48 protein-coding genes are annotated in these 41,842 nt (G+C 47.0%); all 48 read right to left on the minus strand.

Annotation, left to right across the window (positions count from 1 at the left end):
* Positions 1-255: 255 nt before the first annotated feature.
* The gene (gene lysS / locus HP570_RS28445; protein WP_173627901.1) at positions 256-1,776 is read right to left on the minus strand and encodes a lysine--tRNA ligase; all 1,521 of its coding nucleotides are present in this window, start codon (positions 1,774-1,776) and stop codon (positions 256-258) included.
* A 102-nt stretch (positions 1,777-1,878) separates the two neighbouring features.
* On the minus strand, positions 1,879-2,355 hold the full coding sequence (greA, locus tag HP570_RS28450) for a transcription elongation factor GreA (RefSeq protein ID WP_007725265.1): 477 nt from the start codon (positions 2,353-2,355) through the stop codon (positions 1,879-1,881).
* 217 nt (positions 2,356-2,572) lie between these two features.
* Positions 2,573-3,601, minus strand: coding sequence for a tRNA dihydrouridine synthase DusB (gene dusB, locus HP570_RS28455; protein ID WP_012683950.1), 1,029 nt, complete (start codon positions 3,599-3,601; stop codon positions 2,573-2,575).
* 70 nt (positions 3,602-3,671) lie between these two features.
* Positions 3,672-3,881, minus strand: a complete 210-nt coding sequence (locus HP570_RS28460) for a helix-turn-helix domain-containing protein (protein ID WP_012683949.1) — start codon at positions 3,879-3,881, stop codon at positions 3,672-3,674.
* A complete protein-coding gene (gene folK, locus HP570_RS28465) occupies positions 3,833-4,363 on the minus strand; it encodes a 2-amino-4-hydroxy-6-hydroxymethyldihydropteridine diphosphokinase (protein ID WP_012683948.1) in 531 nt (176 codons plus the stop codon). Before folK ends, HP570_RS28460 begins: the two co-directional genes overlap by 49 nt.
* Positions 4,360-4,731, minus strand: coding sequence for a dihydroneopterin aldolase (folB, locus tag HP570_RS28470; RefSeq protein ID WP_173627902.1), 372 nt, complete (start codon positions 4,729-4,731; stop codon positions 4,360-4,362). The genes folK and folB overlap by 4 nt, the downstream gene beginning before the upstream one ends.
* A 3-nt stretch (positions 4,732-4,734) precedes the next feature.
* On the minus strand, positions 4,735-5,922 hold the full coding sequence (gene folP / locus HP570_RS28475) for a dihydropteroate synthase (protein WP_173627903.1): 1,188 nt from the start codon (positions 5,920-5,922) through the stop codon (positions 4,735-4,737).
* 52 nt (positions 5,923-5,974) lie between these two features.
* On the minus strand, positions 5,975-6,820 hold the full coding sequence (pabC, locus tag HP570_RS28480; RefSeq protein WP_173627904.1) for an aminodeoxychorismate lyase: 846 nt from the start codon (positions 6,818-6,820) through the stop codon (positions 5,975-5,977).
* Positions 6,821-6,858: 38 nt separating this feature from the next.
* Positions 6,859-7,587 (minus strand): twin-arginine translocase subunit TatC, encoded by a 729-nt coding sequence (gene tatC, locus HP570_RS28485; protein WP_173627905.1) that lies wholly within the window; start codon positions 7,585-7,587, stop codon positions 6,859-6,861.
* Between the two features lie 69 nt (positions 7,588-7,656).
* Positions 7,657-7,857: a twin-arginine translocase TatA/TatE family subunit gene (tatA, locus tag HP570_RS28490; RefSeq protein ID WP_017247013.1), complete on the minus strand. Its 201-nt coding sequence runs from the start codon at positions 7,855-7,857 to the stop codon at positions 7,657-7,659.
* Between the two features lie 20 nt (positions 7,858-7,877).
* Positions 7,878-9,521 (minus strand): PhoX family protein, encoded by a 1,644-nt coding sequence (locus HP570_RS28495; protein WP_173627906.1) that lies wholly within the window; start codon positions 9,519-9,521, stop codon positions 7,878-7,880.
* 136 nt (positions 9,522-9,657) lie between these two features.
* Positions 9,658-10,242 carry an aminodeoxychorismate/anthranilate synthase component II gene (gene pabA / locus HP570_RS28500; protein WP_012683942.1) on the minus strand — a complete coding sequence of 195 codons (585 nt, stop codon included), beginning with the start codon at positions 10,240-10,242 and terminating at the stop codon, positions 9,658-9,660.
* A 17-nt stretch (positions 10,243-10,259) separates the two neighbouring features.
* Positions 10,260-11,753, minus strand: a complete 1,494-nt coding sequence (locus tag HP570_RS28505; RefSeq protein ID WP_173627907.1) for an anthranilate synthase component I family protein — start codon at positions 11,751-11,753, stop codon at positions 10,260-10,262.
* Positions 11,754-11,873: 120 nt separating this feature from the next.
* Positions 11,874-12,806: a cysteine synthase A gene (gene cysK / locus HP570_RS28510; RefSeq protein WP_012683940.1), complete on the minus strand. Its 933-nt coding sequence runs from the start codon at positions 12,804-12,806 to the stop codon at positions 11,874-11,876.
* Between the two features lie 82 nt (positions 12,807-12,888).
* Positions 12,889-13,791 carry a peptidyl-prolyl cis-trans isomerase gene (locus tag HP570_RS28515; protein WP_173607230.1) on the minus strand — a complete coding sequence of 301 codons (903 nt, stop codon included), beginning with the start codon at positions 13,789-13,791 and terminating at the stop codon, positions 12,889-12,891.
* Positions 13,792-13,819: 28 nt separating this feature from the next.
* A complete protein-coding gene (gene hslO / locus HP570_RS28520) occupies positions 13,820-14,692 on the minus strand; it encodes an Hsp33 family molecular chaperone HslO (RefSeq protein WP_173627908.1) in 873 nt (290 codons plus the stop codon).
* Positions 14,693-14,855: 163 nt separating this feature from the next.
* Entirely contained in the window at positions 14,856-15,800 is a 945-nt protein-coding gene (locus tag HP570_RS28525) for a sigma-70 family RNA polymerase sigma factor (protein ID WP_016738841.1), read from the minus strand.
* 252 nt (positions 15,801-16,052) lie between these two features.
* Positions 16,053-17,012 (minus strand): ABC transporter ATP-binding protein, encoded by a 960-nt coding sequence (locus tag HP570_RS28530; protein WP_064203231.1) that lies wholly within the window; start codon positions 17,010-17,012, stop codon positions 16,053-16,055.
* 25 nt (positions 17,013-17,037) lie between these two features.
* A complete protein-coding gene (locus tag HP570_RS28535; protein ID WP_173627909.1) occupies positions 17,038-17,955 on the minus strand; it encodes a C40 family peptidase in 918 nt (305 codons plus the stop codon).
* 1 nt (position 17,956) lies between these two features.
* On the minus strand, positions 17,957-19,051 hold the full coding sequence (locus HP570_RS28540; RefSeq protein ID WP_173627910.1) for a dipeptide epimerase: 1,095 nt from the start codon (positions 19,049-19,051) through the stop codon (positions 17,957-17,959).
* A 148-nt stretch (positions 19,052-19,199) separates the two neighbouring features.
* A complete protein-coding gene (locus HP570_RS28545; RefSeq protein ID WP_173627911.1) occupies positions 19,200-20,858 on the minus strand; it encodes a peptide ABC transporter substrate-binding protein in 1,659 nt (552 codons plus the stop codon).
* Positions 20,859-20,974: 116 nt separating this feature from the next.
* Positions 20,975-22,000: an ABC transporter ATP-binding protein gene (locus tag HP570_RS28550; RefSeq protein ID WP_173627912.1), complete on the minus strand. Its 1,026-nt coding sequence runs from the start codon at positions 21,998-22,000 to the stop codon at positions 20,975-20,977.
* A gap of 5 nt (positions 22,001-22,005) precedes the next feature.
* Positions 22,006-22,893: an ABC transporter permease gene (locus HP570_RS28555; RefSeq protein ID WP_375138869.1), complete on the minus strand. Its 888-nt coding sequence runs from the start codon at positions 22,891-22,893 to the stop codon at positions 22,006-22,008.
* A 26-nt stretch (positions 22,894-22,919) separates the two neighbouring features.
* Positions 22,920-23,858, minus strand: a complete 939-nt coding sequence (locus HP570_RS28560) for an ABC transporter permease (protein ID WP_007725204.1) — start codon at positions 23,856-23,858, stop codon at positions 22,920-22,922.
* 136 nt (positions 23,859-23,994) lie between these two features.
* Entirely contained in the window at positions 23,995-24,336 is a 342-nt protein-coding gene (locus HP570_RS28565) for a DUF3870 domain-containing protein (RefSeq protein ID WP_012683929.1), read from the minus strand.
* 137 nt (positions 24,337-24,473) lie between these two features.
* Positions 24,474-25,037, minus strand: coding sequence for a hypothetical protein (locus tag HP570_RS28570; RefSeq protein WP_173627914.1), 564 nt, complete (start codon positions 25,035-25,037; stop codon positions 24,474-24,476).
* A gap of 55 nt (positions 25,038-25,092) precedes the next feature.
* Positions 25,093-25,509 (minus strand): hypothetical protein, encoded by a 417-nt coding sequence (locus HP570_RS28575; protein WP_173627915.1) that lies wholly within the window; start codon positions 25,507-25,509, stop codon positions 25,093-25,095.
* Positions 25,509-25,661 carry a hypothetical protein gene (locus HP570_RS28580; protein WP_012683926.1) on the minus strand — a complete coding sequence of 51 codons (153 nt, stop codon included), beginning with the start codon at positions 25,659-25,661 and terminating at the stop codon, positions 25,509-25,511. Before HP570_RS28580 ends, HP570_RS28575 begins: the two co-directional genes overlap by 1 nt.
* A gap of 3 nt (positions 25,662-25,664) precedes the next feature.
* A complete protein-coding gene (locus HP570_RS28585; RefSeq protein ID WP_254495527.1) occupies positions 25,665-25,988 on the minus strand; it encodes a hypothetical protein in 324 nt (107 codons plus the stop codon).
* Positions 25,989-26,476: 488 nt separating this feature from the next.
* Positions 26,477-26,623, minus strand: coding sequence for a hypothetical protein (locus tag HP570_RS28590; RefSeq protein ID WP_007725181.1), 147 nt, complete (start codon positions 26,621-26,623; stop codon positions 26,477-26,479).
* Between the two features lie 13 nt (positions 26,624-26,636).
* Positions 26,637-27,476 (minus strand): hypothetical protein, encoded by an 840-nt coding sequence (locus tag HP570_RS28595; RefSeq protein ID WP_173627917.1) that lies wholly within the window; start codon positions 27,474-27,476, stop codon positions 26,637-26,639.
* On the minus strand, positions 27,476-28,180 hold the full coding sequence (locus HP570_RS28600) for a hypothetical protein (protein WP_234126135.1): 705 nt from the start codon (positions 28,178-28,180) through the stop codon (positions 27,476-27,478). The genes HP570_RS28595 and HP570_RS28600 overlap by 1 nt, the downstream gene beginning before the upstream one ends.
* A gap of 191 nt (positions 28,181-28,371) precedes the next feature.
* The gene (locus HP570_RS28605; protein ID WP_173627918.1) at positions 28,372-29,724 is read right to left on the minus strand and encodes an ATPase, T2SS/T4P/T4SS family; all 1,353 of its coding nucleotides are present in this window, start codon (positions 29,722-29,724) and stop codon (positions 28,372-28,374) included.
* Positions 29,724-30,842: a hypothetical protein gene (locus HP570_RS28610; protein WP_012683920.1), complete on the minus strand. Its 1,119-nt coding sequence runs from the start codon at positions 30,840-30,842 to the stop codon at positions 29,724-29,726. Before HP570_RS28610 ends, HP570_RS28605 begins: the two co-directional genes overlap by 1 nt.
* Positions 30,839-31,627 carry an SAF domain-containing protein gene (locus tag HP570_RS28615; RefSeq protein WP_173627919.1) on the minus strand — a complete coding sequence of 263 codons (789 nt, stop codon included), beginning with the start codon at positions 31,625-31,627 and terminating at the stop codon, positions 30,839-30,841. The genes HP570_RS28610 and HP570_RS28615 overlap by 4 nt, the downstream gene beginning before the upstream one ends.
* Positions 31,624-32,502 (minus strand): CpaE/TadZ family protein, encoded by an 879-nt coding sequence (locus HP570_RS28620; protein WP_142498980.1) that lies wholly within the window; start codon positions 32,500-32,502, stop codon positions 31,624-31,626. Before HP570_RS28620 ends, HP570_RS28615 begins: the two co-directional genes overlap by 4 nt.
* A gap of 2 nt (positions 32,503-32,504) precedes the next feature.
* Positions 32,505-33,269, minus strand: a complete 765-nt coding sequence (locus tag HP570_RS28625; RefSeq protein WP_012683917.1) for a hypothetical protein — start codon at positions 33,267-33,269, stop codon at positions 32,505-32,507.
* Between the two features lie 148 nt (positions 33,270-33,417).
* Positions 33,418-33,696: a hypothetical protein gene (locus HP570_RS28630; protein ID WP_012683916.1), complete on the minus strand. Its 279-nt coding sequence runs from the start codon at positions 33,694-33,696 to the stop codon at positions 33,418-33,420.
* Positions 33,697-33,804: 108 nt separating this feature from the next.
* Complete coding sequence (locus HP570_RS28635; protein WP_142498981.1) at positions 33,805-34,422, minus strand: DUF4046 domain-containing protein; 618 nt, start codon at positions 34,420-34,422, stop codon at positions 33,805-33,807.
* A 97-nt stretch (positions 34,423-34,519) separates the two neighbouring features.
* A complete protein-coding gene (locus HP570_RS28640; RefSeq protein WP_173627920.1) occupies positions 34,520-35,029 on the minus strand; it encodes a hypothetical protein in 510 nt (169 codons plus the stop codon).
* Positions 35,026-35,457 (minus strand): TadE/TadG family type IV pilus assembly protein, encoded by a 432-nt coding sequence (locus HP570_RS28645; protein WP_173627921.1) that lies wholly within the window; start codon positions 35,455-35,457, stop codon positions 35,026-35,028. Before HP570_RS28645 ends, HP570_RS28640 begins: the two co-directional genes overlap by 4 nt.
* Positions 35,454-35,951 carry an A24 family peptidase gene (locus tag HP570_RS28650; protein WP_142498983.1) on the minus strand — a complete coding sequence of 166 codons (498 nt, stop codon included), beginning with the start codon at positions 35,949-35,951 and terminating at the stop codon, positions 35,454-35,456. The genes HP570_RS28645 and HP570_RS28650 overlap by 4 nt, the downstream gene beginning before the upstream one ends.
* A complete protein-coding gene (locus tag HP570_RS28655) occupies positions 35,948-36,124 on the minus strand; it encodes a hypothetical protein (RefSeq protein ID WP_012683911.1) in 177 nt (58 codons plus the stop codon). Before HP570_RS28655 ends, HP570_RS28650 begins: the two co-directional genes overlap by 4 nt.
* A 90-nt stretch (positions 36,125-36,214) precedes the next feature.
* On the minus strand, positions 36,215-37,129 hold the full coding sequence (locus HP570_RS28660) for a type II secretion system F family protein (protein ID WP_173627922.1): 915 nt from the start codon (positions 37,127-37,129) through the stop codon (positions 36,215-36,217).
* An 11-nt stretch (positions 37,130-37,140) separates the two neighbouring features.
* Positions 37,141-38,037: a type II secretion system F family protein gene (locus HP570_RS28665; protein WP_012683909.1), complete on the minus strand. Its 897-nt coding sequence runs from the start codon at positions 38,035-38,037 to the stop codon at positions 37,141-37,143.
* A gap of 11 nt (positions 38,038-38,048) precedes the next feature.
* Positions 38,049-39,536: a TadA family conjugal transfer-associated ATPase gene (locus HP570_RS28670; RefSeq protein ID WP_173627923.1), complete on the minus strand. Its 1,488-nt coding sequence runs from the start codon at positions 39,534-39,536 to the stop codon at positions 38,049-38,051.
* A gap of 11 nt (positions 39,537-39,547) precedes the next feature.
* On the minus strand, positions 39,548-40,951 hold the full coding sequence (locus HP570_RS28675; protein WP_173627924.1) for a CpaE/TadZ family protein: 1,404 nt from the start codon (positions 40,949-40,951) through the stop codon (positions 39,548-39,550).
* Positions 40,948-41,676, minus strand: coding sequence for a Flp pilus assembly protein CpaB (cpaB, locus tag HP570_RS28680; protein WP_173627925.1), 729 nt, complete (start codon positions 41,674-41,676; stop codon positions 40,948-40,950). Before cpaB ends, HP570_RS28675 begins: the two co-directional genes overlap by 4 nt.
* Positions 41,677-41,842 lie beyond the last annotated feature (166 nt).

Genomic DNA, 41,842 nt, shown 5'->3' on the forward strand with positions numbered 1-41,842 from the left:
ACATTTTCACAACAACCATTTCATCTTATCAGGCTGTCCAGGCCGTGTCAACAAGTTTTTTCAACATGTTTTTCAGCGACCTCATTAATCTATCACATACCTTGAGGGAAAAGCAAGAACTATTTTCACATCATTTTCGTGATCGATTAAGTAAAAAAGAAGAACAGGTATTAATATAACACTTAACCTTTTTAAGTGCAAGTAAAAAAATAGAACCACCTGAGTTTTTCTCAGATGGTTCTATTCTACAAAAGACTAGTCGCGGTTACGCATGTGAGGGAACAATAGTACGTCGCGAATGGAAGGAGAGTTGGTCAACAGCATTACCAGACGGTCAATTCCGATTCCAAGTCCTCCAGTTGGCGGCATACCGTACTCAAGCGCTTCAATGAAATCGTCGTCCATATCATGCGCTTCGTCGTTACCAGCTTCTTTTTCCAAGAGCTGCGCTTCAAAGCGTTCACGCTGGTCAATTGGATCATTGAGCTCTGTAAATGCATTAGCATGCTCACGAGCTACGATAAACAACTCAAAACGATCCGTGAATCGCGGATCGTGGTCATTTTTCTTCGCCAATGGCGAAATCGCCACAGGATGACCGTAAACAAAGGTAGGCTGAATCAACGTATGCTCCAGCTTTTGCTCAAAGAATTCATTCACTACATGTCCGAACGTATGGTGAGGCTCAACGGATACGCCATGCTCTTTTGCCAAAGCACGCGCTTCATCGTCGCTCATTTCCTTCCAGAAATCGACGCCAAGATTTTCCTTAATCAAATCTACCATGTGTATACGACGCCATTTTGGTGTCAGGTCAATCTCATTGCCTTGGTATTGAATTTTCATGGTGCCCAATACTTCCTGTGCAATATGAGCAACCATTTCTTCTGTCAGGCTCATGATATCCTGGTAGTCGGCATACGCTTCGTATAGCTCAATCATCGTGAACTCAGGGTTGTGACGAGTAGAGATCCCTTCGTTGCGGTATACGCGACCGATCTCATACACCTTCTCCAGGCCACCAACGATCAGGCGTTTCAAGTGCAATTCAATTGCAATACGCATATACAGCTGCATATCCAACGCATTGTGATGCGTGATAAATGGACGAGCAGATGCACCACCGGCAATCGCGTGGAGTGTAGGTGTTTCTACTTCCAGATAGCCAAGGTTGTCCAAATAACGACGCATCGAAGTCAGAATACGGCTACGCGTAATGAACGTATCGCGAACTTCTGGGTTTACAATCAAATCTACGTAACGTTTACGGTAACGTGTCTCGATATCTTTGAGACCATGGTATTTCTCAGGCAGTGGACGCAATGACTTCGTCAGGTAGGATAGTTCCTTTGCTTTTACACTGAGCTCACCCGTTTTTGTTTTGAAAACAACACCAGTTACACCGATCATGTCACCGATATCAGCCAAATCAAATACTTTGCTCAGCTCTTCCCCAACAGTATCCTGACGGACGTAGATTTGAATCTGACCGGAACGATCCAGCAGTTGAGCAAAGCTCGCCTTACCCATTCCACGTTTCGCCATCAAGCGGCCTGCAATCGTAACCACGTTCTCTTCCGCTTCCAGCTCTTCCTTGCTCTTTTCGCTAAAAGCTTTCGTTATATCTGCAGCGTGATGCGTTTGCTCGAATTTTTTACCGAACGGATCAAAGCCCCACTCACGCAATTGATTCATTTTGTCGTGACGCACTTGAAGAAGCTCGTGGAGCCCTTCCTGTTGCTGTTCTTCCTGCTGAAGGTCTTGCTCGTTTGCCATTTTACTCACTCCTCTAGAAAATGCCTGCATTAACAATTTTGTACAGACTTTTATAATAGCGATACGGCGTACCTCGCAAAAGGTACGCCATAGATCGACTGCTTACAGGTTAATATCAAGAATCTCGTACTGAATGACTCCTGCCGGTACGTTCACGTCAACAATCGCGCCTTTTGCTTTGCCGAGGAGTGCTTGACCTACCGGGGACTCGTTGGAAATCTTGTTGTTCATCGGATCGGATTCAGCAGAACCTACAATCGTGTAATCCATAACATCACCGAACTCTAGGTCTTTCAGCTTCACGCGGGACCCAACGCTTACAACACCTGTATCTACATCTTCATTTGTGATGATACGGGCATTGCGTAGCATTTTTTCCAACGTCAGAATGCGGCCTTCGATGAACGCTTGCTCATTCTTTGCTTCTTCGTATTCAGAGTTCTCACTGATATCTCCAAAGCTAATCGCTTCTTTAATACGAGCAGCTACTTCCTTACGTTTAACCGTTTTCAAATCTTCAAGCTCTTGTTCCAGCTTTGTTAAACCTTCTGGTGTAAGGATGACTTCTTTTTCAGACATGGTTCAATTCCCCCGTTTTAAAAAATGATTCCATTTATACTGGGTAAAGTACAAAGGATTATATGTAGATGTTCTATACAATATACAGCAGAATGCAATCGTCTGTGAGGTTCAAAGGTAAAGCTGCCAGTGAGGACTGGCAGCTCGGCACCCAATATTACGGAGTATTATAGGATATGAAGGAACCCTTGTCAATGTCTGGAATGAACCACCAGTTTTAGTAGCTGACAGCCTCATCACTTGCTGTTTCCAGCGGTTCTTCGCTGTCATCTGCGTAGTTTTCGATCCAGTCGACAAAGTTCATGAGGACGCTGCGAAGCTCCTCTTCTGTCTCAACCGCATTCACGAGATTTTTCGTGTGCGTCGAGCCCTTCAAGCCTTTCAAGTAATACGCCGCGTGCTTACGCATCTCAAGGACTCCCACTCTCGGACCCTTCAGCGCGATTAAACGCTCTGCATGCAATAAACAAATATTCATCTTTTCACGTGCGGTTGGCTCTGGACCCAGCTCTCCCGTCGTCAGGTATTGAATGGTGCGATACAGCATCCACGGATTTCCGAGCGCAGCCCGCCCAATCATAACACCATCGCATCCCGTTGTATCCAGCATGCGTCTCGCATCCTCAGGAGTAGCCACATCCCCGTTCCCGATTACTGGAATCGAAACGGTTTCCTTCACTCGACGGATCCAGTCCCAGTCCGCTTTCCCTTTGTACATTTGTACGCGGGTGCGTCCATGAACAGCGATCGCTTTGCCGCCTGCACGTTCTACTGCCTTGGCATTATCCAGTACGTACAGATGGTCTTCGTCCCAGCCCAATCTCATCTTCACGGTAACCGGCTTGTCGACCGCATCGACCACAGAAGATACGACTTCATAGATTTTATCTGGATCGAGCAACAGACGCGCACCTGCATCACAGCTCGTAATTTTCGGCACAGGACAGCCCATGTTGATATCAATGATATCCGCGTTCGTGTGCTGGTCTACATATTTCGCTGCACTCACCAAGGTTTCCTTGTCTCCACCAAAAATCTGCAAACTTAGTGGTTTTTCGCGTTCGTCGACAAATAGCATATCTATCGTTTTTTTGTTTCCGTGCACAATGCCTTTGTCGCTTACCATCTCGGCGCAAACTAATCCAGTACCGAACTCCTTGGCAATCAGACGAAAAGCAGGGTTACAGACACCTGCCATTGGAGCGAGCACTACGTTGTTCTTTAATTCAATATTGCCGATTTTCATCTATATTCGCCTCCTTATTCCCGCTTAGTCGGGGTCTTGGAGAGGACAATCCTATCCAAACTTCATTACATCACTTATTTATAGCACATAATTCATCGTAGTCTACCTGTAAAGTGCTGGCGATCTTCCGTAATACAGGCTCTGTTGGCGTACGAGTTCCTCTCTCTAGTGATCCAACAAAAGACAATGACACTCCCATCTTGTCCGAAAGGGACTGTTGTGTATACCCTTTTAGCTTTCGGAAGGACCGGATTCGATTTCCCAGTTGATTGCTCCCCACTCACGTACCCCCTTGTGATCTTCTACCAATAAGGAAAGATAATGATCAATGGTCTGGTTATGCTCAGGTAAAACGCCGCCCTCCCAAACGTCTCGAAGCGGCACGAGTACAAAAGCACGCTCGCTCAGCCCGGGATGAGGAATCATGAGATTGTCTTGCGAAACACGAGATGTCCCGTACAACAGTAAGTCAATATCAATTGTGCGCGGTCCCCATCGTACCGTTCGCACACGACCTAGCTCTCGCTCTACTGACAGAGCCGTCTCTAGCAGCTGATCCGGGCTCTGTTCTGTTTCCACAGCGATCGCCATATTTAGAAATGCATCTTGCTCGACGTAACCAAATGGGTCGGTCTCATAAACAGAGGAGACACGTAGCACGCGAATTCCAGGTTGCTCGTTCAATCTCTGTATCGCCCGGCGCAAGTTCTGTGCCCGATCCCCGAGATTGGAGCCTAGCGCCAAATATGCACAAACTGTCATGAAGCAAAATCCTCTCTTCTACGGATCATCTCAATCGCAACCGACTCATAATGCCCATTGATCGGCGGATTCGGCTTGGTCACTTTTGCTTTGACTTCATGCAAAGGGAATTGCTCCAGTAGACATTCTGCTATCACAGCGGTCAGTTTTTCTACCAGATGAAATCGTTCACCCTCGACAATTTTTTGCACACAAGTAAAGATATCGGCGTAATTGACTGTATCGTGAAGATCGTCACTTGCTCCGGCTCTGGATAAATCAAGCGATAGCTCCAAATCGACATAAAACCGTTGGCCCAGTTCAGCCTCTGCTCCAAACACACCGTGATATCCGTAAAATGACATGCCATTGAAGTAGATTTTATCCACGGTTTAAATGCCCCCTTTTAGCATCGCGTCCATCATCTTCGTAACGCGCTTCATTTCTTTGACATCATGCACCCGTACCATATGACAACCTTTTGCCGCCCCGAGAGCAACTGTCGCTGCCGTACCTTCGACACGTTCATCTACAGGCAAGTCGAGAACATGACCGATCATCCGCTTGCGTGAAGTAGCAAGTAGAACGGGATAGCCCAGCCCTACCAGATCATCCAGCCTGCGCATCGTTTCGAGATTTTGCTCGACAGTCCTTACAAACCCGATCCCCGGATCGAGGATGATTCGCTCCTGCTTTACCCCTGCCTGCAAGGCGATCTGTACGGACTCACGCAGGTCTTTGATATAGTTTGGGAAAAAGTCGTGATAATCCGTGTCTTCGCGGTTGTGCATCAGGATAATGGGCACATCGAGACGAGCAGCTACCTCTGCCATCCGCGGGTCACGCTTCGCTCCCCATACATCATTGATGATATGTGCCCCCTCCATAATAGCCCGTTCTGCAACCGCCGCTTTGTACGTGTCAATGGACAGCGGAACAGACAATTCCTGCGAAAGCATCCGAATGACTGGCAGCACTCTGTCCAGCTCCGTCGCCTCATCGACTGCTTCCGACCCCGGACGTGTCGATTCTCCCCCGATATCAATCAGGTCAGCTCCAGCCTCAACCATTGCACGCGCTTGTGCGAGTGCTGCCTCCACATCGACATAGCGACCGCCATCCGAGAATGAATCAGGCGTCACATTCAAAATACCCATGACTAGCGTACGCTCCCCCAGTGGCAGGACATACTGGCCACAGTTCAGCTCGCGACGCGCACGAAGCTTGGCAGGCATAGCTAAAACTTCCCGTACCTCTGCCGCCAACGCTCGTAGTTCTTCTGTTTGGGTTTTCATATAATCCAACGCCAAATCCATCTTCTTGTGTGAAGCCAACAGCAGCACGTATTTTTTGTCGGCAGTACCTGGTTGGTCTGAGATAACAGCTTCCGCATCGAAAGAGTGCATAATCTCTCTCACACTCTGTGCTGTTGCCCCACTCATGTTTTCCGTGTGAATCTTCAGGCTCGTCCCCGCTTCCGTCATGCGTTCCGCTTCAGGAACAGGAACTCCCCTTTTGACAAGCTCCGAAACCATCTCAGCGAAGGTCGCAGCATGGATTCGAAATGAATTGTATTTCATGATCAAACTCCCTTTTTCCGTCTTCGCACATTGAATAGTAGCATACCATAATTTACTCGCTAGCCGCTACAGACTGACGGTAGGCGCGGTGCAGTTCGCACGAATATGTACCATATGTCGAAGGGACGGAATACCCGTCAATTTCGGTAATCGGAACGATCTCTTGCACGGAATTTGTCGTAAAGACTTCATCAGCGTTGAGCAGCTCCTCCAAGCGATATCGACCTTCTTCGACAGGCATCGATAATTGCTGTGCCAACGCCAAAACATGTCGCCGCGTCACACCATCAAGAATGCCCGTATCAATAGAAGGGGTAAACAACTGGCCGTTCTTGACCCAGAACACATTGCTCACAATTCCTTCCGCCACGAAGCCATCATGCGTCAAAAAAAGACCTTCCACATCGGGACGGGCACCGAGTTCTTGGCGAGCAAGGGCATTGTTTAAGTAATTGTGCGATTTAAAGCGCTGCTGGCCTTCTGCTGTCTGTCTAGCCAACGCCAATGTCTGCAACCGTTTTTGCATGGGAGGTACTGCCAGAGGTGCTACAGGTTTGGCAAATACGAATAAGGACGGGCGCTCGTATCCCCCTGCTACCAAGCCCACTCCTTCTGCGCCTGCCGTAACACTCAAGCGGACGTAAGCATCACGCAATTCGTTAGCATCGATGGTCATCAAGATGGCTTCTGCCAGCTCTTCCTTGGTCCAAGCAGGTTGAATCTGCAACGCAAAAAGCCCGGAACAAAGCCGGGCGTAATGGGCATCCCATAGAAATAGCTTGCGGTCGTATACACGTAATGTTTCAAACAAACCAATACCGTACAAAAACCCGTGATCCAATACCGATACGGTAGCCTCATGAGCCGGACAAATCGTTCCGTTTACATAAACGTGCATCTGCGCTCTCTCCCGATAATATAGTCGAGAGCATCATATCACACTTCCGAAGAAAGCACCGTTTCCTCCGAGCGTTTGCCGTGTACGAAACGCGAGATAGTAATGGAGATTTCATATAAAACGATGAGTGGCACAATTACCATAATATCGGAGAGGAAATCAGGCGGCGTAATGGTAATAGAGATAATCGCGAGCACCAAATAGGCGGGTTTGCGTATTTTAGCCAAGCGATGCGGGTTGAGAATCCCCAAATGGCTCAAAAACAAAACGACAACCGGCAGTTCAAAAAGCAACCCAAACGGCAGGCAAAGATTGAGCATAAAGGTGAAGTAATCGTTCGCTGTAATGACGAGTTCAAAATTCCCGTTGGATAAACCCAACACAAATTTGTACATCATCGGAAATAGCACAAAGTAGGCGAAGGAAAGCCCGAAAATAAACAGCAGGAATAGAGCCGGGATATACATGAGCGCCACTTTTCGCTCTCTTTCTTCCAATGCGGGCACCACAAAACGCCAAACTTGATAAGCGGCAACCGGGATTGTAATCGCAAGCGCACCGACTGCTGCCAGCTTTACATAGATCGACAGGATATCTCCCGGCCCAAGAATCGCCAGCTTTTCCCCTGAATGATTCGCTAACGCCAAATAAATATGATCCACAAATAAAAAGCAGATAACCATACTGACAACAAGAACGGACAGCACAATCAAAATTCTGCGGCGCAGGTCTGTAACATGCTCAAGTATAGGCATCTCTTTGCTCACTCGAACTCCTCCTCATGCGCGGAAAAAGGCAGTGCGTCTCGTGTACGCACCGCCTTCACTCAGGCTGGATTAGTTAATTCGTTTCAACGCTTCTTCTGGAGCCTTCTCTTTTTCATCATCGTCTTTGGTCAAATCTTTTGCTGCGGTTTTAAATTCGGTCAAGGTTCGTCCAAAAGCACGACCGATCTCTGGCAGTTTACTCGGCCCGAAAATCACCAAAGCAATGATCAGGATCAGAATTAATCCAGGAATACCGATGCTCGACAGCATAATCTGTTACACTCCTTGTCCTAGAAACCTGTAATAGCAATCACGCTCGGCATGGCTACTGCATTTCCGCCTTTAGGCCAGTGGCTGGTTGGCCTGTCATACGACTTCAGGTTTTCACCTGGATGCTGCACCGCCAGGAACAGTGTTTTTTCATCAGGGGTGAACCAAGGACCTGTCATTTCAGCGCCTACAGGTGCAGACGCGAATTGTGCGGCTTCTCCCTTGCTGTTACCCGTTGTTGGAATGAAAAACACACCATTGTTTCCAAAGGATTTATAAATGCCGCTGTTCATCGACGAGGACGAGATGTCTGTCACGACCCACAGGTTACCCGCGCTGTCGAAAGCCATGTTGTCTGGCGCCGCAAAACCGCTTTGTGGTCCACCTGCTGCAAAAATCTCAAACGTAAACTCCAAACCTGCATGGTTGTTGTCATTCTCGAATAGGCGAACAATCTGTCCATAGAAGTTGCCGTGCTTGTCGTTGTTGGTCAAGGCAATGAAGACGGAACCATCAATCGGATGCACTTCCAGGTCTTCTGGGCGATCCATTGGGGTAGCCCCTACTGCTTTGGATGCATCGCGGCAGTTGAGAAGCACGTCAGCCTGAGAAACGAACATCGGTTTGCCATCTGCATCGACTGCTTTTTTCAGTGCTTCATTTGTTGCGAAATCCAACGCAATCCACTTGCCCTTACCGAAGTTGGCAACGTACAGTGTACCCTCTTCAAGCAGCTTGGAATTGTTTTTCCCTGCCTTCGGATCATACTTGCCTTTGGATACATACTTATACACGTATTGGTCTTTCGCATCATCCCCCATGTAGACGACCAGTTGTCCAGTCGGCGCCAGAACCATTGCCGTGTTTTCGTGGGAAAATCTGCCCAGCGCTGTATGCTTTTTCGGAGTCGATTTTGGATCAAATGGATCTACCTCAACAACCCAGCCATAATGCTCGGCTTCAGGCAGCTTGCAATCACCGACGACGTCCATGTAGTTTTCCTCGCAGGAAAGAATTGTATTCCACATCGTCACGCCGCCGGAGCAGTTCGCAAATGTTCCGGTCACTTCTTTAGCAATGGAAGCTGCTGGACCCGTCAGCACATGCTTGGTCAGCCCACTTACCCGACGACCATATTTGGAATCGGAAACAAGCTTCCATGTGCCATTTTCTTTTTTGATTTCAATAATGGAACCGCCAAGTGCATACAAGTACTTCTTGATTTGCTCAGGGGTACGTTTGTTGTCATCTGCATCTGCATTCAAATTGTCATAGCCATTTACGTAATATTCCAACTCACCTAAATATTCGTGATTTACCCACAAGAGGCCATGATCGGACTTGCCTTCGATTGGCAGGAAACAGGTGAAGTCGTTGTTGAACCCGAAGGTATCTCCTGCTGCATTGATCTTATCGCCATAGGAAGCCACTACATCGTATTTAAAACCTTCCGGCAGTACAACATCGTCTTTTGTAGTTGGATGAATTTCCTTGAATTTCGGATTGAAGTTATGCTTCTTTGTATCGAGACCAAACAGATGATCGGCCGTTTTTCCTGATAGGGTACCGCTAGCTGCCAGGGCAGGAATTCCTGTTGCTACCGAAGCCAACGCCGCTGTCCCTACACCGAGATAAGTCAAAAACTGTCGACGATTTACATCCATTTACTATCTCTCCTTTTTTACCTTCTTCGGTTTCATTGTACAAGCCGTATATCGAGGAACCATGAATGTTATATAAAGAGTATGTAAATAAAAAACCGCCCTCGAAAAAAGGCGGTTTTCCTGTCCTATCTATGTGTTAACCTGTCGTATGGCGCGCGTATGCAGTAAGGAAGTTCTTCAGCAATTGCTTGCCGTGCTCGGTAATAATCGATTCAGGGTGGAACTGGACGCCCTCGATTGGGTACTCCCGATGGCGCACAGCCATAATTTCACCTTCGGCTGTCCGAGCGGTTACTTCCAGCTCACTCGGAATCGACGCTTCCTCGATAATCAAGGAATGGTAGCGTGCCGCTGTAAAAGGGGACGGGATGTCCTGAAAGATAGTTTTGCCATCATGGAAAACTTCCGACGTCTTTCCGTGCATCAAGCGCTCGGCCCGAATGACTTTTCCGCCAAACACTTGCCCAATGGACTGATGGCCCAAGCAAACACCCATGATCGGAATTTTTCCGGCAAAATGGCGGATCGCATCCATGCTGATCCCCGCTTCATTTGGCGTGCACGGTCCTGGAGACACCATCAAATAATCAGGTGCCAGTCGCTCGATTTCTTCCAGCGTAATCTTGTCATTGCGATACACTTGGAGCTCTTCCCCAAGCTCTCCCACATACTGCACCAAATTGTAGGTAAAGGAATCGTAGTTATCAATCATCAAAATCATCGTACACTCGTCTCCTCTCAACTCATCGTTCTCTGCTCGCTCAACTCAAGTGCTTTCCACAACGCTTCTGCCTTTTTCAATGACTCGGCGTACTCGGCCTCTGGAACCGAGTCAATCACGATACCCGCTCCAGCCTGGACATGAGCTACGCCATCCTTGATCACCATCGTGCGGATGGCAATGTTGACCTCGATATCACCATTGAAGCCAAACCAGCCGATTGATCCCGTATAGACGCCTCGCTTGACTGGCTCCAGCTCTTCGATGATTTCCATCGTGCGAACCTTGGGCGCTCCGGTGATCGTTCCTCCCGGAAAAGTCGCTTCGATCGCATCAAGCGCATCCTTGCCTGCTGCCAGCTCTCCTTTGACGTGAGAGACGATATGCATGACGTGGGAATATTTCTCCACGACCATGAATTCGCTGACCTCCACGCTACCAAAGCGACAGACGCGGCCCATGTCATTGCGTTCCAGATCAACCAGCATGACATGCTCTGCGCGTTCCTTTTCATTATCAATCAGTTCACGGGCCAATGCATCGTCTTGCTCGTCCGTTAATCCACGCGGACGTGTACCGGCGATTGGACGCGTATGCACTTCCTTGCCTTTTACTTTTACAAGTAGCTCTGGCGAGGCACTAACCAATTGAAATTCAGGGAAGCTCAGATAGCCCATATAAGGAGACGGATTCAGCTTGCGAAGCACATCGTACACTTCTGGGGCAGTCACCTGCACCGGCTTACTTTGCCGTACCGACAGATTGACCTGAAAAACATCCCCTTGGGCGATGTACTCCTGCACCCGGCGAACGGCTTCCTCGAATTGGTCTTTGGCAAAGGATACGGACGCTGGCACTAGCTTGGCAAGCGGTCTTTTGCGCAAAGCTTCCCAATCTGTCTCATCGCGATCCATTGCCAATGAAGCAATTGAGTCGATACGTTTTTCCAGCTGGAGTGCTGCTTGTCGATAGCTCTCTTCGGTCAAATTGCCCGCATTCAAATGCGTCAGACAAATGATCTCTCGGGTCTCATGATCAAAGACAAGAAGGTCTTGCATTATCATAACATACAGGTCTGGCAACTGTAAGTCATCAGTCGCTATCTGTGGCAAGCTAGGCTCAAAAAAGCGGTTCATCTCATAGCTAATATAGCCTACAGCTCCACCAGCAAAATCTGGCATACCTGGAAGAACAGGCGTACGGTAACGAGAGAGCAGCTCTCGTAAAGCATTCAATGGGTTTAGAGCTTCTATGCTCTCAATTTTTCCTTCTGGGTACGAAACAATGGTTTCTCCTCGCTGACTACGCAGCGTAGCGATAGGCTCATATGCCAAAAAGGTATACCGCCCAGCTCGTCCACTTTCTAGCAGGACCGCATTTTGCAGAGAAGGCTGTAGTTTTGTGAGCACCTGCCACGGATCAATCGTCGAAGACCATGGTCTACGCAGGGCTAGGGGAACCAACGAATAAGATAAGGCATATGTCTGGCAATCAGCAAAGGTAGGGAACATTCTTCCTCTTCACGCTCCGGTTTTCACTATTTATCCGTTCATTATATAGTTGCCTGACACAAAAAGAAAAGACCACGTCGCCAACGTGCGCTTCGTGGTCATACTGGTATCTTTTTACAATTAATCTTCAAACTGATACAGAGGCGTGGACAAATAACGCTCCCCATTCGAAGGAATGATAGCGATCACTTTTTTACCTTTGCCCAGCTTCGCCGCTACTTGCAGAGCCGCATGGATCGCTGCTCCAGAAGAAATCCCGCCGAGAATGCCTTCCTGACGAGCTACACGACGCGCGGTTTCAAAAGCGTCCTCGTTTTCTACCTTAATGATTTCGTCGTAAATTTGTGTATCGAGAATATCCGGGACAAAGCCAGCCCCGATCCCTTGGATCTTATGTGGACCTGGTTTGCCGCCAGACAAAACTGGCGAAGCCGCAGGCTCAACAGCCACGATTTGTACATTTGGATAGTGTTCACGAAGAACCTGCCCTACACCCGTAATCGTTCCGCCTGTACCGATACCGGAAATAAACGCATCTACGCCGCCGATTTCCTTCGCTTGGTCCAACAGCTCACGGGCAGTCGTCTCACGGTGAATGGCCGGGTTTGCTAGATTTTTAAATTGTTGTGGAATGAAATAAGAGCTATCTTCTTTCGCCAGCTCTTCCGCTTTGCGAATCGCTCCGCCCATCCCTTCGCTGCCTGGTGTGAGAACCAGCTCCGCACCATACGCACGCAACAGGTTGCGTCGCTCCATACTCATCGTCTCTGGCATGACCAGAATAGCACGATATCCTTTTGCAGCAGCAACCATCGCGAGTCCAATACCGGTATTTCCGCTCGTAGGTTCAATGATGGTATCACCCGGTTTTAGACTCCCATCTGCCTCTGCTGCCTCAATCATCGACAACGCAATTCGGTCTTTTACACTGCTGCCCGGGTTGAAGAACTCCAGCTTCAAGTAAATGTCTGCAATATCTTCGGTGACAACACGATTCAGCTTTACAAGCGGAGTAAATCCAATCAAATCGGTAATGGAATTAGCCACGCGCATATGTTCTGCCCCTCCTATTTTTCATAACCGAGTAAAACGCTAGGATTTATTGACATAATTATATCAACGGTAGCCTATTTGGTCAATGAGGCATTTGCCCAGAAATCTGGACCCCTACCGATTTTCGCAATCGCTCCAGCACGACATCCAGTGACTCGACCTGGGCAAATGCGATTTCTCGGCGCAGCTCATCTTTTACCTCTTCAAACGTCCGTTGACTGGCTTCCCTGCGCTCTGTCAGTTGATAAATGACGTATTGATCTTGTATTTTGATCGCTTCGCTATATTTGTCTTTCTCCAGCTTTTCTACAATGGGCTTCGCCTCGTCAGGCAATCGATTATCCTTGATGGAAACCCAGCCTACATCGCCGCCATTCACCGCTGTATCCGCATCAATCGAACGCGCTTTGGCAATCGTCTGAAAGTCGGCCCCGTTTTTTAAATCAGCCAAAACTTGTTCCGCTTCTTTTTGAGAAGCCACGACGATTTGTCCTAAACGCACCTGCATCGGTCGGGTATAACGGTCAGATCGGCTATTGTAGACGTTTAATATCTCTTCATCCTTGATGGTCATGTCCTTCGTTGCAAGGGTTTGCAGCAGGATTTGATAAGAAATCTCTTGCTTCAGGGCTTCCACGGTCGTCCCCGCTTGTTTGATTAGCGCAGCCTCAAACTCGCTCTCAGTCCGACTGCCGTAACTGTCGCGAATCTGGGAAAGCTCTTGCTCCAGCTGCTTCGGATCAACCGTAATGCCGGATCGCTTCGCCTCTTGAAAAACGACTTCCCGATTAATCATGTCGTTTAGCACTTGCTTACCGAACTTTTGTTTCAGTGCCGTTACATACTCGTCGTTGCTAATCGTCTTATCCCCTACGATGGCGGCAGGCTGCAGCTTGCCTGATGCCTGGTACCATGCCCAGGTAACGGCAAGCAGCAACAATACAAGCGCCCCAATGAATGCCCACAACCCTTTTACGTTGGTCATGCCAACACTCCCCTACTTGACGCCGCGCTTACATGTCTTTCAGGATGTCTTCCAACGCGGATCTGTCATAATGGTAACGTTCATTACAGAAATGACAGTGTACTTCTGCTTCGCCCTGTTCCTCAATCAGACCTTCCATTTCTTCGCGTCCCATGCTGATCAGTGCCTGAACTACCTTATCCGCTGAACATTTGCAGCTAAATTGAATCTCCGTGCGGCTCAGGATTTTTGGCTCATCCAATACGCGGGCCAAAATCTCTTCAGGAGTCAAACCTTCGCCAATCATGCGAGAAACCTGTGGAAGCTGTCCTAGACGCTCTTCAATGGCTGCCACAACCTCTTCAGGCGTATTCGGCAACAGCTGAAGAATAAAGCCACCCGCAGCCAAAACAGAACGGTCCTCAGGATTAACCAGTACACCCACCCCTACTGCTGAAGGCGTTTGCTCGGACATCACAAAATAATACGTGAAGTCTTCTCCAATCTCACCAGAAACGATCGGCGCGCTGCCTTGATACGGCTCCTTGAGACCGAGATCTTTCGTTACGTACACAAACCCGTCTGTTCCCACTGCACGCGCTACATCGAGCTTGCCTTTATCGTTTAGCTCAAAGTGGACGTGCGGGTTGGATACATACGCGATTCCTTCACCATGTGCGTTTGCTTCCGCCATGATCTGCCCGATTGGTCCGCCTCCTTTTACTTTGACATGAAGGCTCTCGTTTCCTTTTAACATAGCCCCCATCATCAAGGTAATGGTCAGCGTACGTCCCGCTGCGGCTGTCGCTGTATTCCACATGTCGTGACGACGATGCATATCTTCAACAGATTCTGTCGTGCGTGCGGCAAATGCACGAACATGCCCATTAAAACCAGTTGCTCTTATCATATAATCGCCCATGTAGCGATCCTCCTTTTCAATCATGAAGCTATCTTACCAGTTTACCACAAGGAGAAAAAGACTACGCCTCTCCCGCTGTGAGTCTGACACTTTGAGGATTCGACCATTTCTGACAGAAAAGACCCCTCTGTACGAAGAGGGGCCGAAATAACTAAATCCTATGTTAGGTTAAATAATCTTTTAATACGTGTGAGGCTTTTTGCGTTCGCAATCGGTCAATCGTCGTCGCTTCAATTTGGCGAATACGCTCGCGGGTAAGACCAAACATTTTCCCCACTTCCTCCAGCGTGTACACTTGATCATCATACAGACCATAACGCATGGAGATAATTTCTTGGGCGCGGGGACTAAGTCGATCCAACGCTGCGCGCATTTGCGAGCGAAGGTCTACTTTTTCAATCCAGTCATCCAGCGAGGATAACCCATCATCCATAATCTCTGCGTAGCTCAAGCTCTCGTCTTCATGCCAAGCCTGCCATTTCTCACTATCCAGTTCAGCGTCGATGGATTCCATCTTCATCATGAGAGCCAGTTCAATGGCCTCCACCTTTTCTAATGGAATATCCAGAAGTACGGCAATCTCCTGCCGATCTGGCGTCCGGTTCAAAGCATGGACGAGATGTAGTACTTGCTTCTGATACTGGCGAATCTGCTCATGCATGTGGACAGGAATGCGAATCAGAGTTGCTTTGTCGTTGATGGCACGGGTGATCGCTTGAGAGATCCACCAGTGCGAGTAATGATAGAGACGCACGCCTCGTCCCACATCAAATTTGTCAATCGCGGTAAACAAACCTATCGTGCCTTCCTGAATCAAATCCAGGAACGGCATCCCTCTTTTCAAATGGCGCAAAGCGGTACTAACTACGTATCGTAAATAGGCGCGCACAATCGTTTCACGTGCTTCAAGATCGCCATCCCTTTGATAGCGAATCAGGCAAGCAAGCTCTTCTTCTTTGTCCAACATAGGTGTTGCAGCGACGCTTTCCAAAAACAGCAGAGCAGAAGTGTCCGATCGAAGCGATCTAGGGACAACAATTCCCAACTGTGTCTCCACTTCCCGCCAACGACGGGGAGTTGAATGGAACGAGGAGGTACTCAGAGTCATATGCAACCCTCACTTCTCTGGAATGGAAGATCACGATGAAGTAGGTGAGTCACGGAATGTTTTACTGTATCCGTTATTTCGACAAAACCTGTCCGATTCCTGCCAGTTAACAGAATATTAACAGTTCTCCTCTCAAAATAGTTGATGAAAGCCCTTTCATAGGCTAGAGTTAAAAGTTTATGAAGAAAAAGCCATCCTCATTAACCAAGGATGGCAAAAAGACAATGTCGAATCTTCTGATAAAAACGAAGGCTACTGATACAGGTGACAGGCGACGAAGTGGTTAGTGTCCACTTCCTGCCAGATAGGCTTCTTTTCGGCGCATACGGCTTTGGCTACTGGACAGCGCGTACGGAACACACAGCCGCTGGGGGGATTGATCGGGCTAGGAACGTCTCCTTCGATAATGGTACGCTCGCGGCTTTTCTCCAAATCAGGATCGGGGACAGGAATGGCCGACAACAACGCCTGCGTGTAAGGATGCTTCGGTGATTCGTAAAGAATTTCACTGGCAGTCATCTCGACCATATTGCCCAGGTACATGACGCCAATACGGTCACTGATGTGCTTGACCATCGCTAAATCATGCGCGATAAACAAGTACGTCAGCTTTTGTTCCTGCTGCAATTTCTTCATTAAATTAACGACCTGTGCCTGAACCGAAACATCGAGTGCGGAAATCGGCTCATCGGCAATGATGAAGGTAGGATTGACGGCAAGTGCCCGCGCAATCCCTATCCGCTGTCGCTGACCACCACTGAACTCGTGCGGGAAACGGTTGGCATGCTCTTTCTGCAAGCCAACCATCTCCAACAGCTCGATCACACGGTTCATCCGTTCCTTCCCTTTATATAGCCCATTTAAATGCAAGCCCTCCGAAATGATTTCTGAAATGTTCATTCGGGGGTTCAGAGAAGCATACGGGTCCTGAAAAATCATTTGCATATGGCGTGTCAGCTTGCTCCGCTCAGCAGATGATGCCTGATGGACATTTTGCCCGTCAAAAATAACCTCACCTGTCGTCGGTTGATACAAGCCAATGATTGTACGGCCTGTGGTCGATTTGCCGCAGCCAGATTCCCCTACCAGTCCAAACGTTTCCCCCTCGTATATATCGAAGGAAACATTGTCCGCTGCCGTAAGTGAGAGCCCTTTACCCAACGTAAAGGTCTTTGTCAGGTTCTTTACCTGGACCAGCTTCTTTCGTTGCATCTGGCCACTCCTCCCCGTTATCCGTTTACCAGTATCGTCTGGAGACGCAATGTTCCTTTTCGAGCTTGTAGCCATCCAGCTTGACGATCTCGATGGCACTTCGCGAATCTGGAGAATGAATCATTTCTCCATTCCCCATGTAAATGCCCACGTGATGGACTCTACCTTTCCCTTCTTCATGGGCAAAAAACAGCAGATCGCCCGGAAGCAAAGCTTCTTTTTCCACGAGCTGTCCGGCTTTTGCCTGATCAGATGCATCACGCGGAATCTGGAGACCGACGGATCGGTGCATGTTGTACGCAAATCCTGAGCAGTCATACCCGTAAGAGGACATGCCGCCCCATAAATAATGCAGGTTGAGGAATCGCTTGCCCGCTTCTACGATTGCCTCTCCACGATTACCGGAAAGCTCGATGGGCTTGTTTGCTTTCACGATTTGCACATCTGCTTTTGGCAAAAGTCCCGTGCCGTTCGGTGTCGCTACCGTTACCCAGTCTGCTGTTTCCTCAATCAGCGGCAGTTTGGTCAAAAAGGCAAGCTCCAAGTCTGGCTTTTTGTCGGCTGTATGTAGACGGGTAAACGCCGCTGTGACCATCGCTAGCTTTTGGCCTTGCTGTACCTCAAAAGCATCTGACCACGGTGCTAGCTGGCGAGACGGAATCCAGCCGGGGTAGCCTGTTGCGTTTTTGTTCGTAGTCTGATCAGGAATCAGAACCTGTGACCATTCCCCTTGCTCCTCGACTACCTCTACGCGGGTACCGTACAGTGCTTGTGTTTGAATCGCGTTATTGTCGTAAAAACCAAGCTTCTCCTCCACAGTAAGGGAAGCGAGCCAGCTTCGTGCATCTACCGGGGATTGGAGCGCTACTTGGTCAATATCACGCGGCGACTCCGGCTTGGTCCACACAGTGGCAACAGAGACAGAAACAATGGCAGACTTCATCTTAGTTCTCCCCTTCCCACAGGCTGACGGAACGAATACCAAGCCCAGACTCTTCTGGCATGCGCATCAAGCGACCCTCGTACGTTACGCCACCTTCTATGCCATCGTGCAAAAGCATCAACGGCGCATCAAAATCAAAACGGGTGATGTTCTTCTTGCTGGCTGCAAAATGCGCTGCTGCTGATACAGCTAGACGCGATTCGATCATGCTGCCAACCATACATGGAATACCGTACTCTTCAGCCAATTGGTTGATCAATTCTGCTTTGTAAATGCCGCCAGCCTTCATCAGCTTGATATTAATCATGTCAGCCGCACGGTTTTGCAAAACCTGCAGGGCCTGCGCTGGTGAAAACACACTCTCGTCAGCCATGATGGGCGTATCGACCGAATCTGTTACCCGCTTCAAACCTTCCAGATCATGCGCTTTTACAGGCTGCTCAATGAGCTCGATGCCAAGACCCATGTCCTCCATTTTGCGAATGGATTGCACCGCTTCTTTTACATTCCATCCCTGGTTGGCATCAAGACGAATCTTCACCTGATTGCCCACGGTTTTGCGAATTTCTTGGATGCGCAAAATGTCATCCTCGATATTGTCCTTGCCGACCTTGATTTTCAGTACGTGAAAGCCTTGCTTGAGATAGGCAGCGGCATCCTCGCCCATTTCTTTCGGAGAGTTCACGCTGACGGTATAGTCCGTCTCCAATTGGTCACGGTAGCCGCCCAGGAATTGATACAACGGCATTCCTGCGCGCTGAGAAATAAGGTCGTACAACGCAATGTCTACCGCTGCCTTCGCACTCGTATTTCCTACCATGGATTGGTGCAAGGTTTGGAAAACTCGTTCATAGGCAAGCAAATTCAAGCCGATGAGCTGAGGTCTCATCGTATTCATAATTGCCGACTCGATGCTTTCGATGCTGTCTCCGGTAATGACGACAGTAGCCGAAGCTTCGCCCCACCCGACCATACCGTTGTCGCAGGTGATTTTCACCAGAACCGATTCCAGACTATGCACCGTACGCAAAGCCGTTTTAAAAGGCTTTTTCAATGGAACAGATATTCGTTTTACTTCGATGGCTTGAATAATCATGTTTTCCTCCATCTTCTCCAGCACTCGTGCTTTCTTTCGTGTTTTTTCTAATAGACATACTAAATTATAGCACTATTAAAAATTCTAGCAAAAAAGGGGGGAGAGTCATTCCATCCACCTGAAATGACTTCTCCCAACTCACTCTTTCTTACTTCACGACAGCTTTTCTCAGGTCTGTATAGCTCAGTGAAGAGCTTTGTACACCGCTCACTTTGTCGCTTGAGAGCAAGGAAGTGTTGTAGAAATAAAGCGGTGCGATTGGCGCTTCATCCACCAAGATTTTTTCTGCATCATGCAGCAGCTTCAGACGTTTTGCATCGTCTGGCTCCTTGTATGCGTCTTGGATCAGCTTGTCGAATTGCGCATTGCTCCAGCCCGTACGATTGCTTGCTGCCTTCGATTGGAAAATGTCGAGGAAGTTGATCGCATCACCGAAGTCAGGCAACCAGGAAGAACGAGCAATTTGATACTGCAATTGCTTTTGCATATCCGTCAAAACTTTTCCTTCTACCTTTTGCAGCTTCACATCTACGCCCAGCGTCTGCTTCCACATTTCTTGCGCGGCTTGTGCCGTTTTTTCGTTAGCCGTTCCGCTGCGGTACGTGAGTGTAACCTCTGGGAGCTTTGTGTAGCCTTTTTCTTTCATTCCTTGTTCCAGGAGCTTCTTCGCTTCATCTGGGTTGAAGCTCACCAATTCTCCGCCTACCTCACGGAATTGTCCTTCACCGTTGGCATCAGGCAAGCCATAAGAAACGAAGCCTGTTCCCGGCTTTTGTTGACGCATCAGCACTAGGTCGACCAGTGTCTTACGGTCAATCGCCAAGCTGAAGGCTTTACGAATATTGGCGTTATCAAATGGCTCCTTCGTTACGTTGAAACGATAGAACTCTGTACCCGCTCCATCACGCACGAATACTTTGCCATCTTTGAACAATTGGTCTGCCATGTCTGCAGGAACGGTTGTCGTTCTGTGCAGCTCTTCGTTCGTAAACATTTGATACTCGGTATTCTCGTCATCAATCATTTTCCAAACAGCACCAGGCAGCGTTACGTTTGCTGCATCCCAGTACGTATCGCTCTTCATTATTTTCAGTTCACTGTCATGCGCCCATTCTGTCAGCTTGAATGGCCCGTTTCCGACAAAGCTTGCTGCTTCTGCTGCCCATTTCGGATCTTTTTCTACAGTTGCTTTGTGAACAGGGAAGAAAGCCGGGTTTGATGCCAACAGGAGCGTCCAGGAAGCTGGTTGAGCGAGCACGACCTCTAGTGTTTTGTCGTCCAACGCTTTTACTTTTACGCCATCCGCCGGTCCTTTACCACTGTTATAGGCCTCCGCTCCCTCAATAATATACGCGAGGGATGCCGCTGGAGAGGCCAGTGCAGGATCAAGCATGCGTTTCCACGCGAATTCGAAGTCCTGAGCCTTTACCGGTTCCCCATTGGACCATTTGTTGTCACGCAGAGTAAAGGTGTAGGTTTTTCCATCCACGGAGACCGTCCATTCGGAAGCAGCCGCTGGTTGAGGCTTTTGATTTTCGTCCAGGCGAGTCAAGCCTTCCATCAAGTTGTTCAAAATGTTATAGGACGGCTCATCGAAGCCAATCGGCGGATCCAATGACGTCGGTTCCTTGATATTATTCAGCAACAGGAGCTTTGCTGCTTGATCGCCCGGCGTCGGAGCATTTGGCTGAGCGGTGTTACCTGGTGCAGGCTCACCCGATGCAGCTGGTTGACCCGATGTACAGCCAGCCATGAGCATGGACACCCCCAGCGTAGCCGTCAGCAACAATGTTGATAGTTTTTTCACTGTTTCTTCCCCCTTATTTTTTGTTTTTGTATGACGTAAAAGGATAGCGCCGTCAGCCGACACCCTCTTTTACACGAACAAAGCCGGGCTTGACCACTGCCCTCGACAGCTATGAATCAGGTCCCTGTTGGCGGTTGCATCGACGCTAACAACTTCTTCGCCCGTGGGTCCTGCAACCAACAGGAAACCGCATGTTTGCTATGAACATGTGTCTCCGCAGGCTGGTAATTCCGACATACTTCTAACGCGTAGTCACAGCGCGCAGCGAATGCACAGCCAATTGGCGGGCTGAACAAATCCGGGGGTGTTCCAGGTATCGGGCTGAGCGGTATGGAGCGATCGGCATCCAAACGAGGCATCGACGCCAGCAAGCCTTTGGTGTACGGATGCTGCGGATTGTAAAAAATGTCGCGAACAGGCCCGGACTCTACCACTTTTCCGGCATACATGACATTGACCCGATCCGCAATCTTGGCGACGACTCCCAAATCATGCGTGATAATAATGATCGAGACTCCCGTCTTTTTCTGAATGCTTTTGAACAGCTCGATGATTTGCGCCTGAATCGTCACATCCAACGCTGTTGTAGGCTCATCCGCAATCAGAATGGACGGCTTACAGACAAGCGCAATCGCAATCATGATCCGTTGGCGCATCCCGCCACTAAACTGATGGAGGTACTGCTTGAGACGACTTTCTGGAGTGGCGATCCCCACCAAGGTGAGAATTTCAATCGCTTGCCGCTTGGCTTCACTTCTGGTGACCTTTTGATGGCGAATGATTCCCTCCACAATCTGCTCACCAATGGTGATAGTCGGGTTAAGTGATGTCATCGCATCTTGAAAGATCATGGAGATTTCTTTCCCACGCAGCTCGCGCATTTGCTTTTCTGGCAGCTTTGCCAGGTCCTGCCCTTTAAAATAAATGCTTCCACCCGCAATTTTTCCGATATGCTCCGGGATCAGTCGCATGATGCTCCTTGCAGTCACACTTTTCCCACATCCGGATTCACCAACAATCGCCAGTGTCTCCCCTTTGTTCAAAGTAAAGTTCACGTCCCGAACAGCGTTCACTTCACCGCCATGCGTCTTGAATGTGACCCGAAGCCCACTGACCTCCAGCAGCCTTTCCGTTTTATCCATGTTGCCTACCTCCTTGACTTCGGATCGAACGCATCGCGCAAGCCATCACCGAGCACGTTGAACGCGAGCATCGTCAGCGAGATGAGGAAAGCAGGGAAAGAGAGCCGCCACCAATGACCGGACAAAATGGTGGGGAGTCCATCGTTCGCCATTACCCCCCAGCTAGCCATTGGTGCCTGAATACCGAGACCGAGAAAACTCAGAAACGCCTCTGCAAAAATCGCAGATGGAACAGATAACGTGACATATACAATGATGATGCCAATTGTGTTGGGCAGCAGATGTTTACGAATGATGTAGAAAGGCTTTGCCCCCATTGTTTTTGCTGCCAGTACGTACTCTGAGTTTTTCATTTGCAGGACCTGACCACGCACAGTCCGGGCCATCCCGATCCAACCGGTCGCACTTAAGGCGATAATAATGGTTAAAAGTCCGGGCCCCATGACGACCATTAGCAAAATCACCACTAACAAATAAGGAAGGCCGTACAAAATGTCCACGAAGCGCATCATGATATTATCGATTCGACCGCCCAAATATCCGGCAATTCCTCCATACAAGACACCAATGAAAAAGTCGATAAGAGCTGCCGTCAAACCGACAAACAAGGAAATGCGCGCACCATACCAAACACGCGTGAACACATCGCGACCAAAATCATCAGTACCAAACCAGTTCACTTCCGACGGCGGTTTGTTTTTCATAATAATCGACTGTTTGGCGTATTCATGACCAGAGATCATCGGTCCAATCGTAGCCATAACCCCAAGCAAGATAATAACTACCAGCCCCAACAAAGCCAGCTTGTTTCCTCTCAGACGAAGCCAAGCTTCTTGCCAAAACGTCAGTTGAGGTCGCACAATCGCTTCCGCATTGAGGTTGTCTTTTCGCATGGGGATAAATAAATCATCAGAAACGATCATCCTTCGCTCTCCTTTCGATGAAGCTTAATTCGTGGATCAATGATGCCGTACAGTACATCGACGACAAACATCAAGAAAATCAAAAGTGCGCTGTAGAAGACAGTCGTTCCCATAATGACGGAATAGTCACGGTTATTAATGCCGGCTACGAAATATTTCCCCATCCCAGGAATCGCAAATATTTTTTCGATCACAAAGCTTCCTGTTAAAACGTTGGCAATCAGTGCGCCTAAAAGCGTGACGACAGGCAAAATCGCATTACGCAGTGCGTGCTTCAACACGATCGTCGCCGGAGACAGCCCTTTTGCACGAGCGGTTTCAATGTATTCCTGGGTCAACACTTCCAGCATGTTGGTACGAGTCAAACGAGCGATAATCGCAATCGGACCAAATGCCAATGCAAGCGCTGGCATAATCACATGCTGCCAAGACCCCCACGTTGCGGTTGGCAACAGCTTCCATTCGACCGCCAAATATTTGATTAATAAGGAGGCGACAACAAAGCTGGGAACAGATATCCCGATAACAGCAATAATCATGGCAAGGTAATCAATGAGACGGTTATGTCGTAGCGCGGCGATCACACCAAGCGCAATACCGGTAATAATCGCAAAGACGACAGAAATCAGACCGAGTTGAAAAGAAACGGGGAATCCACGGGCGATCATTTTGTTGACCGTATCCGAGCTGTTGGCAATCGATGGTCCAAGGTCAAACTGCACCAGCTTTTGCAAGTACAGCCCGTATTGGACGAGTAGTGGCTTATCCAGGTTGTAGTAGGCATTGAGATTGGCAGCAACTGCTTCGTTTAATGCCTTTCCTTCTTTTTCAAAAGGAGATCCCGGAACGGCATGCATCAAGAAAAAGGTGAGGGTAATGATGAGCCATAACGTCACGATCATGGAGATAAATCTGCGGAAAACAAAAGATAGCAAGGACTCTCCTCCTTTTCATCAGAAACTGACCTCTCGTAATAAGCAAAAAACCCAGCAAATGCACGTGATCATGGCATTTGCTGGGTTTTACTTACGTGTATGCCGTGCATACGAATAAATAAAGCAGCGGGTGTATTCATTTGGTGACTGTGGCTTTATTTCTCGTGGAAACTGCTTGTTTGTACTTCTTTTGAGCGTCCTTAAACGCTGCGATCAATGTTTTTTGGGAAGATCCAAAATACCGAAAGCGAATCTCTTCGCCAATTTCCTCCGACGCCATAATCGAATGACCGATAAAGATCGACCGAGCAAAATCAGACGTCAGTTGGACGGTGGAAGAACAGGCTGCATCTACGATCTTGTCGTTGGAAGTATCGACAACCAATCCGATAAAAAAAGCACTGAATTGCTGTGTAATCGGATTGTTCGAAGAGGACTGTGCATCGCCTACGATATAAATGGTATCTTTATCAAACAAATCAATAACCCCACTTTTACTATGCTTAACGGACCGGCAAACGGGATGTTCGGAGAGCGACTTCCTTACAATCGCAAGCTGGGTAAGCACTTTCCTACATAGTACCAGAAGATTTCGCAATTTGTAAATAAGTCTGACTAATCTTTCAGTTCTTCTACAGATACGACCGGAAACGAATGCGACGGCAGCATCGGTAGAAACGGTCGCTCGTCGATGTAGGCAACTACGACATGCGATGGACCCACCATTGTTTTCGGTGCAAGCTGCAATTCCTCCCCACGCTCAGTTACGACGGTAATCTGCAGCATTCCACCTCCCGGACGAGCTGGCCCTTTCGTTGCTCGCTCTGTCACGAGTGTTTTCCCATTGTACTGTAAGCGTAATTGGTGGTCATTACGCCACGAACGGAAATCCACATAATAGCGGGAGAAAGGAATGGGATCAGTGGTCACACTGTTTGCTTGAGGGACGAACATAGCCTGCTCACGACGGTAGCCACCATTCTCATTCATTCTTTCATCAAAACGTTCAAGAGCCTCGTCTTCGAGCAGATCAATCACACCTTCTGTTTTCAGTACAGGATCAACAGCAAAGGTAGCGTGATGATTAGACAACTCCAGGAGTATCTTCACTTCTGTTTTTTTCTGCATGGCAAGGTCTGCATCTACAATAAACATACCTACCAACAAAAAGAACAGCATCGTAGAAATGGATAAGATATTTATACCCGTAACGATAGCCTCCTAACGGGAGCTTTTACAAATCGTAGTCCATGATGTTAACTGTACCTATTCTTTGGACTTGCAAGGAATCAGCTGGCATCGGAATCCACGAGGTAAAGCGGGGGTATGGAATTGCCAGCTCCACGACAAACTCATCTTCGTGGCTCCACAGAACAGGATCAAGTGAACGAGTCCGAGTGACGCTGACAGACAGCTCCTGATCTGGAATGGAAAGCTTTTTCTCTCTCAGCTCCCGAGCGATTAATGCCTGAACCTCTTGTTGCAGGTTGGCCTCACTCGTCCCCCCGTGGTGGCTAACGTATTTCGTAGCGACCGCGCTCACTTCCAATAATTCGTTCCTGGTCTGAACAACCGTATGTACCTGTAAAAGCCCTAATGGAATGAGTAGCATAACCATAATGTTCAGAATCACAGCGATTAATTGACCCATTAGCCTGTACCAAAACGAGTTACTTCAGCGAGCAAATCACCGAAAAACTGCGTGCATGCCGAAAAGAGATTTTGCGGACCGGTGAGAAGCAACCCTACCGTCAAAGGCAAAACAATCGCCATTACAGCCAAAATGCTAATCATTTTATTCATTCACTACCACCCTGGATCAAAGTATTCGGACGGTCGGCTTCCCGTAAAGGAAAAGGATGTATCCCCCTCCACAAATTTGTGCAGCCATTGGGTCACTTTTGAAGGCTGGATGGTAACCGACAAGGTAATCGCCTCCTGCCGCTCTTTACGAGCTCGCTCGCTCTCGGTTCGAGGCCAGCTCCCAGCAAACGTATCCCCTGTCACTTCCCAACCCAGTCCTTTCATTTTCAGAAGATAGTAATCTGCTAACGTCGGCTCCAAATACCCGATGTCCTGCATATCATCCAGTAAGTCAGCATATATTCCACGGGCAATCGCCCTTTCCATTGCGTACAAGTGGTAAGCTCCCAGTGCGGAAGTTATCAATAGAAGGACCAGTAGACAAATAAGAAAGACTTTTGCTTTCACCATCGTTTTAGAAACGCCAGCTCTTCTTTAATGGAAGATGACCGTCGCTGCCCGATACACCCTTTCCTGTTGTGTCTGTTTAAGCTGCTCCTCTGGTTGGAGATTCCAAAGCACCGCGCACAAGCTCCCTACCATAATCGAAATGATGAGAAGTACGTGGATGTGCAGCATTATTTTGACGACGTATAGGATGTGCCGTTTTGCATCCTAAAGTTGATGTTTTCATTTCGAGTATCGTAGTTTAGCGATGTGATGGATTGGTTAATGCTCTCGGCAGAATCGTTTGCCGCAGGGCTTAACTCATTGCCGTAACTGCTAACACCAATCCCTAACACCATGACGCATGCTAAAAATATAAAAAACATTTTCGACATCTCAATTTTCCCCTTTTCTCATTCGTGATTTATTTAAGGTATGGCTTTATCGATCCACCCAACTGCTCGATCTCTCAGTCCGTCTTCCCTCACTACCGATGTGTTTATTTCAGACAGGCTAGAAACGATTATTCCTAAAGAGAAAACGATGCACATGATGATAGATAATAGCTTCGTCATGAGTTGCTCCTCCTCAGGTCAAATATTTATCCAGTATTTCTGTAAGCAGCTTATACCAAGGAAACATAGCAACCAATAACCCCATGTAAAATGCCGGGTAGACAATGACCGTGTAGCCAATCCCTAAAGACTTTATCTTTTTTCGATGACGAAACATTCTTCGGTGATCGACAGCCCATTCCATTCGTTGCATAGTTGTACTTACTTGTCCCTCGCTCAGCGTCTCAATTGTACGCATACTTGATACGAGGATAATTCCGTCGTCGACACCGATTTTGCGTTTAAAGCTCTCAAGTGCTTCGTTAGGGTCTCTGTTCCACTCAGATAAAGTAGGGATATACTCTTTTAGCTTTCTAGTCGGTCTTGCTGCCTTGACCATGGCATTGTAAATGGGCACCTGATTTTCTAGAAGGGTCACATAGCGATTGATAAATCTGGCGATATCTGTGCTCAGCATGTCCTCCCTGTGATTTGCCCACGTCTTCAAACCCATGTAAGGCAGCATGTAACTACCTGCAGATGCCAGACACATCGACAGAAGTGGGAATGATTCCATTCGACTCACAACAACCCACATAAGAATCAGGATGCAAACGGTACTTCCAGTCAACAATTGCAGAAACACCCACTCTGGCTTCCCCCATCCAAAAGGCCTTCCTGCTCGTGAAAGTAACTGTTCCCATTTGTCGTCTTCGTCAGGCTTGAGTGCTTGCTCCCACTTTTCCCACCACACCCCAGAAACAAACAGCTTCGGCTTTTGCTTGTGAAACAAATATTTCCCGATCATAAACGCTGCACTAAAAACAAATAGAGCGCCTAATCCAAGGTAGGTATACATGATTAGCATTGGCATTAGCGATATCTCCTTCCCCAAATAAAAGCCAATAGGATCGAAAAAGTCCACACAGTCGCCGCAATCGCTAAAATGGCTTGTCCATCTGGCGTGTAGAAATAGAGACGGTAGGAATCCTGAAGCAAACCTTGATTGTAGGGGATCAAGCAAATGCAAATCGCTATGACGATTAGCAGGCTGATCCAAATGGAGTATATTTCACTATCACGTTCATGCTTTTCATCTTGTTGTACAAACATCTCATTCGTTAACCGATTTAGTGGTGATTGAATATCTTCTGTTTCTCCTTCCAAACCGCTAGAAATATACGTTGCAAAGTCAAAAGCCCACGGGTGGTCCAGTCTCTGCGCAAACTTCTCCACTGCCGCAACCGAGTTTCCCCCATCCGAAAGGCTATTGTTTAGCAGAAGGAGGTCAGGCAATAACTCTTTGGGGCATTCCTCTATCATTTCGCGAAAAGTAAGGACAATGTTTTTGCGACTGTTATAATAACGGGCAAACAACTCTACGAAGCGACAGAATGAGCTGATTTTTTTATTCATTTGCACGGTATAGCGTGCGTATAGAATCAGCGTTGGCAGCAAGAGGAATAACAGAAATAGCGATAAAGATACAACCATATTTCCTAGCAAAATACCCGAGATGAATCCCGCTATCGCGCCAATCATGGATAGTAATAAGTATCCTTCTGGCGTACCTCCCACGATTTGACACCAACGCTCAAAGCTTTCATACAACATTCGCCGAGTAGAATGCCTTAAAAATTTCTCTCTCCATACCTCAACTGTACGTGGGAAGAATACGCGTGGACTTCTCCATCCCTTATACAGGTGTAAGCCGAGAAACAAAAAGCCAGAGAAGAGACATAGAAACACCGGGAAAAGAAACGTGTAAATCATAGTTGCCTGCCTATATCAGTAAGACGTAGCTCTTTCAACACTTCAATGTCTGCTTTGCCGACGTAACACATGTATTCAACTAAATGTGGGTTCAGTTGATTCCCCGTCCATTCATAAGCTCCCGTCTGCATGTTGCGACCTACCAGGGGAATAGATTCAACTCGATTAAAAGATGAGTTCCACTCCGTCGTATGAATGGCATCAATAAAACGGTGACCACTGTTGCGGTATGTAAGCGAATTGACAAAATTGACTGCCCTGCTAATCCTCTCCTGCGTTAGCTCGACACTCCGCCCTCCGTATTGATAAACAAGATCGGTCAGATCATGTAACGCTCTATGAGCAAATCGTTCGTGCATTGCTCCGATTGTAGCGTCCGTCCCTCTTATTCCGGCATTTATAAAATGGTACGCTTCTATAGGCTCACGAATTTCTCCAATCAAAATGGTATTTGCTGTTGACCGGTACATGTCTTTGAAGCAATGCTCTAATTCAATGCCGATTTCCTCCACGTTTTGGAGTTCAATCACTTCCCCTGGCCAAATATCACCAAATCGCATCTCGTGTTCACTTTCAAAGATCGTGATATATTCTGTCCGAGGATCCTTCAGCTTCAACATACACATCATCAACGTGGTTTTCCCTGCAGCCATCGGTCCAATAACCAGCACATTGCTACGTCCGTACACTTGCTGTTCCATTAGCCATTGAATTCTTTCGTCGAAGGCTGGCTGTTGCTGTGTACGGAGTTGGTCGAGCGAAAAAGCAGGTGTAGTAAATCGTCTAACCAGAATGGTCGGTACTCTGGAATAAGGGAAAGTAAACATGGTCAATCTTGCTTTTAGCGAATGTAAGTATCCGCTCAATCTAGGTTTTTTCTCGTTAAAAGATAGACCCGCTGTATTGGTCAACTTTTGTTGGAGGGTTTCAACCTCTTTCCAGCTTGGAGTGTAAGAGAGAAATTTTTTGACTCCTTGCTCCAGGTACGCAATGTTGCGGTTTGCAGAAATTCGCACTTCCTCTACCCACGGAGATAAATGTAGGACGGCATCGAGTATGCCCCACCCGTAAGTAGAAAAGGTGAGACCTTCGTAACCGTTAACATGCGGCAAAATTTGTTCGGTTACTGGTCGTTGGAGGACTTCCTCAAAATAATGCTGTAAGCGAAGAATAATATGGTTGTGACTATCACGGTCTCCCTGCTCTGCCAAAGCGAGAATTCGTTGCATCTCAAGCTTCTCTTCTCGAGTTTTGCCAAAATGATTTAAATAATCTCTTGCTACTTGTTTAATGTCCTCGATAGTTTGGATGTCTGATTTAACTGATTGTTCTCGTTCTATCCCTCTCATCAGCAAAACACCGCACTTCTATCCATATATTGCGCCTTAGCAATTTCCTTCAAACTGCTGATGTACGATTTGGGAGCGAAAAACTCTTCTATTAATACGCTGCTGCTCTGATGAGATTGCATAAGCCTGTTCTCCGAAATGCGTGGTACTACACCATAGACCGAAACATCCTCTCCAATTCGAAAGGGTTGCCCAGGATCTAAATGACTGAGCAGAACCTCGCATTTCACTCCTCTTTCTTTCCATTTATACAACCACTCTCTAGCACTATCGATACTAAAGGGATCAGCTCTCACGAATAAAAGATTACGGTCAACAGTATGAAGCAACCGCTGTAAAGTCTCAGACTCAGGAAAGCAGTAACCCCAATCGACGTATACATAGTCAAATTGCCTGCGAAACACAGTAATTAGATTGCTTAATTCTGAGCTCTTCCACTTGCTGGCAGCATGTGCGTAATACAGATTAGGTAAGTGGGCGCTCTGTTTGCAGACATTGCTCCAGTTACGCTTGGCAGTTGTTTGTATATCAATAAAGTCAGGACGAAATAGAGATAATTGATGTTGTTGGAGCTTGAAGAATCTTGATAAATCTGGCTTAGCTTCATTCATATCAAGTACGACAATTCGCTTTTCAGGATGCTGCCTCGCTAGTATGACTGGATAATTAATACAAAAAGTAGTAATGCCAGAAGCACCGTAGCTCAATAAAGCGTAAACGAACCCCTTTTCTTTTGAAGATCCGATATCTGCACACTCTTGCACGAAGCCTAGAATCAGACTGATCTGATGACGTATTTCTTCTTGGGATAAGTGCGCTGATAAAATGTATACATGCTCTAGCCCAGACTCCTCAGCTACCTTCTCAATCATCTTCTCATCCCGATAGAGAGGGACAATAATTAACGGTGAGTTAGGCGGGAGCTGTGCTTTCAGTGCCGGAAGCCATTCCCAAACGGGAGAGTTGAACATTTCGGAAAATATCACGGAAGCTTCTGGCATATAAAGCTGCACAAGCCGTGAAAACTCCGCCGCCGACTCTGCTACCAGCACATCACTATACATAGGCATATACGTCTTGGCGAGTGACTTCATCGGATAACAAACTAAAATTTTCATGACGCTTGCTCCTTCGAACCCATGATATGACCTACCTGAAGCATCCCATATGACATTGCCTCGGTTATTATCACATACTCCTCATCTGTCAAATTAAAGCCGATAAAAGCAGGTAGTGCTGTTGGCTGTACCCGGTAGTCACGATATCGTTTTTCTCCATTCTGCAACGGTTTTTCTCGTGATCCATGAAAGATGGAATCCATCTGATCAGGCGATGGTAATAAGCTTGGCTTTAATGTATAAATCTCAATACCATTACTGTCCCTCACGCTTGCAAGCTGACTTTCAAATAACAAATCTGCCGTATCATTAGTTTTTCGAAAATGCAGTGGTGTAGGATAGTCTTGCAGCTCCGAAAGACTCTTGTATTTGACCCAAATTTTCACATGATCGCCTTTGCGTAATTCCGTTAACGGATGGATGGATAGTAGGGGGAACTCGTAGCGCGCCTCCCCTTTTTCCGGTAAAAGCTGCGAATCTGTCAGCTTTTCCACTAATAATTGCTCGCCTTCGTACATTGTCTGCGTGCTCCTTTTCCCCAGTACAGTATCCAAATCGCGCGCTGAACCTGGAAGAATTTCATCCACCTCTTCCTGTACGAGTATCACGTCATCTTGTGTAATCGGCTCGAAGGCTGATATTTCTTTCCCTGCAGCTACCTTAATAACTGGGGCAAACAGCTTTTCGGTAGCCATCGCGTCAATATATTGAGTCGCCGCATAAAAGGACGACCCTGCTAGCAGAAACGAAATTAAGCAAATGACAAGTAATGTTTGCTTCTTCATAACATCCTTCCTTTATAAGCATGAATCAATGACTGAAACTCAATTTCTTCCTCGGGGAAAATCTCCAAAAGTAGATTGGCTTTGGCGCTTGCCATTGCTGTTTTCTCTCCATTCATCAACGGAATCATATTAGTTACCTGTGTAGCTCCCGGCTGCTGGTCCCATAGGGAGAGCGTTCCTTCTACTTTTTTCATGATGCTTGTCCGAGACAATTGGCTATTCCATTTGTTTGCTATCATTTTTATTTTTCTTCTTTCTGTCTTCCACCAAGCAGGGGCTGGCTCTGCCAGGAACAAGCGGGTAAGTCTAGCCAAATCGGCATCAAAAACTACCCATATTTCATCGGCATGCTCAAAAATTTGTTTGGAGTGAGCATCATTCCAATAGGAAGAAACATCAATAACCACTATGGGACTATCCTTACAAATTCGTAGTAACCAGTTGGCTGTATCTGTTTGAGAAGATTCCTGCTGAAGTCGTGCTGGGGATTCTATCTGGATGCGAAGATGGTTATTCTGCATGAGGAGCAATGATGTAGGAGAATCTCTTACTTGTTGTCGAGCTCTACGTTCAAAATCAAGAGCAAAATAATAATAGGATGTCACTTTTGGCAACTCGCAAAGGGTAACAGGAATGCCTTTTCCTGACCATGCATACGCTAGGTTACTTGCAAGAAAACTAGCTCCAGCCTGTGCGTACAAGCTCATAACCGCAATACATTTACGCTGATACGACTCCAGTTGCTCAACTATTTGTGGAGAAGCAAGCTTTTCTTTAAGTATCCTCCATTGCCGCTCTTCCTCAATAGACTGTGAAAACTCCTGCTGCTCCAAATCACGGAACCTGGAGACAAAGCGGCTCATTTGGTGAAACATGATTATCCCACCTGGGAGTCATTTGATTTATTTTTACTAGCAATGTATTTCTCAAATTTCTCAACCATCTCTCGAACAGTAAGGGACTTGCGGTGATAATAGTATATTTTGCGCAGCCGCTCCCGTTCCTGAGCAGTCATTTCTGGTCTCACTTTCATGGCTAGCTCAATTAACAGAGCGAGCTCGACGTTGTTAGGTCTCCCTCTTCTTGGAGGATTGGCAAATAGCTCCTGCTGCTTTTTATTAAATGCGTTTGGGTACTCTACCAGCCACATGTCTACCAACGTTTCAATATCTTCATGTGTACGTACTCCGAGCTTCATCAAGTATTTAAAATAGGTGGGGATAGGACGTTCACGTATCTGCCCATCTTGCCATCGGGCGAGGAATCCATTTGGCATTGTTAGGAGCTTGGTTACATCTCGGATGAGTGCTATCCGATTTGGCGATTGGTATTGAACGACTGCTTCTTTTACTAGCGTAAACAAAATGTCATGATAATTGACGCCTTTATACCCGCTTCCATACTCTGTGATGTACCATTCCTCAACTGCTCGATCAAAATCTCTCCGGCAATTCGATAACTGAAGCTGATTCAGATGCTCATAAAACTCTTCCAGATCATACTGAACCATAAACTCTTCCTGGTAATCCCCAAAAACAAAAGCAATAAAGGATTCCTTAAACTCTTCCAATGACAACAATGTCAGCTTGTTTGTCTCCTCATAGCAGCGGTTGACTAATTCGATTGCACTCTTTGCCAACACGTCAAAATACCCCCATTTTCCTTTTTATAGAACGATAGATATTCTCCAACAGCGTTCTCGACGCGGCGAATCTTATTTAGCCTGGCAAACCAGGCATTTCGCTTTATGGGTCGCCTCACACGCACCCGTGCAAGGCGATTAAAAGAACCTACTCGGTTACAAAGTAAAGTTCTTCTCCGGTCGCGAAAAGAAGAGCAATCCTTCCCGCGCGCTCCATGACGGTTGGAGCATTCTCCATTACAATTAGCCCGTCATTGAGTACTACTCTGTCTCCAAATCGATGTACGGATTCGATCTGGAACGCTCCCTGCGGAACTCTTTCCACTGAAAGATGTCTGCCAGGTTTGTGCTTCTGGTAGCGTACTTGTCGCCCTAGAAGCTGCTCCACGGATGCAGAGCATTTCTGGTGAGCCTCTACTGTTGCCATGCGCAACGCCTCCTTCTCTCACCTGTAGAGTACGGCCGTTTCATCTGCTTATAAGCCTATGAAACTACCTCTACCGTAAAAAAAGACAGCAGGGTTGTGCAAATATTTTTATAACTCATCCCAATAAGAGGGATCACTAAGTTCGGGATACATTTCAGTGACCATATCAAACGGTGAAAAGTAAAGTGTATCGACGAGAATCTTGAGTTTATATGTTTTCAGGAGCGTATAGGCTCTCTCTGTTTTGCTGAAGATACTTGGCAGTTGACGCAAATCTGCTAGCTTTAGTAGATGCTTGCACATATAGTCGACACATATTTTTGCCCGTTCCTCACCCTTTATACTCTGAAAATAAGCTGGGGGAAAATGACGTCTTATGCCTGAAAGCACTTCTTGGTAAACCCATAACACTCGTTGTTCTTCTGAAAGCCGAGGTAAATACGGATAAGCGAATTCGACGAAGTAATACACATCCTCAGCCTTTGCCTCGATGGGCGGTTCAATAAATTCTCTCACCAAATGAAGCTTCAGTTCTTTGACATCCTGCAAGTTCAATTCACGTCTCGCCTGCTCAGGAGTCCATCTTTTTACATTTTCAATCGCATATCTTACAACTAATTGGACTTTTTGCTTTCGGTACTGCACATCTTCGAACTCATACGGGGAAAAACGCTTTTGCTCTCCGTTAAGAATTCGTTTGTACCGATCGACTATTTTTGAGGGCACTGTCATCTCACTCCCATCCCCATTTTTGGAATATACTACTAAATTACCATGCGGGATTAGGACAAAAATAACAGCACCTCTGTTCAAAATTGTGACTTTATTCATAGACCCCAGACTGGGAGACTCTGTTCATTTTTACAAAAAGCTCAGCCCAAAATACAGGTATATTCTTTTCAACCTTTACTTCTAAATGATAGATTCCTTGCAAGTACAAATAAGGCCGTTCACCTTTTTGGTGAATGACAGAGACCTCATCACTTGTCCCCTCCAGATTCGGCCTGTTTAATCTCCAAAGAATCCCCGCTTCTTCACGAGCCCCGCGAATGATATCCGCATCACGACGTTCAGCTTCTTCTGTTGTGGCAAACAATCTGATTTGCTTATCACCGTTTGTATCCACGTACTCCCATTTTCCAGCCGCACGTGCTCCCTTAGTAATCAAATCTGCTGTATGTTGCATCTTCATTTTTAGATAATCTGTCTGCTCCAAAAATAACAGGATAGAGAGCAGACTGCCCAAGCAGAAGAGAAAGAAGAGCACAGTAATCATAGTTGCCCCGCGCTCTTCCTTCACTCGAATCAAAAAATGATGCAACGAATCATTCATTGCTTCTCCTCCGCATTTTCAACCATCATGTGATAGCTTTCAGTTATCTCGAATAATTCCCCCGTAGAGAGAAGCCGAAATGAAACTGTTGCTTTAGCTTTTACATGACTGCCTTTTCTCCAGCCGTTCCCATCAAGCTCCAGCTGCACATCTTTGTAGAGGACTCCGATACCTTGTGCTAATTCGGATGTACCTCTCTGTTTCGCATGGAATTTGGCCAAACCGAAATTGGGCTGCACTGCAGCAATTCTCCCTGCCTCATACGCAGCCGCCAATGCCTTTTGCTTGTTGTACATCATGCTGAATTGGTCAAAGGAGAATACGATCAAGATCCAAACTAAAGGAAACACCAAAATAAACTCAATCATCTGGCTGCCTCGCTCATCTTTCACCCTCGCACGTATCATTCGTCCCATACGTGTGATCATCCACTTGCTCCGATGACATCTCGCACAGATTGGAGCACAAAAGCACCCAGCAAATATACAGCATAGGGGAATGAAAAGGCTGTTTTTTCCCTGCCTGGAAGCCACACTTGTCGATGAGCTGTCCATCCGGCTGCAATAATTTGAAGATTGTTGCGTAGGCGAGCCCAATTTTGCGGATAGAACACCATCACAATCAGGCATAAGATGATAGAATGCAAAAACAAAGAATACACCACACTCCAGCTTGTCCAAGCTCCAACAGCCATCAGCAGCTTTTGATCGCCCATCCCCATTCCTTTTAAGATTACGGGACCAACTGTCAACAAAAATGCTCCTGCCACACCTAGCACTGCTCCGGCTAATAATTCACCTTCCCACTGATACCATAAGCCGACAGCAATCGCCGGAAAAACAAGGGTATTTGGTATTCTTCTTTGTCTCCAATCCATCCATGCTGCCGCTCCTAATACGCCTAGCAAGACTACGTTTGTCATTTGCTTATTTTTTCTTGCAGTTCCTTCAGCTTCTCGTCTTCAGCAGTACCTAGTTGTGTCAGTGTCGGAATAAGCACAATCAAGATGACGGCAATGATAATGACCATTTCCACGATCGTGACACCGTCCTCCTCATACCAAAAACGCTTGACGTAATCTGCGATGGTTCCCATTCCATTCACTCCTCATTGAGATTTTGGTTCTATTTTCACTCTGCCAAAAGACAGCGCCTCTCGCAAAAATATTTACATGCGCTTATTTTTCTACAGGCTTTCTCCGATGCCGATGAATGCAGGCCCCATCACCAGGAACAATAGCGGCAGACCCATAAACAAAATGACAAAAGGCAATAATCTGATATTTAGCCGATTCATATGGGTAGCAGCTTCGTCCTCTTGTTGTCTCACTTGCTCCTCTACTTGGACAGACAACATTTGTGATATGCTAACCCCTTTTTTCATCGCTTCGTTCATCTCTAGTGCGATGGTAGTCAACGAATCTACCTCCCATCGAAAGGCCAGCTCTTCAAGTGCCTTTCGCCAGTTCCCATGCCTTTTTTCTCCCATTTCTAGGCTCGCGAGTTCTCTGCCAAGCCTGGCATCAAAACGTCTCGCTGTCTGCTTAACAGCCTGCTGCAACGGCATGCCTGCCTCCACCAATGACTGCACAATGCTGAAAAAGATTGGGACCTGCTCTCGAATTTCAGCTTTAGCCCGCTTGTCTACCCGATCTAGTAGCATGTTCGGCAGCAAGTACAAAAATAAGCTAATCGTTAAGGGAAGCCCAGTCACCATACCGATTTTTTCACCATGAATCATGCTTATTGACAATGAAGCTAGTGATGAAACGATGAAACACATACTGATGAGCCGGAACAAAACAATCTCTGTCAGGCTTATATCAATCCCTAGACGCGCCAATGTTTCCTCTGTTTTTTTCTTATCGATACCCGTCCATTTGTAGAAATGCTGTAGCAGTACCTGGTTTTTCTCCAAGCTTCGAATTAGTGTCCACCTTTTTCGTCCTTGTTGAAACGATTGCTCAAGCTTGGCTTGTTTCACAGAGTCAATCCGGCCCAAAAGGGTGGCGGAGATTGGTTCTCCCTTACTCACACAAGACGGCAAGCCGTATAGAAATATAGCAACACTCACCACTATACTAAGAACGAGAACGAACATTGCACCCTCCCCTATGCTCCCCTGCTTATGCTTTTATGCGCAACAAAACGAATTGCTTCTCCCCCAATCAAAATAGAAGCCAAGCTTCCTAAAATAAGAAACCGTCCCCCAATTGTGGCCGTAAGTGGGTCGAAATGATTGGGATTATTCACATACAGCGCAATGACAAAAACAAACGGCATGACGCTTAGTAAATTCACTTGTGCAACGATCTGTGCCATAGCTGCTTTTTGTCTACGGAGCGACTGTCTGCGCCGTAATATCGAAGAGGCAGCCAAATCGAGCGTTTTGGCCATATCTCCGCCCATCTCACGTTGAATGTGGACAATGGTCGCTAAATATTTGACATCTGCTGACCCTGTGCGTTCAAAGAATCGATTCATTACGTGCTCTAATGGGACTTGTGCCCGCAATAGCTCTACAATACGCCTGTATTCCTCTAATACGATTTCTGATAAAAATGGACTAGTAGCTACCTGTTCAAACGCATGCAAATACGATGGAGAAGTACGTAAAGAACTGGCCATGAGTCGAATCGCTTTTACATTGCCTGCTTCGAAATCTTCCTTTCGACGGGCCCCCCATACACTCACTAACCGTTCGGTAAACAAAATCCCTGCCAGCAAAGCAGGCAATGCCATCCACCAAGACTGCAAGATCTGACTACTCACACCAAATGACGCGATCCCCAATAAAAAAGAGAGGGTCACATACTGGTTTACCCCCCACCCTGAGCGCGATTTCGCCAACCTCTCCTCAAACTTCTTCCAAATCGTTTTTCTGTCCTGTTGCAACACTTCTACGATTTCGTGCTTCCCCGTCGGTTCTCGCATATACAATTTGTTGGGCAAGATCAATAACAGGATGGCCATCCCCATCCCGATTGCAACAGGTAAGCTAATGTCCATGCTTTCCCCTCCTATAGCGGTATTGGTGTGGTGAAAAAGACGCGATCAATCTCCTCTCGAGACAGGCCCTTCTCTAGCCATCGCTTAATCAGTCGCTCTGGGCGATAGCCTGTCCATTTGAAGTGACCCTTTACTCTCCCATTTTCTACCCCTGTTACTTCGTACACGTATATATCCTGCAAATACACCCGATCAGGGAGAACCTGTTTAATGTTGCAGGCTCGCTTTATCCATTCTTCATGCGATTGACCCGTCCCCACTACCTCCGTTATCGCTACCACCTTGCGACTACCATCTTCTTCAAAACGTTTTACTTGAACAATCAAATCCAGTGCTGAACCGATCATTAAGTTGCGCTCTTCAGCACTATACCCTTCATCTGCTTTTCCAAATAAAATGGGCAATGTTGAATCGACCAAAGCTCGTGGTGAGTTTGCGTGCGCTGTGCTCCAGCTACCGGGGTGGTCCGTATTCATCGCCCAAAGCATATCTACGATTTCTCCACCGCGTGTCTCACCGACCATAATGACATCCGGCCTTTTTCGCAAGGACAAGCGAACACAATCCTTGATCGAAAACCCACCCTTCCCCTCGTAATTCGCAGGTTTCGCTAAAAATCTGCGCACAAAAGGATGCTGAAGCTTCATCTCCAAAACATCCTCGATCGTAATAATACTTAAATGATCAGGGACATATTGGGAGATGAGATTGAGCATGTGTGTCTTGCCTGAGCCTGTTCCTCCACTGACAATGCCAGATGCGCGAGATAAACGGACGGCTCTGTTTAAAAAGAGAAGCATCGGCTCGCAAATGGAACCGTACCGTAAATAATCGGACTCACTGAGTAGCTCACGGTGCTTTCTAATCGTGAGCATATGACCATCGGGAGAAATAGAACGATGCGTAGCAGCAACCCGGGAACCGTCTGGAAGCTGTGTATGCAGCTCTGCTTTCGTTTCATTAAACTCACGTCCCATTGTCGCTGCAATCTGTTCTAATAAGCGCAGCAGCTCTTCCTCATCGCGAAAAACAGTAATCTCCGGAGATTCAAGACGACCAGTACTTTTTCTTTCAATGACGAGATAGTTATAGCGATGAAAAAGAATCTCCGTGATGTCGTTATCCTCTAATAAAGCGTCTAATGGGCCCCACCCCGTCAAAGAATGTAGCAGCCGTTTTACTTCTGCTTCCATTTGTATGGATGTCAGCGTGGTTTGCGACTCCAGCAGCATTCGAATATCTGCCGTCAGCTCATCCATAAAGAGTGAAGAATGTTTTTCCTCCCATAATCGCTTTCCGTATTTCTCAACAATCTGGGTACGAATCGATGTTTCTCTATCTGTCCCAACCCATTTTTCATTCGTCCGCTCATGATCCGGAGCTTGCATTTTTTCGTGAAGCGTCGCAGGAACTCCCGCCGTTCCCCTCCCCGCTGATCGTAATTCTTGCGCAGTGCGGACTTGATTTGAAATGCCTAGTAACTGTTTTTTATCGAACATGACACCCTCCCTTATCCCCATAACCATTTGAAGAGAGATGTTTTCTCTTTTTGTTTCTCTTTTTCAGCAGCCTTCATTTGCTCCCCATCTACGGGAAACAGTGCTTTTCCTAATGTCTCAATGGCTTCCTTGGCCGGAATTCTCCCTGACTGAAGCATGACTGGCGTTCCGGTGTTAATTGATTTTTTCACTTCCACATCATCAGGTATGGAGAAAACTTTTTTGCTGGGGTGAAGCTGGAAATAGGCACGAATTTCATCTAAGGTAAACATTTCTTTCCTCTGCAAACGATTCATGCAAATTTTAATGCGTTCTTCTGGGTACTCTGCTTCTCTCAACAGTTTCAGCAATCGTTGAATATTTTCAATGGAGTCTACCACCGGATTCCCCACCATCACGACATGCTCTGCAAAAAACAGAGCTTGTATCGTTGCATCTGTTGTATCCGGAGCCGTATCAATAAGAATGACGTCATAGTTGCTCTGTTTTAACGTTTCGAGAATCAGATATAAATGATAGTCACGGATTTCAAAGCTTTGCCGAATATCACGGGGGGACGTAAGTACATGCAAGCCTGTATCAGGATGAGCAACCACATATTTCTCGATATGTTGGGGAGATAACGGCAAGGCTTGTGCGTATTCCTGCCATTCCTCACTGCTAATGGAATACGGATCTTTGCCTTGATCCTGAATAAACGAATGCAATTGAGCATCAAGATCCTTTACCCACGTAAAAAGATTAGGGGTACGGGGGAGATTCAAAGTAGTCGCAAAAGTACCGAGATCAAGATTGAAGTCAACAGCGATAACCCGCAATGGGACGCCCTCGTTTTTTTGCATGGAAAAGAAAATCGCTAGCTCACGAGAAATAAATGTTTTTCCTACGCCACCTTTGGGACCGTAAACAGTAATAAGCTGTTTAGGACGAGTCATTTCAGGAACTAAACTATCCGTGATCGGCTCTGAGATCGAAGGCTGCTGACTCGGATAGCTCCTAGTTTGTTCCTGGATTACATACTGGTGTTGTTGTGGCGCAGCTTCTGCTACCATACCTGGAGGCTGTATCATCATAGCTAACGCTTCGATTTGCCCTGGTTCAATGGGCTTGGCAATAACCCATAGACCTAAGTTCCGGAAAAATGGCTCCCACATCAGTTCATTGCTTGAGCAAGCAGCAATAAATGAAAGATGAGGAAAGGCTAGCCGAAATTGCTGACACAACACACCTCTTTCCGTTCCCTTTATACCACCCAGCAACACCAAATGGGGTTGGTTTGCCTGTAATTTTGCCCATGCCTCTTCCACTCCGAGTGCTTCCCCGCACACTTCGATCCATCTACTGTTTATAAGTTGCGCCTTTAACAAACGAACTGAATCACGATCATCATCTACTATGAGCAACCGCCTTTTCACTCATGCTCCTCCTTTTTAATACCCCAGCGAGTTTTCGTCTTCATTAACTCTGAAGCGAATTTTGCGTCTCCTATTCCTGGATTTCCCTCATCCTTCACTGCAGCCAAGCCCAGTCTGATTTTTCCATAATGAAGTGCGTGTGTTAGCAGAACAGCCTCATCACGTGTCAGGGAGAGAGTCACAGCTACCAGATTGGGATGATCGCCTTCCATTTCGCGTTGAATGCCAATGATCGGCATGTTTTGCAGCAGCAGTCCAGAATGTGCTCCTGTCTCATCTTCAAAGGAAGCATAGACGTGCACCCTTTCTCCGCTTGATACATGCGGTGAAACTCCTGCAACATTGTCTATGGGAATGCTCATACCTGTCATTTTTTCTGTGATCACTCCGCTGCCTTGCGCATTACTGGTTTGCTCCAAATCACTTTTCAATAACGGTCGGCCACCCTTCACTTGACGGGTGAATGCTAAACCGACAAGACTCTGTCCTTCCTCCCATGGAATCAAACCTGGAATTGGGGCAATGGGTTGTTGAAAGATTCCTCCCAGTCTCAGTGTTAATGGCTCCATATCCCTTGCTTCAAGTAATTGGCCACTTTCTTTTTCCACTGTTGATCGCAATTGAATATAGGTCACTTGATGCGGCTTCAAAATGATGTAGGTCGCTACACCTATACATGTAGCGAAAAGCAATATAGCCAATAGTCGTAACGGATGTATAGACATTCTCCCCCTCCTCTCCATTGTTTCTAGCGTAGAGGAGAATAGAGGGACAAAAAAAGAAAACAAAAAAACTGTGCATTTGTTTTGCACAGTTACCCTATTACACAACAAAAAAAGCTGCATTCTCCATTACTTTTTACAAGTAATCGGGAATACAGCTTTTCGTCTC

Source organism: Brevibacillus sp. RS1.1 (genome assembly GCF_013284365.1).
In the GTDB taxonomy this organism is placed as follows: Bacteria; Bacillota; Bacilli; order Brevibacillales; family Brevibacillaceae; genus Brevibacillus; species Brevibacillus brevis_D.

Excerpts from the sequence above, each read along its gene's own strand:
- lysS (WP_173627901.1), bottom strand. The coding sequence starts at position 1,776 with ATGGCAAACGAGCAAGACCTTCAGCAGGAAGAACAGCAACAGGAAGGG.
- greA (WP_007725265.1), bottom strand. The coding sequence starts at position 2,355 with ATGTCTGAAAAAGAAGTCATCCTTACACCAGAAGGTTTAACAAAGCTG.
- dusB (WP_012683950.1), bottom strand. The coding sequence starts at position 3,601 with ATGAAAATCGGCAATATTGAATTAAAGAACAACGTAGTGCTCGCTCCA.
- folK (WP_012683948.1), bottom strand. The coding sequence starts at position 4,363 with ATGACAGTTTGTGCATATTTGGCGCTAGGCTCCAATCTCGGGGATCGG.
- folP (WP_173627903.1), bottom strand. The coding sequence starts at position 5,922 with ATGAAATACAATTCATTTCGAATCCATGCTGCGACCTTCGCTGAGATG.
- pabC (WP_173627904.1), bottom strand. The coding sequence starts at position 6,820 with ATGCACGTTTATGTAAACGGAACGATTTGTCCGGCTCATGAGGCTACC.
- tatA (WP_017247013.1), bottom strand. The coding sequence starts at position 7,857 with ATGCTGTCGAGCATCGGTATTCCTGGATTAATTCTGATCCTGATCATT.
- HP570_RS28495 (WP_173627906.1), bottom strand. The coding sequence starts at position 9,521 with ATGGATGTAAATCGTCGACAGTTTTTGACTTATCTCGGTGTAGGGACA.
- pabA (WP_012683942.1), bottom strand. The coding sequence starts at position 10,242 with ATGATTTTGATGATTGATAACTACGATTCCTTTACCTACAATTTGGTG.
- HP570_RS28505 (WP_173627907.1), bottom strand. The coding sequence starts at position 11,753 with ATGTTCCCTACCTTTGCTGATTGCCAGACATATGCCTTATCTTATTCG.
- cysK (WP_012683940.1), bottom strand. The coding sequence starts at position 12,806 with ATGCGCGTGGCTAATTCCATTACCGATTTGATTGGATTTACTCCGCTT.
- HP570_RS28515 (WP_173607230.1), bottom strand. The coding sequence starts at position 13,791 with ATGACCAACGTAAAAGGGTTGTGGGCATTCATTGGGGCGCTTGTATTG.
- hslO (WP_173627908.1), bottom strand. The coding sequence starts at position 14,692 with ATGGGCGATTATATGATAAGAGCAACTGGTTTTAATGGGCATGTTCGT.
- HP570_RS28525 (WP_016738841.1), bottom strand. The coding sequence starts at position 15,800 with ATGACTCTGAGTACCTCCTCGTTCCATTCAACTCCCCGTCGTTGGCGG.
- HP570_RS28530 (WP_064203231.1), bottom strand. The coding sequence starts at position 17,012 with ATGCAACGAAAGAAGCTGGTCCAGGTAAAGAACCTGACAAAGACCTTT.
- HP570_RS28535 (WP_173627909.1), bottom strand. The coding sequence starts at position 17,955 with ATGAAGTCTGCCATTGTTTCTGTCTCTGTTGCCACTGTGTGGACCAAG.
- HP570_RS28540 (WP_173627910.1), bottom strand. The coding sequence starts at position 19,051 with ATGATTATTCAAGCCATCGAAGTAAAACGAATATCTGTTCCATTGAAA.
- HP570_RS28550 (WP_173627912.1), bottom strand. The coding sequence starts at position 22,000 with ATGGATAAAACGGAAAGGCTGCTGGAGGTCAGTGGGCTTCGGGTCACA.
- HP570_RS28555 (WP_375138869.1), bottom strand. The coding sequence starts at position 22,893 with ATGCGAAAAGACAACCTCAATGCGGAAGCGATTGTGCGACCTCAACTG.
- HP570_RS28570 (WP_173627914.1), bottom strand. The coding sequence starts at position 25,037 with ATGCTGTTCTTTTTGTTGGTAGGTATGTTTATTGTAGATGCAGACCTT.
- HP570_RS28575 (WP_173627915.1), bottom strand. The coding sequence starts at position 25,509 with ATGGGTCAATTAATCGCTGTGATTCTGAACATTATGGTTATGCTACTC.
- HP570_RS28580 (WP_012683926.1), bottom strand. The coding sequence starts at position 25,661 with ATGAATAAAATGATTAGCATTTTGGCTGTAATGGCGATTGTTTTGCCT.
- HP570_RS28585 (WP_254495527.1), bottom strand. The coding sequence starts at position 25,988 with ATGGAAAGGGCGATTGCCCGTGGAATATATGCTGACTTACTGGATGAT.
- HP570_RS28590 (WP_007725181.1), bottom strand. The coding sequence starts at position 26,623 with ATGACGAAGCTATTATCTATCATCATGTGCATCGTTTTCTCTTTAGGA.
- HP570_RS28595 (WP_173627917.1), bottom strand. The coding sequence starts at position 27,476 with ATGCCAATGCTAATCATGTATACCTACCTTGGATTAGGCGCTCTATTT.
- HP570_RS28605 (WP_173627918.1), bottom strand. The coding sequence starts at position 29,724 with ATGAGAGGGATAGAACGAGAACAATCAGTTAAATCAGACATCCAAACT.
- HP570_RS28610 (WP_012683920.1), bottom strand. The coding sequence starts at position 30,842 with ATGAAAATTTTAGTTTGTTATCCGATGAAGTCACTCGCCAAGACGTAT.
- HP570_RS28615 (WP_173627919.1), bottom strand. The coding sequence starts at position 31,627 with ATGAAGAAGCAAACATTACTTGTCATTTGCTTAATTTCGTTTCTGCTA.
- HP570_RS28620 (WP_142498980.1), bottom strand. The coding sequence starts at position 32,502 with ATGTTTCACCAAATGAGCCGCTTTGTCTCCAGGTTCCGTGATTTGGAG.
- HP570_RS28630 (WP_012683916.1), bottom strand. The coding sequence starts at position 33,696 with ATGGCAACAGTAGAGGCTCACCAGAAATGCTCTGCATCCGTGGAGCAG.
- HP570_RS28640 (WP_173627920.1), bottom strand. The coding sequence starts at position 35,029 with ATGAATGATTCGTTGCATCATTTTTTGATTCGAGTGAAGGAAGAGCGC.
- HP570_RS28645 (WP_173627921.1), bottom strand. The coding sequence starts at position 35,457 with ATGATCACACGTATGGGACGAATGATACGTGCGAGGGTGAAAGATGAG.
- HP570_RS28650 (WP_142498983.1), bottom strand. The coding sequence starts at position 35,951 with ATGACAAACGTAGTCTTGCTAGGCGTATTAGGAGCGGCAGCATGGATG.
- HP570_RS28655 (WP_012683911.1), bottom strand. The coding sequence starts at position 36,124 with ATGGGAACCATCGCAGATTACGTCAAGCGTTTTTGGTATGAGGAGGAC.
- HP570_RS28660 (WP_173627922.1), bottom strand. The coding sequence starts at position 37,129 with ATGTTCGTTCTCGTTCTTAGTATAGTGGTGAGTGTTGCTATATTTCTA.
- HP570_RS28665 (WP_012683909.1), bottom strand. The coding sequence starts at position 38,037 with ATGGACATTAGCTTACCTGTTGCAATCGGGATGGGGATGGCCATCCTG.
- HP570_RS28670 (WP_173627923.1), bottom strand. The coding sequence starts at position 39,536 with ATGTTCGATAAAAAACAGTTACTAGGCATTTCAAATCAAGTCCGCACT.
- cpaB (WP_173627925.1), bottom strand. The coding sequence starts at position 41,676 with ATGTCTATACATCCGTTACGACTATTGGCTATATTGCTTTTCGCTACA.